General features: G+C 45.4%; 40 protein-coding genes (2 of these 40 cut by a window edge). 14 read left to right on the forward strand and 26 right to left on the reverse strand.

All coding sequences use genetic code 11. The features are described 5' to 3' along the window. From KOE27_RS01635 to glgP, 4 genes are all read left to right on the forward strand, one after another. A protein-coding gene (locus KOE27_RS01635) for a Fic family protein (protein WP_215237122.1) crosses the window boundary here: on the forward strand, positions 1–878 show its 3' portion. The gene continues 256 nt to the left of window position 1, outside the view; 878 of the gene's 1,134 nt are visible here — the last part of the coding sequence; its start codon lies off the left edge, out of view; its stop codon occupies positions 876–878. 123 nt (positions 879–1,001) lie between these two features. Further along, the gene (locus KOE27_RS01640) at positions 1,002–1,154 is read left to right on the forward strand and encodes a chryseobasin-related MNIO class RiPP peptide (RefSeq protein WP_215237123.1); all 153 of its coding nucleotides are present in this window, start codon (positions 1,002–1,004) and stop codon (positions 1,152–1,154) included. Positions 1,155–1,217: 63 nt separating this feature from the next. Next, positions 1,218–2,348, forward strand: a complete 1,131-nt coding sequence (locus KOE27_RS01645) for a multinuclear nonheme iron-dependent oxidase (RefSeq protein WP_215237124.1) — start codon at positions 1,218–1,220, stop codon at positions 2,346–2,348. Between the two features lie 149 nt (positions 2,349–2,497). Next, a complete protein-coding gene (glgP, locus tag KOE27_RS01650) occupies positions 2,498–4,144 on the forward strand; it encodes an alpha-glucan family phosphorylase (RefSeq protein WP_215237125.1) in 1,647 nt (548 codons plus the stop codon). Between the two features lie 17 nt (positions 4,145–4,161). Here the strand turns inward: glgP and KOE27_RS01655 are convergent, their stop codons facing one another. The 4 genes from KOE27_RS01655 to KOE27_RS01670 all read right to left on the reverse strand — a co-directional run bounded on the left by KOE27_RS01655 (position 4,162) and on the right by KOE27_RS01670 (position 7,935). Then, positions 4,162–5,082, reverse strand: a complete 921-nt coding sequence (locus KOE27_RS01655) for an SDR family oxidoreductase (protein WP_215237126.1) — start codon at positions 5,080–5,082, stop codon at positions 4,162–4,164. 39 nt (positions 5,083–5,121) lie between these two features. Next, entirely contained in the window at positions 5,122–5,829 is a 708-nt protein-coding gene (locus KOE27_RS01660; RefSeq protein WP_215237127.1) for a peptidylprolyl isomerase, read from the reverse strand. Between the two features lie 6 nt (positions 5,830–5,835). After that, positions 5,836–6,447, reverse strand: a complete 612-nt coding sequence (locus KOE27_RS01665) for a hypothetical protein (protein ID WP_229252589.1) — start codon at positions 6,445–6,447, stop codon at positions 5,836–5,838. 99 nt (positions 6,448–6,546) lie between these two features. Then, entirely contained in the window at positions 6,547–7,935 is a 1,389-nt protein-coding gene (locus KOE27_RS01670) for a BamA/TamA family outer membrane protein (RefSeq protein WP_215237128.1), read from the reverse strand. 279 nt (positions 7,936–8,214) lie between these two features. Between KOE27_RS01670 and KOE27_RS01675 the strand changes: the two genes are divergently transcribed. Further along, positions 8,215–8,427: a hypothetical protein gene (locus tag KOE27_RS01675; RefSeq protein WP_215237129.1), complete on the forward strand. Its 213-nt coding sequence runs from the start codon at positions 8,215–8,217 to the stop codon at positions 8,425–8,427. A gap of 402 nt (positions 8,428–8,829) precedes the next feature. Further along, positions 8,830–10,608, forward strand: coding sequence for a purple acid phosphatase family protein (locus tag KOE27_RS01680; protein ID WP_215237130.1), 1,779 nt, complete (start codon positions 8,830–8,832; stop codon positions 10,606–10,608). An 86-nt stretch (positions 10,609–10,694) separates the two neighbouring features. On the opposite strand, the gene KOE27_RS01685 is transcribed toward KOE27_RS01680, so the two are convergent. The 5 genes from KOE27_RS01685 to KOE27_RS01705 all read right to left on the reverse strand — a co-directional run bounded on the left by KOE27_RS01685 (position 10,695) and on the right by KOE27_RS01705 (position 14,333). Further along, positions 10,695–11,132 carry a hypothetical protein gene (locus KOE27_RS01685; protein WP_215237131.1) on the reverse strand — a complete coding sequence of 146 codons (438 nt, stop codon included), beginning with the start codon at positions 11,130–11,132 and terminating at the stop codon, positions 10,695–10,697. Between the two features lie 153 nt (positions 11,133–11,285). Continuing rightward, a complete protein-coding gene (locus KOE27_RS01690) occupies positions 11,286–11,717 on the reverse strand; it encodes an organic hydroperoxide resistance protein (RefSeq protein ID WP_215237132.1) in 432 nt (143 codons plus the stop codon). Between the two features lie 20 nt (positions 11,718–11,737). Then, the gene (locus tag KOE27_RS01695) at positions 11,738–12,184 is read right to left on the reverse strand and encodes a MarR family winged helix-turn-helix transcriptional regulator (protein WP_215237133.1); all 447 of its coding nucleotides are present in this window, start codon (positions 12,182–12,184) and stop codon (positions 11,738–11,740) included. A gap of 214 nt (positions 12,185–12,398) precedes the next feature. After that, on the reverse strand, positions 12,399–12,818 hold the full coding sequence (locus tag KOE27_RS01700) for a hypothetical protein (protein WP_215237134.1): 420 nt from the start codon (positions 12,816–12,818) through the stop codon (positions 12,399–12,401). A 234-nt stretch (positions 12,819–13,052) separates the two neighbouring features. Beyond that, positions 13,053–14,333, reverse strand: a complete 1,281-nt coding sequence (locus KOE27_RS01705) for a hypothetical protein (RefSeq protein WP_215237135.1) — start codon at positions 14,331–14,333, stop codon at positions 13,053–13,055. 289 nt (positions 14,334–14,622) lie between these two features. On the opposite strand from KOE27_RS01705, the gene KOE27_RS01710 reads away from it, so the two are divergent. Continuing rightward, on the forward strand, positions 14,623–15,840 hold the full coding sequence (locus KOE27_RS01710; protein ID WP_215237136.1) for a DegT/DnrJ/EryC1/StrS family aminotransferase: 1,218 nt from the start codon (positions 14,623–14,625) through the stop codon (positions 15,838–15,840). A gap of 115 nt (positions 15,841–15,955) precedes the next feature. Here KOE27_RS01710 and KOE27_RS01715 read toward each other — a convergent pair whose 3' ends face one another. From KOE27_RS01715 to KOE27_RS01740, 6 genes are all read right to left on the reverse strand, one after another. After that, positions 15,956–16,405, reverse strand: coding sequence for a DUF3592 domain-containing protein (locus tag KOE27_RS01715; protein WP_215237137.1), 450 nt, complete (start codon positions 16,403–16,405; stop codon positions 15,956–15,958). A gap of 1 nt (position 16,406) precedes the next feature. Continuing rightward, positions 16,407–16,712, reverse strand: a complete 306-nt coding sequence (locus KOE27_RS01720; protein WP_215237138.1) for a hypothetical protein — start codon at positions 16,710–16,712, stop codon at positions 16,407–16,409. Between the two features lie 68 nt (positions 16,713–16,780). Then, complete coding sequence (locus KOE27_RS01725) at positions 16,781–17,311, reverse strand: DUF4468 domain-containing protein (protein WP_215237139.1); 531 nt, start codon at positions 17,309–17,311, stop codon at positions 16,781–16,783. A 349-nt stretch (positions 17,312–17,660) separates the two neighbouring features. Further along, a complete protein-coding gene (locus tag KOE27_RS01730; protein WP_215237140.1) occupies positions 17,661–18,005 on the reverse strand; it encodes a DUF1801 domain-containing protein in 345 nt (114 codons plus the stop codon). Positions 18,006–18,080: 75 nt separating this feature from the next. Continuing rightward, on the reverse strand, positions 18,081–18,872 hold the full coding sequence (locus KOE27_RS01735; RefSeq protein WP_215237141.1) for a Fic family protein: 792 nt from the start codon (positions 18,870–18,872) through the stop codon (positions 18,081–18,083). 163 nt (positions 18,873–19,035) lie between these two features. Next, complete coding sequence (locus KOE27_RS01740) at positions 19,036–25,092, reverse strand: alpha-2-macroglobulin family protein (RefSeq protein ID WP_215237142.1); 6,057 nt, start codon at positions 25,090–25,092, stop codon at positions 19,036–19,038. Positions 25,093–25,352: 260 nt separating this feature from the next. On the opposite strand from KOE27_RS01740, the gene KOE27_RS01745 reads away from it, so the two are divergent. Both KOE27_RS01745 and KOE27_RS01750 read left to right on the forward strand, forming a co-directional pair. Continuing rightward, positions 25,353–26,417 (forward strand): efflux RND transporter periplasmic adaptor subunit, encoded by a 1,065-nt coding sequence (locus tag KOE27_RS01745; protein WP_215237143.1) that lies wholly within the window; start codon positions 25,353–25,355, stop codon positions 26,415–26,417. A gap of 79 nt (positions 26,418–26,496) precedes the next feature. Then, the gene (locus tag KOE27_RS01750) at positions 26,497–29,610 is read left to right on the forward strand and encodes an efflux RND transporter permease subunit (RefSeq protein WP_215237144.1); all 3,114 of its coding nucleotides are present in this window, start codon (positions 26,497–26,499) and stop codon (positions 29,608–29,610) included. 361 nt (positions 29,611–29,971) lie between these two features. Here the strand turns inward: KOE27_RS01750 and KOE27_RS01755 are convergent, their stop codons facing one another. The 4 genes from KOE27_RS01755 to KOE27_RS01770 all read right to left on the reverse strand — a co-directional run bounded on the left by KOE27_RS01755 (position 29,972) and on the right by KOE27_RS01770 (position 34,485). Further along, complete coding sequence (locus tag KOE27_RS01755; protein ID WP_215237145.1) at positions 29,972–31,081, reverse strand: fatty acid desaturase family protein; 1,110 nt, start codon at positions 31,079–31,081, stop codon at positions 29,972–29,974. A gap of 187 nt (positions 31,082–31,268) precedes the next feature. Beyond that, positions 31,269–32,549, reverse strand: a complete 1,281-nt coding sequence (gene metK, locus KOE27_RS01760; protein WP_215237146.1) for a methionine adenosyltransferase — start codon at positions 32,547–32,549, stop codon at positions 31,269–31,271. 223 nt (positions 32,550–32,772) lie between these two features. Beyond that, on the reverse strand, positions 32,773–33,651 hold the full coding sequence (lipA, locus tag KOE27_RS01765) for a lipoyl synthase (RefSeq protein WP_215237147.1): 879 nt from the start codon (positions 33,649–33,651) through the stop codon (positions 32,773–32,775). Positions 33,652–33,711: 60 nt separating this feature from the next. Then, positions 33,712–34,485, reverse strand: coding sequence for a hypothetical protein (locus tag KOE27_RS01770; protein ID WP_215237148.1), 774 nt, complete (start codon positions 34,483–34,485; stop codon positions 33,712–33,714). 244 nt (positions 34,486–34,729) lie between these two features. On the opposite strand from KOE27_RS01770, the gene KOE27_RS01775 reads away from it, so the two are divergent. Then, entirely contained in the window at positions 34,730–35,986 is a 1,257-nt protein-coding gene (locus KOE27_RS01775) for a 3-deoxy-D-manno-octulosonic acid transferase (RefSeq protein ID WP_229252590.1), read from the forward strand. Positions 35,987–36,036: 50 nt separating this feature from the next. Here the strand turns inward: KOE27_RS01775 and KOE27_RS01780 are convergent, their stop codons facing one another. Next, a complete protein-coding gene (locus tag KOE27_RS01780) occupies positions 36,037–37,248 on the reverse strand; it encodes an ROK family protein (RefSeq protein WP_229252591.1) in 1,212 nt (403 codons plus the stop codon). A gap of 358 nt (positions 37,249–37,606) precedes the next feature. On the opposite strand from KOE27_RS01780, the gene rsgA reads away from it, so the two are divergent. After that, on the forward strand, positions 37,607–38,539 hold the full coding sequence (gene rsgA, locus KOE27_RS01785; RefSeq protein ID WP_215237149.1) for a ribosome small subunit-dependent GTPase A: 933 nt from the start codon (positions 37,607–37,609) through the stop codon (positions 38,537–38,539). A 21-nt stretch (positions 38,540–38,560) separates the two neighbouring features. Next, positions 38,561–38,977: a methylmalonyl-CoA epimerase gene (gene mce, locus KOE27_RS01790; RefSeq protein WP_215237150.1), complete on the forward strand. Its 417-nt coding sequence runs from the start codon at positions 38,561–38,563 to the stop codon at positions 38,975–38,977. Here the strand turns inward: mce and tamL are convergent. From tamL to KOE27_RS01820, 6 genes are all read right to left on the reverse strand, one after another. Then, entirely contained in the window at positions 38,974–41,400 is a 2,427-nt protein-coding gene (tamL, locus tag KOE27_RS01795) for a translocation and assembly module lipoprotein TamL (RefSeq protein ID WP_215237151.1), read from the reverse strand. The two genes, mce and tamL, sit on opposite strands and share 4 nt — an antisense overlap. Then, positions 41,390–46,315, reverse strand: a complete 4,926-nt coding sequence (locus KOE27_RS01800) for a translocation/assembly module TamB domain-containing protein (RefSeq protein ID WP_215237152.1) — start codon at positions 46,313–46,315, stop codon at positions 41,390–41,392. The genes tamL and KOE27_RS01800 overlap by 11 nt, the downstream gene beginning before the upstream one ends. Positions 46,316–46,437: 122 nt before the next feature. Then, a complete protein-coding gene (locus tag KOE27_RS01805; RefSeq protein ID WP_215237153.1) occupies positions 46,438–47,151 on the reverse strand; it encodes a hypothetical protein in 714 nt (237 codons plus the stop codon). 311 nt (positions 47,152–47,462) lie between these two features. Next, positions 47,463–49,868 carry a TonB-dependent receptor domain-containing protein gene (locus KOE27_RS01810; RefSeq protein ID WP_229252592.1) on the reverse strand — a complete coding sequence of 802 codons (2,406 nt, stop codon included), beginning with the start codon at positions 49,866–49,868 and terminating at the stop codon, positions 47,463–47,465. 399 nt (positions 49,869–50,267) lie between these two features. Further along, positions 50,268–52,268 (reverse strand): sialate O-acetylesterase, encoded by a 2,001-nt coding sequence (locus tag KOE27_RS01815; protein WP_215237154.1) that lies wholly within the window; start codon positions 52,266–52,268, stop codon positions 50,268–50,270. A 173-nt stretch (positions 52,269–52,441) separates the two neighbouring features. Further along, positions 52,442–53,674 (reverse strand): Dol-P-Glc:Glc(2)Man(9)GlcNAc(2)-PP-Dol alpha-1,2-glucosyltransferase, encoded by a 1,233-nt coding sequence (locus KOE27_RS01820; protein WP_215237155.1) that lies wholly within the window; start codon positions 53,672–53,674, stop codon positions 52,442–52,444. A 406-nt stretch (positions 53,675–54,080) separates the two neighbouring features. Here KOE27_RS01820 and KOE27_RS01825 point away from each other — a divergent pair, with 406 nt between their 5' ends. Both KOE27_RS01825 and KOE27_RS01830 read left to right on the forward strand, forming a co-directional pair. Then, on the forward strand, positions 54,081–55,112 hold the full coding sequence (locus KOE27_RS01825) for a quinone-dependent dihydroorotate dehydrogenase (protein WP_215237156.1): 1,032 nt from the start codon (positions 54,081–54,083) through the stop codon (positions 55,110–55,112). 49 nt (positions 55,113–55,161) lie between these two features. Continuing rightward, positions 55,162–57,671, forward strand: partial view of an FtsK/SpoIIIE family DNA translocase gene (locus KOE27_RS01830; RefSeq protein ID WP_215237157.1) — the 5' portion only. Its footprint extends 19 nt past the window's final position; 2,510 of the gene's 2,529 nt are visible here — the first part of the coding sequence; it begins with the start codon at positions 55,162–55,164; its stop codon lies beyond the right edge, outside the window.

The raw sequence follows: 57,671 nt of genomic DNA on the forward strand, positions 1-57,671 counted from the left end.
GCCTAGCGGCCAAAGAAGTATATAACTATGCCCATGCGCTCCTGGAAGGGTATCAACAGGTCAAACAAAGCGGGCTGTTAACCAGCAATAATATCATTGCATTACAAGCATTACTTGAAGAAAATGATGCCGGTTTTAGAAAAGTGCCTGGTACCGTACTTAAAAATGAACAAACGGGTGAAACAGTATATATGCCACCTCAAGATCATGCCAGCATCGTATCACTAATGAGTAATCTGGAGCATTTTATAAATGATGCCTCTCTCTCCGATATAGATCCGGTAATTAAAATGGCAATTATACACCACCAATTCGAAAGTATCCACCCGTTTTACGATGGTAATGGCCGGACAGGGAGGATTGTAAACATACTGTATTTAGTAAAGGAAGGCTTACTCAAATTACCAATTCTGTATCTGAGTCGTTTTATAAATCAAAATAAAGTATCTTATTATAACCTACTTCAGCAAACACGTCAGACGGGACAATGGGAGCCATGGATTTTATATATGCTTGATGCAGTAGAACAAACAGCGCTGCAAACATCCGATATGATTAGGGGTATTAAAATTCTGATGACCAGCCATAAACAAAAAATCAGAACCGAGTTGCCAAAGGTTTATAGCCAGGATCTCATCAATAGTTTATTCCGTCATCCCTATACCAAAATAGAATTTGTCAAGGCTGATCTGAACGTTGCCCGCAAAACCGCTGCCCGATATCTGGACTTACTTTGTGACATTAATCTTCTTCATAAAAAAAGGCTTGGGAAGGAGAATTATTATTTCAACGATGATCTAATTTCGTTACTGATAAGCGTCGGAAGCTTGAAAAAACAAGAGCAGGATACAATGACTATCCGCACAACACATCGTTAAACTTGCTTATTATCAATATGTTGAGTCTGGCAACACAAAAATCTCAGGCTACGCTTCCAACCAATTTTTGCCAAATCCGGTCTATCAGTTACAAATCATTTCCCGACCAAAATTTCTTATCCCATGAAAATTCAGAAAAACACACTTCAGGCTATTGCTGTTGCCGTGGCGGTGACGGCAGTTACTGCGGCATGCGCGGTTGACAACGTAGGTCCCAAAGAAAAACAGGCTAAAACAAAAGTGATCGACAATTGTCCGGCATGTGGTTTAGGCTGACCTGCCCTGGGGAACGAGTAGATTTTCATGTGGAATAATCCTGCACCAAAAGGTCGCCAAAAAATGTCCGGGATATTACCTGCCATAGCCTGTAACCTGGATATCAATATCCTTCGTGCCGTGCTTCCTTTGCTGGAGGAAGAAAAAGTAGAGGCAATAGAATGGTCTTTTGATTCGCTCTATAAATACGACGAGATACCTGCTTGGTTTGAAAGCCTCATGCAGGAATTTGGTGATCAGGGCAGGCTGGTGGGGCATGGGGTATTTTTTTCATTGTTTGCCGGGAAATGGCTACCACAGCAGCAACACTGGCTGGATCGGCTGAGAATCCTGTCGAAAACTTACCGGTTCGACCACATTACGGAACATTTCGGGTTTATGACGGGGGAGGACTTTCATAAGGGAGCCCCCATCAGTATACCCTTTACGGCGCAGACATTGGCGCTGGGAAGAGACCGCCTGGCGCGCATTCAGGATGCAGCTAGCTGCCCTGTCGGGCTGGAGAACCTTGCCTTTGCCTATTCAGTGGAGGAGGTAAAAAAGCACGGACAGTTTCTTGACCAGCTGGTACAGCCTGTTAACGGCTTTATCATCCTGGATCTTCATAATCTATACTGCCAGACTCATAATTTCAACATCACTCACCACGAACTGATGGCGCTCTACCCGCTTGAAAAAGTGAGAGAAATCCATATTTCCGGTGGGTCCTGGGATGAATCCCCGTTTGATCACAAAGAAAAGATCAGGCGGGATACCCATGATCATGCAGTCCCGGCAGAAGTTTTTGAGCTTTTGAAGATCGCGGTATCCAGGTGTCCCCATCTTAAATTTGTGGTTCTGGAACAACTGGGGACCGGACTTGATACTGAAGAAAGCCAGATTAAATTCCAGGAAGATTTTATGACGATGCGCAAGATCATTGAAGAATCGAACGACGGGAGCCGAATCCCGTATTCATTTATACCGTTGTCCGTAAATTCTCCAGATGCAGTACCCGCGGAGTCTTTCATGTTGTTCGACCAGCAAAGGGTACTTTCTGAAATCCTGGAAACTTCGTCGGATTATGAGGAGGTCCGCATGCGGCTGAACACTTCCATTCTTGCTCACAGCGACTGGGGCATTGAAAGCTGGAAACCCGAAATGTTGTACACCGCCATGTCCATCGCTCAAAAATGGAAAAACGGGTTTGCCTGATTTGCGAACGGTAATCTTACTTTTAAACTTCCATGGCATAATTTTAGTAAACTTGAGGTAGTCATGGGGTTACGATCCGATGAAAAAGTTAATATCTTAGAGCATCTATCAAACCCTGTTTAGGAAGACTTTATCTAAAAATTACCTTTATGCCACAAGCTTCATTCCCATTACCTTACCAACATCCGTTCACTCCGGATAAGAAATACAAAAAGTCAGTTGTTTATTTTTCAATGGAATTTGCGGTAGACCAGGCGCTGAAAATTTATTCGGGCGGACTGGGTTTTCTTGCAGGCTCGCATATGAAAAGCGTATATGCCCTGAAACAGAATCTGGTCGGGATAGGCATGCTTTGGAAGTTTGGTTATTATGACCAGGGCCGTAAGGCTGACAGTAGCATGCAGCCCGAATTTCATGAAAAGATATACCACTTTCTTACGGATACCGGCATCCGGTTTACCATACCGATGCTTGGAAAGGAAGTGCGGGTGGCTGCTTACTATTTACCTCCAGACGTTTTTCAAACGGCTCCGTTGTTCCTGCTGACCACAGATACCGATGGGAATGATGCCGCCACCCGGGCGATCAGTTACACGCTGTATGATGCGGATGTAACGCTGAAAGTTGCGCAGTGTATGATTTTGGGTATCGGCGGGGCCAGGCTACTCGAAGAACTGGGCTATGAACCTCAGGTCTATCATTTTAATGAAGCCCATGCGGTTTCCGCTGTTTTTCATTTGTTCAATAAATATAAAAAAGTACCGGAGCTTAAGAAGCGAATCGTGTTTACGACACATACCCCGGAGGAAGCCGGTAATGAAAAACACGATATTCGTTTTCTTGAGAATCTGGGCTTTTTCAGCGGAGTACCGCTGGACACGGTCAGAAAAATAAGCGGAAACAGCGGTGATGTTTTCAATCATTCACTCACGGCACTTTCGCTGAGCCGAAAGGCAAATGGTGTGTCCAGGCTCCATGGAGAGGTATCCAGGGCAATGTGGAAGAGTTATCCGAAAATCAGCGAGATAGGCCACATCACCAACGCTCAGAACAAAGCTTACTGGGTGGATAAAAAACTGGAAGAAAGCCGTATTGCGAAGGACACCGCAGGAATTGCGGCAAGGAAAAGGGAATTAAAGCAAGTACTTTTCAAAACGGTGGCCGACCAGTGCGGCAAGCTCTTTGACCCGGATGTGCTGACCATTGTCTGGGCACGGAGGTTTGCGGGTTATAAACGTCCCGATATGCCTGTCTGGGATCTGGACAGATTTAAAAAACTGATGGGTAACCAGGAAAGACCTGTCCAGTTTATTTGGGCGGGGAAACCATACCCAAAGGATGAAGGAGCCATTAATACCTTCAATCACCTGTATTATCTGGGGCATTTATTTCCGAACGTTGCCGTCCTGACAGGTTATGAGCTTACGCTTTCCAAACAGCTGAAGGATGGTGCGGACATTTGGCTGAACACCCCCGTGGTAACCCGGGAAGCTTCGGGTACAAGTGGTATGACGGCCGCGATGAATGCCGCATTAAACCTGTCTACTTTTGATGGCTGGATTTGTGAGTTCGCAAAAGACGGGGAAAATTCGTTCATTCTGCCAGTGGCCCAGGGTGGGGATGTCAATAAACAAGATGCTGATAATCTGTTCGCTAAACTTGAAAACACTGTAATTCCGACGTACTATGACAATCCTGAAAAATGGAGAAACATGATTTTAAACAGCATGGATGATGTTAGTGTTGAATTTGATTCAGACAGGATGGCAAGGGAGTATTACGAAAAGTTATATTGATCCTGCCCGAAAACAGTTTACTGCGAAAATCCTACAATCTGTTTTTCCAGTAACATAATTCCTTCCCGGAAAGTATGCGGTTCATATCCCAGTACTTTCCGGGATTTTGTTAGGTCAAAACCCGTCCGGGGCGGTCTACGGGCAGGTTGAGAGAAAGACGAGGCATCCGTAGGAGAAATGAGAGATTTGTCCAGCTCAAAATAATCGGCGGTCATAATGGCCATTTCATAAGGTGTCAGGAAATCTTTTCCTGAGATATGGAATATTCCTTCGGCTTCCTTTTTCGCAATCAGGAAGCAGCCTAGGGCAAGGTCCTCTGCCAGCGTGGGAGTGCGGAATTGGTCGGTCACTACCTTAATTGCCTTTCCTTCCTGCAAAGATTTTTTCACCCAGAGAATAATGTTGCTGCGGCTCATATCAAACGCAATGCCATACACCAGGACCGTTCTGGTAATAGCCCAGCGGATATTGGCATGTATCACTGCTTTTTCAGCGGCATATTTACTCCAGCCATAAAAACTCACCGGATTAGGAAGATCACTTTCGTTATACGGGCCTGAACTCCCGTCAAAAACAAAGTCGGTTGACAAATGCTGAAGGAAAATATGATACTTCCGGCAGGCATTGATGAGGTATTCAACCGCGGTAACATTCAGTTTCCAGCATGCTTCTTTTTCCAGCTCGCACTGGTCCACGTTCGTCATCGCAGCAGTGTGAATAACGATGTCAGGCAGCGTACGGGACATCACATCATCAACCATGGAGGCGTCGGTCACATCCAGTTCATGATATTCATAGCCGTCCGAAAAAGGCAGCCTGTTTTTGCCGACTGCGGTGGCGATCGTATGGATGCCTGTATTACGGCTGAGTAAAGCTACCAGTTTTTGGCCAAGCAATCCGTTGGAGCCGGTGATCAGAATTCGTTTTTTTGTTAGCACAAAACTGATTTGAGGTGTATCAGAATCTTACCGGTTAACTCAGTCATGATAAGCATAACCGTACTTGCGGGTTATTTTTTTCTTGCTCATTTTTTTGACAGATACCTTCATGGGGATATTTTTCTCCGGACGGTCGCGCTCATCTTTGGGCATGGAGGAAATTTTATCCACTACCGCCATGCCATCAATAATCTGTCCGAAAACGGTATAGGATCCGTCAAGGTGGGGCGTACCTCCAATGGTTTCATACACCTTCATTTGTTCGTCGGTTAATTTCCTGGCGGCGCGTGCGGCTTGTTTGGCAAGGTCAATTTTACTCCATTTCCTGCCCTGAACGATATAAAACTGGCATCCGCTCGACTCCTTGGCAGGGTTATTATCCCTTGCAGCCGCCAATGCGCCTTTCTGGTGGAAAAGGTTCGGGCTGAATTCCGCAGGTATTTTATATCCGTTGTCTCCCATCCCTACTTTTTGATCGGGCTTTGCGTCACGCGAGGTAGGATCTCCCCCCTGGATCATGAAATCATCAATAATCCGGTGAAAGAGCAACCCGTCATAAAACTTATCTTTAGCCAGTTTGATAAAGTTGGCTTTATGTTTGGGTGTTTCATCGAATAAAATAAATCGCATGGTACCCTGTTCGGTTTTAATGATGACGACTTCGTCCTTGCGACTTTTTTTCTGCCCGAAACTTTGCTGAAAATAAAGGCAAAATATAAGAGATACTAAAAGGCAATACTGTTTCATAGTTGGTTAATTAGCTGCTAATGCATTTTTGTCGGTTGGCGTAAATTCAAATTTGAGCCCGAAATCCTTTCCCTGCGAAACGTCCTCCATCCTGATTTTTACTGAATTCTTGTTCCAGGTCAATAACTTTTTATCTCCCTGAGCTGTCCCGTATTTTTCAGTAAAGTGGCTTTGTCCGGTCTGCCAGAGCTGCCGCGTAGCTGCGTCACTGTTGAGATATACATCCACTGCGATTTTATTAACTGTATTTTCTTTGGTTAAAAAGTACTGAATGTCGATGGTCTCAAGCTGCGCAGTTTCGTGCGTGTAACCCAGATGGTCTGGTAACTCCTCAAACATTTCATAAGTTTCCGTTGCTTTTACCTTGCTGATCGGGTCACCAAACGTAATGCCTCTGAGCACACCTTCGGAAGATGAGCCCAGTATTTCCTGCAAAAGTGCGGACTGGTCGCTGTTCAGTTCCTCTTGCGTAGGGTTGGCAATGGCTATGCTGTCGGATACGGTATCAGGTTCGTCGCTTGTTTTGGTCTGGCAGCCCGTTAAAAGGTAGAGGCTGGCAAAGAGTATAGCAGTGTGTAGTAAAAACCGGTATTTCATACGGCTCAAAATTGTTTTCATTTGATCAGTTTTATATTAAAATATTCGTGCCGGAGGCCTGGATTAAAGTGCACTATGTGATACAAATTTACCTATTCATGCATAGTTCGGAAACTTCTGTCAAAATTCTCTGATGATGCTAAAAAAGAAACGACCCTCTTTTTTGGCATTAACACTATAAGTGAACCGCGCCAGGATGTTATAAAATGTTACAATGTCAACACCGGTCCCGGCTCCGTATAGCATCCTGTTTCCCAATGTGGTATTACTGAGTTCGGGATAGGTATTTCTGACATAACCTGCATCTGCAAACGTATTAAGATACGCGGCTATCGGTATGGTATTAAATTGTCTGACGGGTACCCAGGGGAAATGTTTCTGAACCGCAAAGAGTTTATATTTAATTTCATTTTTGACAAGGGCGTAATACTGTCCGTCGACTACGTAAAGTTCATATCCCCGGACCAGATCATTACGGTATCCCAGGCCAATGGTCTGCAGGTAGGGTTGCTTTTGAGGAAGGGATATTCTGGCCTTAAAACCGGTGTTGGCAAACCAGCGCTGGCTTAGTGCGAAGTACTTCCTGTAGGAGCCGTATAAAAACGTCTGGTTAATGTCGTCCGACGGCAGCAGTCCGATTTTAGAAAGTTGTATTCCCCAGCTTTTTCCTCGCAGAGGATATTGAAAATTGTCACGTTTATCGTAGCTGTAACTGTATGTCAGCTGGAAAAAGCGCTGTTCTCTGCGTGCGTTAAGGAGGTAACGAGGATTAAGAACAGCTATGGTGTCTGAAATTTTACTCTGGCTCCACCGCAGGTCAAGTGAGTGGAAGCCATAAAACTTGTTGCGGCGGGTCAGGTTTACAAAGGTGTAAAAGCGTTTTCTATTGATATCTTCACTGCTCAGGTAGTCCAGTTTGTCGTTCCACGTCCTGAACGCCATGGTTTTGTTAATGCCGTAGGACGCACCCACCGTAATCCCGGTTTTCTGCGCCTTGTCAATATAGGGCAAGGTATAGGATACTTCAAACTTGGGGATGAAACCGAATTCGGCCAGAACCCGGAGTTTGTCCGAACGGCCGGTAACATTGCCGTAGCTGAGGTATACGCCGTATATGGTCCTGCTGATGTCGCGCTTCCTGTCGTACCACCATTCATTAAAATTCCTGTCGGCCAGCTGGAAAACCGGGAAAATAATGAAGTACCATCTTTCTTTTACCACCACATGCAGATCCTTCCTGAGGGAGTCGGGGTTGGGTTTCAGCACCATATCTACGGTAATGAATAAATTGGTATTGATAATCTTCCTTCTGTCAATTTCCAGTGCTTCGGTTAGTCGAAGGCTGTCGAGCACATCTCCCTGCCGCAGAGCCATTTCCCTGGTAATGATGGTGGCACGCGTTTTATGATTGCCCTCTATCAGGATATCTCCAATAACAATATTGTTGACGGAATCTGCCCCGATCCCCTGGCTATGAGCCGGAGTGCCTGTTACTGCCGCAAGGAACAAACCACACAGGTATATGATGCAAAGCCGATTATTAATTCCTATATGCTTGATAGTGAACAACAAAAGTTTTTCTGATTTCAAAAGGTTTTTATTTTCAAAAGTAATCTTAAATCAAATCAGAAATAAGCCGGAGGGTAAATAATATATACATAGCACCGGCAAAGTGATGGGTATTGTGTCAGTGTTAAATCTGTATTAAGTTTTGTAAAAAGCAAAAAAAGAGATAGTCTTTTATAAAGATCGTGCAGTATCATACACAGATTCTATCACCTAACGATTATGTCACGGACCCGAGCTGAAAATTTGATCAATAAGCTGATCAGCAACAAGCTGTCCGGGAAGGAACTGACCGAGTTGTTGGAAGGAATCACGGATGAGGATAATCAGCATAATTTTTCCCAAGCTCTGGAAGCCTATTTTCAGCAGCTTCTGAAGGAAAACAATCCCGAGGAAGCACCCGTTTCGCAGGAAACAGGCAAAAATACGAACTGAGTGTTATTCATTGTCGTAGCTGGACAGAATATGTGCCAAACAAATGAAGCCACATCCGTTATTTCCACGTGTGCCCAATAGTAGTGCCTGATTTCAAAAAACTTCACTCTCGTTATGAAAATTCAAAGCCGAGGTTATTCCTGAGTAGGAGCAGACCTCGGTTTCTTTTTACAGACCGTTTTTCTCAATTCTCTCCCTTAATCTAAAACGGCTTACCTGGAAAATAGTGATTAATCTTTTGTTGAGCGCGAAGAGATTCTCCTACACAGAATATTTTTGAGAAACGACAAAGCGGTACTTTCCCCGCGGATTACAGTAATATACAATGCCAATAGGCCGAGAGCGCTTCGTTTTTGGTTTTAGGTTACAGAAATTTACCATATCCATTTAAGAATCAATGCAATGAAATTATTGAAAACACTCCTGTTTGCAGCTTTGATATTGATGATGATGCCGGGCTGTAAATCTTCAAAAGATACTTCCGACAGATCTGTCAAAAATGTAATAGACGAAGCAGTAACAAAATTTTACGCCGAACTCAAGCCGGAGCAGCTAGATACGCTCAGAGAGAATTATATCCTTCAATCTCTGAGCGGGGAAGACAAGGATATTCTTGCCACAAAGTTTCTGTCCTTTGAAACCAACGTCCCAGTGACGGTATCTCTGATGCGGCATATTGATCAAAAGGTAATCCCCTTCTGGATAGCGGAAAGCGGTTTTAAGAAGACTGATATGATCGTCAAAAATGAAGAGTATACCTATGAAGTATGGCAGAAAAACTTTGACAGCGGAAAAGTAGGTCTCGGTATCAACGGATTTGATAAACACCGGGAGGTGTACTTCATCAGTGTAGCTCCTCAAAAACAAACGGATTCCCTCAAGATTACCAATGTGTTTCCTACCCAGTATAATCAGATAACCATGAAAGTGGGAGCTTTTACGTATCATGACTGGGATAGCCTAATACTGACAGAGGTACCAGAAAGCCTGAACGGCCAGGTACTTTTTACAACCGTGAGGGGCCGGGCACGTGAGGCTCACCTGGTGCAGGCATTCAGGAAAACAAATACGCCATCGTCTGCTGTACCTGACCAGATCCTGCAGACCTGGAGCGGAGACCCCAAAACATCTGTGGATATACAGTGGCGGACCAGCACAGCTGTTGCTGAGGGTGTGATAAAATACTGGCAACCCCAAACAAAGGATACCTTAACAAAGGACGCTAGAGTTTATAAAATGGAGGACAGGCTGCTTCAGAACGACAGATATGTGCACAGGTTTACAGCAAAAGTAACAGGTCTGCAACCGGGCGTTTTGTATCAGTATAAAGTGGGGTCTAAAACAGGCGGATGGTCGGGTATTGCCACTTTCAAGACTGAGCCGGCGAGTCAGGAACCATTTACTTTTATATGGTTTGGTGATACGCATTATTCTCCTATTTGGGGTGATATGGCACAAAAGGCTTTTAAAAGGCATCCGGAGACGGCTTTTTTCTCCATTGCTGGAGATCTGGTCAGTACGGGACTGCACCGTAACGAATGGGATGAACTGTGGAAAAATTCTGGAAATGTATTTAATTACAAACCGCTGATGCCCGTGCCGGGTAACCACGACAGCCAGGATGGGCTGGGTGCCTGGATGTATCAGGAGATGTTCAGCTTTCCGGAAAACGGGCCTGCCGGTTTGCCCAGGGAGATGACCTACTCTTTTACCTATGGAAATGCACTTTACCTGATGATCGATGCCACTTTACCGGTTCCCGCCCAAACAGCATGGATTGAAGAAAAATTGAAAAACACTACCGCCACGTGGAAATTTGTTATGTTCCATTTTCCTCCTTATAATTTTGTGGAGCCCTATGATGAGATTATGAAAGAATGGGGCACATTGTTTGACAAATACCATGTAGATATGGTCATGAACGGGCACATGCATTATTACCTGCGCACCAAACCGATGTTTAATAAAAAGGCGGTGAGCGATCCGTCCAAGGGTACTATTTATACTATGTCTATCAGTATTCCCGGCAAACAGGATGAATGGCCAGAAGAAGATTATGCCGTTGTGAGATACCCTGATGGCCCGTTGTACCAGCATATATCCATCAACGGAAATACGCTATCCTATAAATGCTACGATCCGGAAGGTAAGGTGAAGGATGAGCTTGTGATCAAAAAATAAGATTTCAAAAAAGCGAGCCTGTGTCTTGTTATAGGATGCAGGCCCGCTTTGTGTTATCTGCGGATTGAGCACAGAGGCATGCCTCACTAGAGCGGGTTAAAGTCCATTAGCCTGGTTGGGATTTCTGGACCCGTATCTATGCTGGGAAATGAAAACATCAGCTTTGTTAAACTGTCAGTAGTGATCCGCTGCGCAGCCAGGGAATCAAATTGCTGTTGGCTAAGCCGACTGTGGCGGATCCATCCGCTGGTCGGATCAGAGCCAAAACTCAGAATTTCATGTGTTCTGTTGTAATTAATAAAAAGGCAGCGCTGGTCACCGCTATAGGTAATTGCCTCCCCATAGGAGTGGCTAAGCCAATCTTGGTTAAACATGTCGTGGATGCGATTTAACGACTGATAACCCGCTGATTCACAGTTATCAACATCTAGTCGAACAGTGTTGCGCATTAAAAATGACCATGCGAAAAATACAATCAGCAGGAAAATACTTCCTATCACTAAACCTTTTTTTACAAACTTCATTGTATACTTATTTTCGGCCTTCGGAGTTTGTTGGAATAATTGGCCCGGCCGGGTTCCCGTCTAATATCTTAGGTAGAAAGTACTCGTCTGCGGTTGGCTAACTACCTAAAGGAAGATGCCTCATTCAGATTTGAGACATCCTCACAAGACCTCTCAGTTATCCGCATTAGTTACCTTCAGCGTTACATCCACATTACCTCGGGTGGCATTGGAATAGGGGCAGACGGTATGTGCTTTGGCAACCAACGCTTCGGCAACAGACTGCTCAACACCTGGTACATTGGCTTCCAGGGTAACGACGAGACCGAAACCGTCGGCATCATTTTTACCAATTCCCACCTGGGCAGTTACCGAAGTGGTGCCGGTTTTCACCTTCGCGGCTCTGATAACATGTGAAAGGGCGCTGTCAAAACATGCAGCGTAACCAGCGGCAAAAAGTTGTTCAGGGTTGGTATATGCGCCGCCTGCGCCGCCCATTTCTTTGGGGATTCTTACTTCCAGATCCAAAACGCCGTCGGATGAAACTACTTTGCCATTTCTTCCTCCGTTTGCCGTTGCTTTGGCGGTATACAATGCTGTGATCATTTTGTTTTTAGTTTTAACTTTTAATTACTACGTATCAATTCAAGGTTGTTTAGTTTGTCCAGGATACCAACTGCCAGAGAGCGTAACTGTTCCAGCTCCTGGCCAGAAAGCTGCAGGCTGCATTTGATTTGCTCCGGTATAGTAACGGCCCGTTCCTTTAATGCTTCTCCGGATTCTGTCAGTGCGATAATGACCACCCGTTCATCTTGTTTGAGCCGGGTGCGGGTAACCAGCTCCCGGTCTTCCAGTTTTTTTAACAAAGGAGAAAGTGTGCCGGAATCCAGCATAAGTCTGTTTCCTAATTCCTTCACCGAAAGGGAGTTTTCTTCCCATAAAACGAGCATCACCAGGTACTGAGGGTATGTCAGCCCTATTTTTTCAAGCAGCGGAAGATACTGGCCGGTGATTTTCCTCGACAAAGCGTACAACGGAAAACACAGCTGATTGGATAGTTTAAGGTATTCCATGGTTCTTGTTTTAATTGTGCAAAATTAAATTGTATACAACTTAAAAACAACATTTGGAAAAAATTTAAAATCAAAAAAACCGCCCGGGTAGCGGCGGCTTTGGAAATCCGGGTATTGTTGATCAAACGGGCTTCGCTAATAGGTCTGTAAATCCCGGACATCATCCATCAGCAGCGCAAGGCAGATGGGTGCTGACAAAATGTAAAAAGGGTACTTATAAAATCTTGATGGAGTTGAATATTTTGAGAATCTCATCCTCATTTTTGCTGGTTCCGTACATGCTCAATCCTGTTAGGCTGTCAACCCTGATGTAAATTCCTATAATGCCCTTTCCGGCCCTGATTGGCCTCACAATGAGCGCATCCTTTCCGTTAACCGTCGTGTTTATTTTGATGTGTGTTTCTTGCGTTTCATTTTGGAATGCATAGGAGTACCATCCAAGATCGTATGTGAGTTTATCTTTTCCGTTGGTAATACCGCCTACTTTGGAATCTATTCCCTGTAATTGGAATTCATGCCAGTTAGAACGTGCTTCCAATTGGAATCCGGCAAGGGAAAATGTTTTATACACATAATTTTCTTCTTTACAGCCAGCAAATAGAAGGATTAGCAGGATAAAGGGCAGAGTTTTCATGCGTGACAAATTTGAGTATGTAGTAGCGCAAAGATGACACCCATAAGAGGGATTTGGTTGGAGGGGCGGGATGATTATTCTGTTTTGGGGGCCTGACTCGAATTTCATACTTTGCTGTAATGATTTACCGATTTTCGGTATCTCACCCAAACTCATACGAAAATTTTCTGTTCATGTTTTTCACGAACAGGAGGTAAAGCTATCCCTAAGACCCTGCAGCAGAATGTCAAAGCATCAGAACCTGATCTGAGCACCCTTGAGTTCTCCATGGCTGCTCACGGCCACCGCTGTAAGCAACGCGATAACCGCCAGTATAAAAATGAAGTTAATGGCCCACCGGCTCACATTAAGGCCTCTGCTGGTGAATGCAGGCTGGGGTTTGCCAATCAGCCAGGCGATCAGCGCCAGGTTTACAAGATACAGATACTGCTCAGGGCGGTAAGTGCTCATGAATGCACAGGTAATGAGCAGGCTGAAAAATGCATATTGGCCGAGGTGTAACAGGAAGAGTTTGTAAATGTCCTGATACCCTATGGTAATGATGTTTTCTTTGCTCCTGAAATAAAAGTAATAGATCCAGTACCCGGTGAGCAGCAGGATGGAGATCAGAGCGATCCACTGAATGTTGCGTGTAATACCTGTTCCGTCGGTGATCGGATCAATTCCTTTGACCACATCCATCAAACGTTCGGTGCCGAGTGACTGCTCCCAGACGATGAATGGGATAATAAGTATGATAATAATCAGCGGAGCGAGGAATTTATTCCTGTTGATCGTTTCATCCGTACGGGGCCACTCGGAAGTGAAGGTACCGTAGGCCATACCTATTCCACCAAAGAAGCCGATGGAGTACTCCATCACATTCCAAAAGTTGAATTTGATGCCCGAAACGCCTCCCATCACCTGCAGGAAATTCCCGAAAGCAAATCCGAAACCGCCACCAAAACCGGCAAAAACGGCCAGCCTGATTGCGCTGTAATGCCTGTTTCTGATCATATACCAAAACATTGCAACGGTCATTCCGAGGCAGCCAGCCCAGGCTTCGGAGCGTGGCGGTGTCATGAGCCAGTGCAATTCTTCTATCAGCAGGTAATAAAAAATAAAGGCACCAATGGCCATTTCAACGATCAGGGAAGGCCATTTTACCGGATTCTCTTTGGTATCTGAAAGTGTAAGGCCAAACAAGCCACCACCTATCAGGCCAAATAATCCGCCAATTACAAATAGCATGGAAAGTCCGTAATACACATTTCCAAAGTCGGAACCCCGTCCGTACCCTACCACAATTCCATAACTGATGATACCTCCTATTCCCCAGCCAGCCGCCGAAGCAAGTGTTAACTGGAATACCTTGGCATACCAGTCGGCACGTTTTGCAAGGAGTACAATGGCCAGGCCGCCAACCCCGCCCGCCCAGGCCGCTCCCTGTTCATGGCCAAATTGTCCGCGAATGGCCCAGGCAGTAGCCAATGACATGCCTGCAATAAGTAAGGTGTATAATAATTGTCGGTTCATGTTACGTTAAAATCTGAAGAGGATGGGGTACGGGAAATCACTTCCGGATCCGGCTGTTTGCATAGCCAGAAAGACCGGTTCCGTGATAATACGGTTTTTGATAAAGAAAGGGCTACTGAAGAGGGTTGGGTTGTGGAGATACCGTTCGCAATGGGCCGCTGATTTGCCCATTACCGATAGCCCGAAAACAGTGCCCAACCGTAATACGGGAAATTGGATATGTTGATGAATGATCATTCGTCTGTTTGGCTTATCTTTCTGACATTAAATTTAAACGCATAACTACTTCATGAGTAATCCATTAGCACTGCACGGCGGCCCGAAAGAGGTAACCAGAGATTTTTCCTGGCCTGTCTACGACAATTCTGAAATACAGGCAGTAACAGAGGTAGTAGCCAGCGGTAAATGGGGGAATCCGGATTGCGGAGACCTGGTGGAGAAATTCGAAAAAGAGTTTGCTGCTTACTGCGGCAGCAAGTATGCCATCACCTGTGTAAACGGTTCGGTATCTCTCAGGCTGGCGCTGATTGCCTGCGGTGTAAAACCTGGTGATGAGGTGATCGTGCCGCCGTACACCTTCATCACAACAGCTTCTTCGGTTATTGAGTGTAACTGTGTACCCGTTTTTGTGGATATCCATCCAGAAACGTATAACATGGATCCATCCAAAATTGAGGCAGCGATCACGCCGCGCACCAGGGCCATTATTCCCGTTCATTTTGGGGGCCTTGCCTGCGATATGGAGGCCATTCTGGCCATAGCTAAAAAACACAATCTGCGTGTGATTGAAGATGCAGCCCATGCGCATGGTGCTGAGTACAAAGGGAAAAAACTGGGGTCTATCGGAGATGTGGGAAGTTTCAGTTTTCAATCTTCCAAAAACCTGACTTCCGGGGAAGGAGGGATTGTTATTACAGATGACGACGAGCTGTACGCCATGATGCATTCGTTGCGCAATGTGGGCAGGATTGAGGGCGGCCAGTGGTACGATCACTATAACCCAGGCTGTAACTACCGCATCACGCAAATGCAGGCGGCGCTGCTTTCCAAACAATTGGAGAGGCTGGAAGAACAGACGAAGCGCCGGAACGAAAATGGACTTTATCTGAATGAATTACTGAAAGATATAGAAGGAATTTCGCCACTGGAGCGGACGGAAGCTATCACAATGCATTGTTATCATATCTATATTTTTAAATATGATGCTTCCAGGTTCGGGGGGCTCTCCAAAAATCAGTTTGCTGAAATGCTGGCGGCGGAAGGTGTACCAAGTTTCAGGGGATACCCGCATCCGCTCTACAAACAGCCTCTTTTTCAGAACAAGAACTTCATGTGTTATGCCATTCCGGAAACGGCGGATTATAACAGTGTTTTTCTTCCCGTGGCTGAGCAGGCCTGCAATACCGACGCCGTCTGGATTCTTCAGCATGCTATGCTGGGAGAAAAGGAAGATATGGAGGCATTTGCCAGGGCAATCAAAAAAATACAACTGGCCCACCATATATAGGCTGCTTTTGAATTCAATCGAGATACCTGCTCTGGACCGCCTCTTCTGAAACGAGGCAAGCCAGAGCAGGGCACCGTTGTTTAAAACTAATTTTGAGAGAAGATAGGCCCTGAACTTACGGACTTCCAAAAAGCCACCCCCAGAGAGCTCTGATCGCCCCTCCGATCTCCCAAACGGAAAGCAGAAGGGAAACCGACCCTATTCCACCAAAAACATATACCAGCAGGTAGTCATTTTCCAGCTGTACTTCGTCTGGATCGTTAGGATTATAATGGAGAACTACTTCCTGCCCGACCTCAAACTGAGGCGGGTTTCTGCCTTCTGAGCTATGCCAGACGCGTTCTTTGCCCTCACGCGTCATAAACCGGATAGAGGGAGCCACCGGATATTCGTATCTCTGTATGCGGTGCATCCCGATCACCAATCCTTTTACTTTGATGCCATGATCAATCAGATACCTTCCCTTTTGATAAAAGTAATAGGCAGCGCTGCATAGCGTAAGTCCTATTACAAAAAACAGCATGATGAAGAGGTCACCTCCGGAAAAATTTGTTCTGGTTGTCATATCAATGCCAAGGGCCTTTACTGAAAAAAAAGAGACTTATAATGAGGGCAACGGGCCATACCACATACGAACAAATCACAAATGCGAAACCCACCATCACTTTGTTCTGTATCAGCGAGTAATAATAGGAACAGCCCAGGGATGCCAGTGCTACAAAGCAACCAACAAGAAGTACGTAGGCTTCGGCTCTCCGAATAGACGGGGTTGGGAAAAATATATCTTTCAAGGCCAGAATAGAGTATGCAATGACAATGAGCAGATTAATTCCCACCAAAACGTAAAAAGTTGCTTTGATCAGATTGTTCATAACGCAGTGGTATCAGGAGAGAGATCAGAAATTTGATCTAAGCTTTGAGTACTTTTTTATATGCTCATCTAGAAATTTTTATATTCCTTCACCCTCAGCTTCAGATCTTCCAGTCGTGCTTTGAGCTTCATGTCCAGCTCGGTATGAAATTGCTTTGTATCCTGTTCGGTCTGAAGCTTGAAAAGTGCTGCGGGAACAGATCTGGTACTTGTGCTTTGTAAGACTTCTATCTTTGCTATTGTAGCGCGGTATTTTCGGTTAGCGCACTCAATAGTCAATACGTAGCTAACGGAGTATATGCCCCCGGCAGAACTTTCTGTACGGGGAAGTACCATAGATATTAGTCCGCTGCTTACCAAATCGCCCATTTCCTTGTCATTGAGAAGGAGTTTGTCGTCTGGTGATGATTGTAAAAGATACAACCTAGCTCTCCTGAAAATATCTAACTGTGTTACACTTCCGCAGTCGACAGTTTCGGAATAGGCGGAGCTTTCAATACCCGGGTGGCTGGTCATAGATACTGAAGGTTTTGAAGAAGGATTTGCCAGTACGGTACCGGCAATTAACACGAGTGATGTTATATCAAATACACTTAACATGGATTGTTGATATGGTTTAGATTTAGGAGACAGATATCCTTGTCTCAGGAATTTTAGCTGGAATTCGGTAAAAAATAAATCCGGAAAACTGCTTTGCTGAAAGCTGGGATCATCTGAAATGTTCAGGCTCAACAGATACCTTTTACTCTGATTTCAGCCACAAGGTAGGCAATCCGCCAACGGGTGCCGTAATCCATTTATTGAACGGTAAACAGGTTAGCAAAAGGCATTAACGGGTGATTTTACGGCAAGAAGGGAGACCTCCAGAAGGGGAAAAGGAAGAGAAGTCCCAGCATCAGGAGGCTGGGATAATTTGTCATACCAAAACGGTATTTTACCTGCTTCGCTATTACAAACTTGCCGAGGCTTGTGCAAGCAGGCCTGCCAGCAAAGTATAATCCACCTGCTGGCCATTGGTAATGGTTGCTGTTTTCCTGTCGGGCGTGGATGTTGACTTGAAAAACCCTTTGATTTCACTCAGTTCTGCAGCATGAAATAGCATGAATGAAACCTTATCTTTAGCAACCGAAATCACAGCTGCATAATGACCATTTTTAAGATAATGCGGCTTGCCATACTGCATTCTTTCGGTAACATCGGGAATGGTTTCGTGCACCAGGTTACGAAGTGAGTTGCACACGGCGATCTGCCATTCCGGAAGTTTTTTTAAGTATTCGCTAACCTCGATGTTCATTTTTGTAAGTAATTTGTTGCCATAAAGTTATAGGGAAAATCAGTGTGCGGGGTATTCCAGGTTATATCTTTAACTTTATTTTTGCCCAATGAGAGACTGAGGCAACATCAGGAGGAACGGAAGTGCTTTGGAATAATCAAGGGTATCATAATCGGACCCCAGTAGCCCGATATTGGTATAGTAAGATTCCGTATTGAAGTAATAGTTTTTTTCAGACTCAATCAGCCAAGCTTTTTCACCTATTTTTTCGGATAGAAACCATTTTTCAATCAGCCGTGAAATTCTGCCATTGGCATCGTCAAAAGGATAAATTTTTACAAATACCAGGTGAAGCATTGAGGCAAAGAAAAATGTTTCCTGTATGGTCAATTGTTTAGTTGTCAGGTATTTGAGGTCGTGGTAAAACTTCCAGAGCTCATCTTTCACTATAAAAGAAGGGGCGGCAGAATAGGTGATTTCTTCCCTTGGTGAATAAAAATCGGAGCTTACAGATCTTATTTTTCCCCGTCTGTGATACGGAAGAATGTTCATGGTAAGAATCTGATGAACCAGCGCAAGGTTATTTTCATTACATGATACCGTACGGGTAAACTGGTAGGCATTGTATATATCGTCTACTTTCCGCACGTAATCCAGCAGGAACTGATGGCCATCCCGCTTATGGCTCACATAGGCATCCAGATCAATGTTTTCACCTTCCAGCCGGGACGAGAAAACGGCTGCTGAGGAGGTACAGAAACTGAATGTTCCGGCAGACAATGCGCTGTCTTCCAGCTGTTCATAACCCTGTAGATGTTCATGCGTTATTTTGCTGCAGTATTCTTCCAGAAGCCGGGTTGATAATATTTTTAAAGCTGTTTGTTCCATTACCTGAGTCCGGTATCTCACCCGAATACTTGGAAAGTCGTTGTGTTATTTTATATGTTTCTGACAGTATTATTGAGAATAGTAACACTAAACCCAGGGTAAATTATTTCGCCGGAATATTCAATTCCAAGGTAACAATCTTCGCCGGGATTCGCTAACATATTTATTCCCCGGTAGTTACTTTAATTTTCAGGCCTTCACTATGGGCTGTAAATTCGGGGGCATACATACATTGAATGGTGGTGATACCGTTACTGAAATCTCCTGCGTGTGAAACAAACAGTGGATATTCAAAGACATAGGTCCCTTTTACAAGTGAACCGAAGAAGAAATTTGTACTGGCGTCTTTGGTACTTTCGTAGTAACCCAGGCCACCCTGCCATTTAAATCCGCTCAATACATTGACAGGCTCAAGCGCGGAAGCACGCATATCTTTCAGGTGAACGTATTCCATATCCCGGTCAGCGCGTAGTTCGATCCTGACTTTTATTTTATCACCTACACGAAGTATATCGCCTTCATTTACCGGGGTAAGCAGGGGGCCTGTATCTGTGTTTTTTTCGACAAACAGTTTTTTCGAAATTTTCAGCGGAGTTTCGGAAAAGGTAATTTTATCCAGATCTTCAAAATACTGCCAGTAAATAGCGCCCCAAGTTGGCGTACCAGCGGTAGCCGCCCCACCTTTGTTGATGATTTGGATATTCCCCATTTCAGCTTTTATATGATCAGCATCAATGGTCTTTTTAAAATAACCGGTTCCCGCTTCTGACCGGTCATTTTCGGTGCTTATTTCCGTATCCCCGAGTTTTATCGTCGTCGTTTTTTCTTCGGCAAGCCAGTCGGTTCCCTTAAGTAACAGGGCGTAACAGGCTTCGGCAGTAGCTTTGGTACTTTCCCAGTTATTGGTTTGTTTGTTTTTCAAGAGCCAGGTTTTTAAGTCATCCACCGTTTTATTATCGTTGCTAATCTCCTGAAACGCTTCTATCAGCAGCGCCTGTCGTTCAATGGGTGCCTCGTCCCATCGCCAGCCACGTTGGGTGGTTTTCCAGTACATGCCCAGTTCGTCGTGATAAATGGCAGTTTCTTTCAACGACCGGAGTATTGCCTCCGAAACTGCTTTGTTTCCGGTCCGGTGCAGGGCCAGCGCAATAAGCCCCTGGCCATACTTTGACTGGAAGGTCCAGGTGAGTCCTGCCCGTTCTGTGAAATAACGGAAGGCCTTTTGTGATTCGGACGGGACCTTATCATCCGGATAAAAGCTGCGCATGTAGAGATACTGAAGTGCTGACGCTCCCGGAATATAAGTTTTCAGGTCAGCCCGATCATGGATGAGTTTGTCATAATCCGCTTTTATTTTTTTGTCAAGATAACGTAAGGCCGCTTGCACGATAGCACTGAGATAATCTTCCTGGTTTTTTTGCACCGATGACGTCTTGCGTAAATGCCCGATTCCGGTAAGGATATACTGTGTCATATAACGGTCAGACGGGCCGCCTTTAAACCAGACAAATGCGCCTTCTGAATTTTGCATCTGCCTGAGCTTGTCGTATGCATTGCTAAGTTCATTATTCATACGGACGAGGTCAAACAGCAGAGCGATATTCTTTTTCTGCTCCGTTTCTGTTTTGGCTGCCAGTACCCATGGTGTTTCTTCCAGCAGGACCGATTTCAGCTCCTGATTTTTATGAAGAGCACTTAGCAGGGCTGTGGTATCAGTTTTTTGCCAGGATGCAAATACCCGGGCAATTTTAGGTGAACTGCCGACAATCTTCGCCGCCATGGAATTAGCATAGTAACGGTTCCAGGTTTGTTCGGCACAGTCATAGGGATACTCCATCAGGTAAGGCAGCGCCTGAACCGCAAGCCAGGAAGGATTACTGGTATATTCCACAGTGAGCGACTGGCTCTTCAGCGTTCCGGAGTTGCCAGCGTTTATAAGTTTCTGAAGTTTGAAATCTTTGCTTCCATTTCCCCGGATATGCAGCGGCAGGCTTTCGGTTACGAGCATCCTGTTAGAAAGCACGGGGACAATGTTTTCTTCTCCATCAGCCCTGTTCCCGGCCTTTGCAACCACCCGTAAGCCTATGACCTTGGTAAAACCCTGCGGAACCGACAACGGAAACTGTACCAAAATACTTTGCCCAGCCGGAACGGTAAAAGGTTTAGAAGGAACAGTATTTTGAAACAGCACATCCACGGTTCCATTACTTTCATAATCAATCAACTGAAGAGAAACAGTCCCTTTCAGTTCCTGGTCGGTGAGGTTCACTACTTTCGCCGGAAAAGTGATCCGGTCTCCCTCACGTAAGAACCGGGGAACATTAGGCTGTACCATCAGCTCTTTCTGGGTGACGATTTCTTTGGTACTATATCCCAATGCCAGTTTCGGAGTATGTACCAGCGCCTGAAATTTCCAGCGTGTGAGTGCCTCGGGCATCGTGAAAGAAAATTCGATATCTCCCTGCTTGTTCGTGACAAGATCAGGCATGAAAAAAGCGGTTTCATTGAAATTTTTACGGACGGAATTACCCGCCGGCTTTTCTGTATTTTGTACTGTCGGTAATCCTTCCGGGGTAATCAGATCCTTTTTTACACCGTACCCTACCTTCACCACTTCATTCAGTGCCTGCGGAGCAGCGTTAAATGCAATTTCATCTACGGATGCAGACAGTGCTCTGCGTTCTACCGTTGATTTTCCTCGAACAGTAATCCAGCCAGGCGACGTGTAAACGCCATTTCTGATGAAGGTATCATAACTTTTACTGAATGATTTGTGGTCATCCACGCCAGAGGTATACCGGATCATGGCGTTGTCAAAGGCAAAACTTTGTGAACTGTTCCAGTTAGAAAAAGTGTAGGCCTGCTGCCAAACATACGGTTTCTGCCATTGATGCGGGTAAAACTGGTCCAATGAGGCGTCGTACATACTGGCCAGCATTTCTGCGGCTATCTTTTCCTTTTGATAACCCGTAATTTTTATTTTCCATTTCTCTGTACTTCCAGGCAGCGTTTTGTCCCGGAAGGTGAGGTATTCGATGCTGAGATCCTTGTTGGTCCATGGAACCGTTATCATCTCAGTATATTGGTATATGCGGTTGTGTTTTACAAAAATATAGTTCACGGCATATCCGCCTCTGTCGGTTTCCCTTGCCGAAAAATCAAAGGAGCGTTTCTCATTGCTCAGGGTAAGGAAGGTATAAGGGGAAACCGAGCCTCCGGGTTTATCTGTCTTGTGTATTATAAACAGATGATCAGCCGACGAGGCTATCTTAACACTTGTTTTTTCACCAGGCTCAATGGGCTGGCTGCCTTCGGCCCATATGTATTGCGGTCTGTTGAGCCGTTTAGCGGCAGGGTCTGTCAGCTCAATATATCGTATATCTCTGATTTCGTCTCCAGACCTATCTTTGCCCGTGACCTCTATTTTGTAAAACCCAGCCTGAAATCCAGCATTGATTTCAAACTTTTTGCCTTGCGTTGATGTCCCCGTTTTTTCGAAGACAATGCCTGCCGTGGGCCAGTTTTCCGGGTCGGTTTCGTCGTTATATTCATCGTGCGGAAAGCTCGTGATAAATTCGGCTTTGGTCATCACAAACATATCGGGCCGTTGCCAATAACGTTTCCGGATGAGCCTGCTTTCAGGAATCAGTCTGGATATTTTTACATTAACATCCGCAGCTACGAATTGTCCGTTCATATTTTCCGTTCGGATCGCCAGGGTTGTCAGGCTGTCGGCGGGAAGGGATTCGGGCGTATCTACTTTCAGAACAAGGGATTTGTAGCCGGCCGACACCGTCATTTCCCCGCTCCGGGTTTCGCCGTTGGTATCCGTAATATCCACGAATAGCTTATAGTCAAAAACGGGATCAAGCTTCTTACTGACCTTAAGATCGGGAAGGGCCTCAAACGAAACGGCAAATTTCCCATCATCGTCGGTGAGGATTTCACCATGTGTAATCTCCAGTGGAGAAGAAGGGGGTTGCCACCAGCGTTTTGATAACCAGGGATATATGAAGCGAGGGTTCCTGATGATCCGGTAAACAACTTTTGCTCCTCCGATAGCATTTCCGGCATAAGCCATTGCCTTTCCGGAAACCCGGATGGTATCATTTACTTTGTAGGAACTTCGGAGCGTGTCAAATGTTACGGCGAATTTGGGCCTTTTGTATTCCTCCACATGGAAGTCAACCTGGTATCTGTTGTTCACCATGATGTAAAACCGGCCATTGAGTGATCCCTGCGGTAGCCTGAATGAACCTGAGAAGCTGCCGTATTCATTAACTGTTTTGGATACTGTTTCAATGGATTCGCTGTTAGCGTTGAACAGCTGAACGTTTAGCTCCTGGGATCGATCGGTTAAGACACCATCTCCTTTACGGGCAATTCCTTTGTAGTAAACGGTCTGGCCGGGACGGTATAGACTACGGTCTGCAAAGAGGTATATGGTTTCATCGGGCAACCTGTTTCCCTGATCCCGGTAGTAGGTTTGAACAGGATATTGTAAAAAAAGCTGATCGTTTTTAAAAGTGATTTCCGGCAGAATGATCAGATTTTCGGCAAGCTTAATGGCAGGCTGTCTTTTGAAATGTCCGTTTGCATCGGTGGTGTAGGTGCTGTTCCTTTGCGGGGTGTAGCCCTGTCCGGAATAATCGTATACACTTTCCCATAATTTTACCTGCGCATGCGGTAATGGTTGTCCGGTATCCCGGTTTAAAACAAAAAAATCATTTTTGTTCTGTACATAACTGATGCCGGAGACGTATAACTGTCTGGCGCCAAGCAAGGTTTTGGGGTCCTTAAAATTCGGGTCTGTACCGGTTATGAGGATATATGCCCCCACAGGCAAGCCGTCTATTTTTAATTCGGCACTGTGCTGCTGGTAATCATGGGTATCAGGCAGACGCTGGTCCCAGGTTTTGAATGGAGTAAGGGCCAAAAGGCCGTCCCAATAAGTCCCAGTGCCATTTCTGCCCGGGCTGATTTTCACGTGATCGGGAGATTTTACCAGACGGAAATATAATTTTTCGCAATTTTTAAATTCAACCCTGATCAGAAATGGTTTTTCAGGGATGTTTACATTTTCCGCAGAAAACTGAAGAAATTTCTGGCGTATACTCCTCAACAGGTTATAAGCACTTACTCCGCCTTCGGTTTGCGGATTTTCCCGAATTATTTTTTCACAGATTTCAGCCGCTCTGACTTTTTCGTATCGGTTGGCAGAATCCTGTCCGGCCTGGTACTCATTACCAAGCAGGTCGTGCCAGGCTGCTAACAGATACCAGGCCTGGGCAGCAGCTGGCGTGTTCTGGTACTGATCTGCCACATGATTGATGGCCTGGTAATAAACCTGGTCCGAAGAGGACAGCACAGATTTTTGCCTTACATATTGCAGACGTAAAAGATCAACATCGATCAGGGCATCAGGCTTGGGGTCGTTGATATGGAAGGCAATTAATTTCTGATATAATATCAGCGCATGGTATTCCAGTGCGGTGGTATCTCTGGTTTCAAATTTCCTGTGGATAAAATCGGCCGCCGGATCATAGGCAGAAGCCGTATTGATCTCAAATGCGTAGGCAGGTTTTTTTACATTCCGTTCGTCCGAGGAGAAGTATTGCAAAGCTTCGTGGGCCAGCAGGTCATACAGGGTAGGCCTGAGGCTTCTGGTGTTTCCGGTGATCAGTATCGGGTTGTAACGGTCGAGGGAAGTTCTTTTTAACAACTCCTCCTGAGCAATAGACTGCAGATACAGTTCCGCTATTTTATCGTGGAAATCTTCCGTGGTCCAGGTGCTGACATCATCTTTTGTAAAGTTAGATGTTTCAGTTCTTTGATAAACCTGCCAGCGAATGGTCTGATAATAGTAAAAATATTTCTTTGCCAGCAAGCTGGTCAGGATGGATCTGGCGGGTTCGCTGTTCAGTGATATTTCGGTTTCGAGCTGTTTGATACCCTCAGGCAGGTTGTCTTCCCGGGTTTCATTCTGAAGGTCGATCAGGTACAGCACAGCCTTGATCAGTTGTGTTTCCTGTTTGTCTTTTTTTGCCAGCTGATATATCTGGCGGACTTCTTCCAATGCAGATTGGGGCAATCCTTTTTTCAGGTGCTCCTCCATTTTTTTCCAATGAGCAGAGTAGGGGTCCGTATTCTGGCTTTGAGTCTTCATAGCAAAAATGCTGTTGAGAGCTAAAATCACCAGCAGCAGAAAAAACGATTTCATGGCAGTTTGTTGAATGAGTGTATCGGTAATTTTTTAGAAAACGCACTGATTGTCGGAATCGGTAATGTTTGGCATAACTTATTCGTTTTTATACCAGGAGCAAGCTTTGCCGGATAACAATAATATAACGCAGAAAGGTGGTTACGGCAAAGTATAAATAGGGAGTTTACACTTTGTACTTTATATATTACCTTTAATTATCCTGAATTATAAAATATAAAATTTTAAAAAACTAATAGTACTGAACCCTTTTTTATGTCATGCGTACAGTTTTGTTGATTGGTGGAATCATAATTGCGTTGGTGCTGGGGAAGCTGTTTATTTTCTCAAAACCAGGGAAGGAGTCTTCTGAGAGTGGAAAGGGTGGAAGTAAAAGTGCGGGAAGGTCTGGTGGAGCGGTGCCTGTGAATGTGTATGTGATTGGGCGTGAATCCATTGAGAATGAAATATTTGCTTCCGGAACGGTGCTGCCGAATGAAGAGGTGGACCTGAAAGCTGAAATATCCGGAAGGCTGATCAAGCTTAACATAAGGGAGGGTTCTGTCATATCAAAGGGACAACTGATTGCAAAAATAAACGACCGCGACTTGAAAGCACAGCTGCAGAAAGTGGAATATAACCAGGATCTGGCACGCAGGATTGAAGGGCGGCAGAAAAAACTGCTGAATGTGGAGGCAATCAATTTGCAGGATTACGATGTAACCACCAACGACATCAGGGTACTGGATGCTGAAAAAGAAGTCATTGAATCGCAACTGGAAAAGACGGAAATAAGGGCACCTTTCAGCGGAAAAATAGGACTCAAGAATATTAGCGAGGGTGCTTATCTGGCTCCCGGAACCTCCATCGTTACCATTGTGCAGAGCAATCCCGTAAAGATTGACTTCACGGTTCCTGAAAAATATGCCGCGGATATTCATGTAGGCAGCCTGATCAAATTTAACATGGATGGAGATGGCGGAACCTATACGGCGAAGGTAGTGGCACTGGACCCCAAAGTCGATGAAACACTCAGGACCTTAAGGATACGGGCAGTGGCTCAGAATCCGGCGGGCAGGTTTGTTCCGGGTATGTTTGTGAAGGTGCAGGTAAATCTTGCAGCCAATAAGAATGCGATCATGATACCTACTGAAGCTATTGTTCCGGTTTTGAAAGGTAAAAAGGTATACTTGGTCAGAAATGGCAAAGCTCAGGAAGCGATGGTCACTACCGGTTTGAGAACCGACACCAAAATCCAGATCATAGACGGCCTGAAGTCGGGTGACTCGCTGATCACGTCCGGTATTATTGCCATTAAAGCAGATACCCCCGTTAAAGTCAACTGAAACTGGGATACCTCTGGCTTTTTGGGAATTCCGGTCCTATCAAAAAAACAGTTACTCTAAGCTAACCACCCGCTTAAAAATGAGTATATCAACCTTATCAATAAAACGTCCTGTCCTGGCCATTGTGATGAACTTGCTCATCATATTGTTCGGTTTTTTGGGATACAAGTTTCTGGGAATGCGAGAATTCCCCTCCATCGATCCCCCGGTGGTATCCATCCGGACGAGTTATACCGGTGCCAACGCGGATATTATTGAGTCGCAGATTACAGAACCTCTTGAAAAACAGCTGAATAGTATAGAGGGGATTAAGTCCATCAGCTCCGTGAGCAGCCAGGGGGCCAGCCAGATCACCGTAGAGTTTGATATTGGCGTGGACATGGAACGTGCCGCCAATGATGTCAGAGACAAGGTGGGATCGGCATCCAGAACTTTACCGCTGGATATAGACGGCCCCCCCGTTGTAGCCAAAGCGGATGCCAACTCGGAACCCATTATTGTCCTTACTTTTAAAAGTGATACCCGCTCACATCTCGAGGTAAGTGATTATGCCGAAAATGTGATTGCCCAGAGATTGCAGACCATTGAGGGCGTAAGTGAGATCAGGATATTCGGGCAGAAGAAATATGCCATGAGGATTTGGATGGATCCCATCAAAATGACTGCGCTCGGGATCACGACACAAGATGTAAAAGCGGCGCTGGATAAAGAAAACGTTGAATTGCCAAGCGGGAAACTGGCCGGAAACAACACCGAGCTTATTGTGAAAACGGTGGGCCGGTTTCGTACCGAAGAAGATTTCAATGAACTGATCATTAAGAATTCCAGTACCCAGACGATCCATCTAAAGGATATCGGATTTGCCCAGCTCGGGCCCGAAAATGAAGAAACAATACTGCGCCTGGACAATGTGCCCATGATCGGGCTGGCCATTTCACCCATGCCGGGAGCCAATTATATCAACATTGCCGAGGAAGTCAACAAGCGGATGACCGCTATCAAAAAGGAGCTGCCCAAGGATTATCAGCTGGAAACTCTCATTGATAATACCATTTTTGTAAAACGCTCAATTGAGGAGGTAGGAGAAACGTTGCTGATTGCCATTGTGCTGGTGGTTATAATCATCTATCTTTTCTTTCGTGACTGGCTTATTGCTTTCCGTCCGCTGATTGATATCCCGGTTTCATTAATCGGGACGTTTTTTGTGATGTATGTAATGGGTTTTTCTATTAATGTACTCACCTTGCTCGCGATTGTACTGGCTACGGGGCTCGTTGTGGATGATGGGATTGTGGTCACGGAGAATATCTTTAAAAAGATAGAAGAAGGCATGAGTCCTATTGAGGCGGCGATCAAAGGAGCTAATGAGATTATTTTTGCAGTATTGTCGACCTCCATTACCCTGGCCTCCGTGTTCCTGCCGGTGATTTTCATGGAAGGTTTCGTAGGAAAACTGTTCCGGGAGTTTGGTATCGTGATTTCGGCTGCTGTACTGATCTCTGCTTTTGTATCGCTGACGCTAACGCCCATGCTGAACGCGTATCTGGTGAGAAAGACACATAAAAAGAGCTGGTTTTACGAAAAGACGGAGCCTTTCTACGAGCGGGTAACAAATAACTATCACAAAGCGCTTGCGGATTTCCTGAAGATACGCTGGGTATCTATTCCGCTTATTGCCATTACCTGCGGAATGATTTATTTCTTTGGTAAGGGTTTGCAGTCTGAGCTTGCACCGCTGGACGACAGGAACTGGTTCAGGATCAACATGACAGCCCCGGAAGGTTCCTCGTTTGAATTTACGGATAATTACGTCAAGGCTGTGAGCCAGATGATGATGGATTCCATGCCAGGGCGGAAAGGGCTGATGATGATCACGTCCCCGGGTAACTCCGGCCTCGGAGCAGCCAATACGGGCACGGGAAGGGTGGCCCTGATTGATAAAATGGAAAGAAAGGAAACGCAGCAGGAAATAGCCGATTATATCAATAAGAAATTAAAACAAATGCCTGATGCCAAGTCGTTTGTGGTACAGCAGCAAACCATTTCTGTTGATTCACGTGGAGGCTTGCCGGTTCAGTACGTGATTCAGGCTCCTGATTTTGAAAAATTGAGGTCCTATCTTCCAAAGTTTATGGAAGAAGTGTCCAATGATCCGACCTTTGCTATTACGGATGTCAATCTGAAATTCAGCAAGCCGGAACTCCAGATTAGTATTGATCGCGAAAAAGCCAAGTCTTTGGGAGTATCGGTTCAGGATGTAGCACAAACGATGCAGCTCGCCTTTGCCGGACAGCGTTTCGGATATTTCACCATGAACGGTCGCCAGTATCAGGTGATCGGGCAGTACGACAGAGCCAATCGGGACGAGCCGCTGGATCTGAAAAGCATGTATGTGAAAACAAATACCGGAGCCATTGTGCAGCTGGACAATATTGTAAAGGCCATGGAAGAAAGCAGTCCACCGCAACTTTTCCATTACAACCGTTACATGAGTGCCACCGTGCAGGCGGCGCTGGCACCGGGCAAAACCATCGGCGATGGTATAGCGGCGATGGACAGAATACGGGACAAACTGAACGACGAAACCATTCAGACCGCCCTGAGCGGCTCATCGCGTGACTATGCCGAAAGTTCCTCTAACACCATGTTCTCGTTTTTCCTGGCGCTGGTTTTGATTTATTTCATCCTGGCGGCACAGTTTGAAAGCTTTATTGATCCGTTTATTATTATGATCACGGTACCACTGGCGATTGGCGGGGCTGTATTTTCACTTTGGTTTTTTGATCAGACCCTTAATATTTTCAGCCAGATAGGGATGATCATGCTGATTGGCCTGGTAACTAAAAATGGTATCCTGATCGTCGAGTTTGCCAATCAGTTGAGGGAGCAGGGAAGGAGTATCCAGGAAGCAGCTCTGGAAGCCGCCACCTTACGTTTCAGACCGATCCTGATGACGAGCCTGGCAACCATCCTGGGCGCGTTACCCATCGCTATGGCCTTAGGTTCCGCAGGGAAAAGTCGTATGTCCATGGGTATTGTGATTATGGGTGGACTGTTGTTCTCGCTCGTACTGACCTTGTATGTCATTCCTGCCATGTATACCTTCCTTTCCCGGAATAAGGATTATGAAAAAATGAAAATGATCGAGCGGATCGCACACGACAGCGAGCTGGAGGAGGAAACCCACGCTTAGGACGTTTTTTGATACCGAAAATTTGGAAGGGGTTCAGTGGAATGTACATTTATGGAAAATGCATATTTCATCCCATCTAAAGCTGTTTATTGTCAAAACCAGTCATGGGTCGTCATGAAGACAGTCAGGATTCACTCTGACACGTAGCAAATAATCTTAACAGACTTTTCGGCAGGAATATACCTGATCAGGCTGCATCACCTTTGATGAAAACATATATTAAGGAATAATGTCTGTTGCTGGGGCTACGGTCAGGTAATAGCTGATCAAACACGGGATAAGATCAATGGTGGATATATTCGGTGTTTATTTAGCTAAAATCTTTCCAGTCAGTTGGTGAAATAGGCACTGAAATGAATGGTTACACAATAACCGATTCGATGGCGTGTGTTTCAGTTCCCATACTTTTCAGCATTCTTACATGGGACCCCAGCGCCCTGAAGAAATTTCTCTTGGCGTTATATTGAAGCCCGTATTCAAGTGCCGTTTCTCTCACAATGGGGGAAAGTGAACGGTAATGTATATGTGAAATGGACGGGAATAAATGATGTTCGATCTGATAATCCAAGCCGCCTATATACCAGGATAGGAACCTGTTTTTTCCTGCAAAATTGGACGTAGTCTGCAACTGGTGGACAGCCCATGCGTTTTCGATACAGCCTGATGTGTCGGGCTCAGGCTGCTCGGTACCTTCCACCACGTGTGCCATCTGAAACACAGTGCTGAGGATCATACCAGCCGTGCAATGCATGGCCAAAAAACCCAGTAGCCACTGTCCAAATGATAACGAGGTTAATAAGAGCGGAATCACACAGATGAAAACAAGGTAGGCCAGTTTGGTTGCCACGAGCCGGATGAGTTCCTTTCTGGGATAACGTTTTGTAAGACCTGATTCAGCCATTTTGTTGAACAAGCTGATCTCCTTAAAATCTTTCCACAAAAAAGAAAAGGTCATCAGGCTATACAGAAAGAAGGCGTAGATGTGCTGAAAGCGGTGAATAAACTTCTTTTTTTCCTGGAAGGATAATCGCAGTAAAAATTTACCGGTGATATCCTCGTCAACTTCATGAATATTGGTATAAGTATGATGCAGCCGGTTGTGTTGCACTTCCCAGTTATAGACATTGCCTCCCAGCAGATATATGGATCCTCCCATTATTTTATTGAGAACTTTAGAAGTCGCCAGTGAGCCATGTATCGCATCGTGCATGACCGACATGCCCACTCCCGCGATGCCCCAGCCCATGGTCACCGCAAGTAGCAGCATTGCCCAGCCGGGTAAATTGAAGCTCAGTATCAGGGTGTAGGGAATGAGGTACAGGGCCAGCATAAAGGCAGCTTTAGACAGGATTTTTTGTCCGCCAGATTTGCATAAATTGTTAGCTGCAAAATGGTGGTCAACTCTCTGCCTGAGAACGTGGAAAAATGTTGATTTTTCCGAATTGGTAAATCTGATTTTCTGATAAAGCATGTAACTGCTGATAATGGATAAGTTATTTGGAAGGCTACTGTATAACGTTGAATGAAGCGGAAAGAATATCTATGGGACGTATATTTTCTCAAATCAGGAAATACTAGCTGGAAGTATCGGAATATTAAAAAAGGAGGAAAGCCATCAAGCTTTCCTCCCCCTGATATTATTTTAACAAACTTGCAACTTACAAAGCAAACGATTCCCTGATCTTATCTACGAAATCAAGCTTCTCCCATGTAAATAGTTCAACCTCCACTTCTTTTTCGTCTCCGTTGGCACCTTTAAATGATTTTTTTACAATTTCATTTTTACGCCCCATGTGGCCGTAAGCAGCTGTTTCCGAGTAGATCGGGTTACGTAGTTTTAAGCGTTGTTCTATTGCGTAGGGGCGCATGTCAAAAATCTCGCCAATTTTCTCCGCAATCGCACCGTCGTTAGCTGCAACTTTTGAAGTTCCATAGGTATTCACATAAAGTCCGCAGGGAGTAGCCACACCGATTGCGTACGATACCTGAACCAGAACTTCATCGCAAAGCCCGGAAGCAACCATGTTTTTTGCAATGTGGCGGGTGGCATAAGCTGCGGAACGGTCCACTTTGGAAGGATCTTTTCCTGAAAAGGCACCACCACCATGTGCGCCTTTTCCGCCGTAGGTATCTACGATGATTTTTCTACCTGTTAACCCGGTATCCCCGTGCGGCCCGCCGATAACGAATTTTCCGGTTGGGTTAATATGGTAAGTAATATCGGCATTAAATAATTGTTGCAGCTCCGGAGTAAGTTTCGCTTTTACCCGGGGAATCACAATCTCGATGATGTCTGATTTGATCCTGGCCAGCATGCTTTCTTCGGAATCGAAGTCGTCGTGTTGTGTGGATACTACTATTGTATCAATACGTTGTGGTACATTTTCGTCACTGTACTCAATGGTTACCTGTGATTTGGCGTCGGGGCGGAGATATGGAATTAATTCCAGTTCGTTGTTGCGAATGGAGGACATTTCCTGCAGGATCTTGTGAGCAAGATCCAAAGCCAGAGGCATGTAATTTTCGGTTTCACGGGTGGCATATCCAAACATCATCCCCTGGTCGCCAGCACCTTGCGCATTCGCTTTTTCTTCAAAATTTTCCGAAACCGCTACCCGGTCCACACCCTGGTTAATGTCTGCGCTCTGGTCGTGAATGGCAGATAGTATACCGCATGAATTAGCCTCGAACATATACTCACTTTTGGTATATCCGATTTTACGGATGACCTCCCGTGTGATTTTCTGTACATCCAGATAGGTATTGGTTTTTACTTCACCGGCTAACACTACCTGACCAGTCGTTACCAGTGTTTCACAAGCTACTTTACTGGTGGTATCCCAGGCTAAAAAGTTATCAATCAGGGCATCCGAAATCTGATCGGCTACTTTATCCGGGTGTCCTTCGGAAACCGATTCCGAGGTAAATAAATATGGCATAAATTGACTGTTTTTAAAATGAATCTTGCATTGCGTGTGTGTTCTGGTACTGGGTATTATCCGACAAAATTGAATTTTTTTAAGAGATTAAACAAATTTTAAATCCGGAAAATCAAATATAGTCTAGTCGGATAATAGGCGAACTCATCCTGTGAAAATAAAAATGCTCCGGCCAGGTTTCTGGAATGGCCGGAGCATTGATAGTAAAGAGGTAATCCCAACTTTAAATAGGCACGTTCACATGCCTTTCTGCGTGATAGCTGGATCGCACCAAAGGGCCCGATTCAACATATTTGAGGCCCCTTCTCAAACCTTCCTGTTTGTAGTTTTCAAACATTTCGGGGGTTATCCATTCGATTACCTCGTGGTGCATTTTGGTGGGCTGCAGATATTGTCCTAGGGTAAGTATGTCCAGCCCATTTTCAACGAGGTCGTCCATCGCTTTGTACACCTCTTCCACGGTTTCTCCAAGTCCTAGCATGATGCCCGACTTGGTTCGTTGCCCGTATTCCTTGGTCCGCCTGATCTGCTCCAGACTTCGGACATATTTAGCCTGCGGCCGAACGCCGCGGTAAAGGCGTTCTACGGTTTCCATATTGTGAGATACCACTTCCTGGCCTCCCTCAATCATCCGGATCAGTGCATCCCAATTGTTTTTAACATCGGGAATTAAGGTTTCTATGGTTGTTTCAGGCGTATTCTGTTTCACCTGCACCACCGTTTGATACCATATTTCCGCGCCGCGATCTTTCAGTTCATCCCGGTTTACGGAGGTAATTACGGCATGTTTTACCTGCATCAGTTTGATGGCCTCGGCTACCCTCCTGGGCTCGTCTGCATCGTATTCATTCGGGCGGCCTGTTGCTACCGCGCAAAAGCTGCAACTGCGTGTACAAACATTACCCAAGATCATGAAAGTTGCCGTACCCGCACCCCAGCACTCGCCCATATTGGGGCAGCTGCCACTCTCGCAGATGGTGTGAAGTTTATAGTTATCAACTAATTGGCGGACTTTCCGGAACTCGGGTCCGGCGGGCAATTTCACCCGCAACCAATCCGGACGTTTTCTGCGTTCGGATGGTATCACTGGTAATTCAATCATATTATAAAAATCTATTTGGCTGTAATTAGCCTGGGGATATATTCTTAACAAGATAACCCGTTACCTTTTCTTGCTTCCGAAATAAAGGGTTATGAATCCGGAAGTGTAAAAACTTTTGTTTTCTGCGAATGCCATGATTTGCGCTTTTCTGGTAAACCCTTCGGCAAGAAAACCAATTTCAATACCTGTTACGTTTTCTCTGAAAGCACTTAGTTCAAAGCTTAAAGCTGTTTTAACGTGAAGTCCCGGAATGATTTTACTCTGCCCGAAACCCTGAAAGAAACTTCCTGCTCCTACAATTCCTGCACCCTGAGAGCTGCCGGTGTGTTTAACGGGATCAAAGGGCTCGGTAACCACCCGTCCGTCCGCTGTCTGATACTGGATCATGTAAGGCTTTTCTATACCCAGCGATGGGCCTGCTGCCAGAATGGCGCTAATGGAAATGCCTTCGTCTTCATGACGGTTAAATAAAGTAATCTCTCTCCCATATTCAGGACGGAGTACAAAAAGATAGTTCTCTTTGCCATAAACCAGCCTGGCTCCCGTTACGAAATCCTGCTGGGAAAGTTCTTTCGGATGTTTGACATTCACCAGCTCAACAGCGAGGTACTTATACTGGTTTTTGCCGAAAAGTTTAGCTTGCAATGCGGAAGACTGGCGGAAAACAACTCCACCCAATATCCCTGAATTGGTATTTGTGGTAACGCCTCCTGAGGTAAAGGTTTTATACCTCTCTTCGGCGTCTTCTGATTTAATCCTGCTGCGTTGCCCCAGTACTGTGGCGGAAAGTCCTGCCACAAGGATGATGGAAAGTAAAAGTTTTATACGACTCATGTGATAGGTTATGTCTTTCCTTGTGTAACTGTCAAGCATCGCTAGGGGGCAGTGAATATACTAATTTAATCGGCATATTCTTCCTTTCGTCCCTGCGTGATTAACGGTTTTTTGTACTTTTATGTTCTATAAACGAAAAAAGAAATGAAACAGCCTGCTATCAGCTTACTTTTTTTCGTTTTGTGAAATTGATGGTCCGCAAAAAATTGGGCCGAAGATAGTTAAACAATTCATTCTTTAGCCCTTGACTTCTTTTTTTTATCAGGCCGGTATTCAAGCACTTAAGGCGGCCATGTCGGTAGGTGCTTTGTTCAGTTCCAAGATGCGGCTGGGCGTGGAAGGCAGAAAGGGCCTGCAGCAAAAGCTCCGCGATTTTCGTAACCGTATCCCGGCAGATGCACCAGTTGCCTGGTTTCACGCAGCATCGCTGGGGGAGTTTGAGCAAGGGAGACCGGTTATGGAGGCGTTCCGTAAGCAATATCCGGATTATTATATTGTTCTCAGTTTTTTTTCTCCTTCTGGTTATGAGGTCCGGAAGAATTATGCTGGTGCTGATTTCATCTGTTATATTCCCTTTGATACGGTGGCGGGCAGTAAGTGGTTTTTGGAGATATTAAAACCAGCATTTGCCTTTTTTATCAAATATGAATTCTGGTATAATTTTCTGAAAGAACTTCGCAGCAGGAATTGTCATATCATTTCTTTTTCAGCTATTTTTCGTCCGGGGCAGATATTTTTCAAACCTTATGGAGGTTTTTACAGGAGCCTTCTTTCCTGTTTTGATCACATTCATGTACAGAACGAAGAGTCGCTGGCACTCCTTCATCAGGTGGGTATCAGGAACTGCTCGGTTGCCGGAGATACCCGTTTCGACCGCGTGATGAGCATTGCGTCAGCAGCTGCCGGGCGCCCCGAAATTGTAAGTTTTATGGACGACCGGCCACGGCTGGTAGCTGGCTCGGTCTGGGGAAATGATATGGAGGTACTTGTTCCGGTTTTGAATCAAACCCGGGGCAGGTTAAAAGCGATTATCGCTCCGCATGAGATCAGAAAGGAACAGATCAGCATGTGGGTGAAATCTCTGGATGGGAAAGCAGTATTATATTCCGAGTTGTCGGAGCACAACCTGGCAATGGCCGATTATCTGATCATTGATAACATTGGCATGCTGTCGTCATTATACCGTTACGGAGATATGGCCTTCATTGGCGGATCATTTGGAGCAGGACTACACAATATTCTGGAAGCAGCCACTTTCGGATTGCCGGTCATCTTTGGGGCTAAGGGCTATCATAAGTTCCAGGAAGCGAAGGATTTGATTGCGCTTAAAGGTGCAGTTGCTGTTTCGGATACCGGGGAAACGCTAAAGCAGATGGAAGGCTGGATCAGCAATCCGGAGCAAATGAGGCTGGCGGGGAGTATTTGTGCAGGATATGTAGCACAGCGCACCGGGGCAACCGATGCAGTAATGGGCATGGTTGCGCAACTGATAAAAAAATAGGAGTACCCAACAGATCGTTTTGTACTCCCAAGTCAGTTTAAAATGGTATTTCAGGAAAATTCTTTGGCAATCAGATGCTCGAAAAGATAGGCCTGCGTGCCCAGCAACCTGGCCTTTGCCCCCAGTTTCGAGATATGTATGGAAAGTGAATTCTTGAAGTCGGAAAGGCAGTACTTATTAATGGCCTGTTCAATAGGGTTTGAAATAAAGGGGCCTGCTTCGGCAAGCAAACCGCCCACGATGATCACTTCCGGATTGAAAAGGTGCACAGCTGTTGCAAGGCCCTTTCCAAGCTCCGTCCCCACATTTCCCAAAAGATCTATTGAAAATTCGTCACCTGCATGAACTGCCTCAATAATATGGGAGGTATCCAGTTTGGAAAGATCGCCCTGTACAATCTGGGTTAGGATGGTCGCTTTTCCGTTTGTAATGCCATCTTTCGCCTGGCGTATCAAAGCCATAGCGGAAGTGATGGTGTCCAGGCAGCCTATTTTTCCACAGTGACATAACATACCGTCAGGTTTAACCTGAATGTGTCCGAGCTCTCCGGCGAAGCCTGATGCCCCGTTGAAAACTTCTCCATTGATAATAATACCAAGTCCAACACCCCAGTCGATGTTAATGGTGAGTACCTGCGATTTATCAACCGCAAATCCGAACCGGTGTTCTCCGATGGTGGTAGCTTTGGTATCGTTAAACAGGCAAACCGGCATATTGAAGTGTTTCCTCAGGTACGAAACCAGCGGAACGCCAGGCGGAGTAAGGTTCAGATAGGTAAGGTTTACGCCCTGCGAGGTATTGATCAGTCCGGGCATGGAAACACCTATGCCCCATAATTTGTCAGGAGAAATATGATGTGAAGACAGGAATATCTCAGTTTCCGCAAAAAGGAGTTCAAGAAAATGGGGCGAGTCATCCAGCCTGATGTCAACTTTTCGTTTGACAATAAGCTGGTTGTACATATCAAAAATCACAAGTTGCGTACCATGGCGGTTGATGTCCATGATCAGCGAAAGGTATTTTTTGGAGTTCAAGCCATAGAGTACCGGAGGACGGCCCGCTCTGGCTGGTCCGGTTCCTGTTTCAATGATCCAACCTTCCCTGATAAGTTCGTTCACGATTCCAGTAGCCGACGGGATACTGGCGTGGAACAACCGTGCCATTTTGTTGATAGAAGTATCACCATTTTTATACAGATGAAGCAATAAATTGCTTCTGATACGGTTTTTTACGAATATCAATAACGGAACTTGGTTCTTCAACTTGAAAGTCCATAAAGTGGAGCGGGATAAATTAAATGTCAGGAGTATATTAACAATTTTTATAAAATGCTGTGCACAATATAAGAAAATAACAAATATTAATAAGCAGAATTATTAAAAAAATTTATTATTAAGCTTGTTTCGAGCCCAAAAAAACTTATTATCATAAAATTATAACAAATATGAATTTACTCTGAATACATGACGATTAATTTTATCTCCTGTGAAGTTCAATGAACCACCTCTGTGGCTGTAGGATAAAACAGGTAACGCGGGAACTTACAAACTAATTTTTGTTCCTTAAAGAATGTTAATCTGCTATATTCGCTCCCAACTGTAACAAGAATAATAATAAGACGTGTCAAGAAAAGGGTTGGTTACCAGATCCACAGGTTCGTGGTATGATGTGCGTGATGCCGATAACGGCCATATCTGGCAGTGCAGGCTTAAGGGAAAGTTTAAGACAATGGGCCTGAAGGTTACCAATCCTATTGCCGTGGGAGATTTTGTGGGCTATGAGATAGAAGATTCAGGAGAGAATTTTGGGATTATCGACACAATTTTTCCCAGGAACAACTATGTGATCAGGAGTTCGGTGCATAAAACGGGGCATGGGCACCTGATTGCGGCCAACGTTGACCAGGCGATCTTAATTGCGACGCTGGTATTTCCAAGAACGTCGCTGGGTTTTATTGACAGGTTTTTGGTGGCCATAGAGTCTTTCCGTATTCCGGGTGTGCTTGTTTTCAACAAACAGGATCTCATCCATGAAGAAATGAAAGCTTTTCAGGATGAACTGATCGGCTTGTATGAAAGCCTGGGATACACCTGTCTGACAACCACAGCGGTTACAGGTGCCGGGTTGCAGGAGTTTCATGATCTGATGAAGGGCAAAACGTCCTTATTGTCCGGGCATTCCGGTGTGGGAAAGTCCACTTTGGTTAACGCCATTGCGCCTGGTCTGGAACTGAAAACGCAGGAGGTTTCCACTTTTGCCAATAAGGGGGTGCACACCACCACCTTTGCAGAAATGTTTGAACTTGGAGAGGGTACATTTATCATTGATTCTCCGGGGATTAAGGAATTGGGGCTGGCAGATATGAAACCTGATGAAATAAGCCATTATTTCCCTGAAATGCGCGCCTTGTTAAATCAATGCAGATTTAATAATTGCCAGCATATTAACGAGCCAGGCTGCTCGGTGAAAGAGGCGGTTGCTGAAGGAGCAATTGCTTTCAGCAGATATGAGAGCTATCTTAGTATGGTAGGCGGAGGAGATAACCGCAAGTAAAATTTTTCAGAGGTACAGCTTATGTTTATTAATGTTGAACATATTGGCATAGCGGTGAAAGACCTTGGTTCTGGAGAGGCACTCTATGAAAAGCTGCTGGGAGTAGCTTCCTATAAGAGAGAAACGGTAGAATCCGAATCAGTGATGACTTCATTTTTCCAGATCAATGAAACTAAAATTGAACTTTTACAGGCAATAGACACAGATAGTCCCATTGCCAGGTTTATAGATAAAAAAGGGGAAGGAATACATCACATCGCATTTGAAGTAAACGACATCGGTGCCGAGATGGAGCGATTGAAAAATGAAGGTTTTGTTTTGCTGAACGAAAAGCCAAAAATCGGAGCAGATCACAAGCTCGTTTGTTTCGTACATCCCAAAAGCACATACGGCGTTTTAATTGAATTGTGCCAGGATATTAAAAATGTTGAGCCTTAGAAAGGTAATCCGACGGCAATGTTGAGTACAAGATTCTCCTTTCTCCATGCTTTGCTGCCGAAATTAATCTCCTTAAATACCCACGGATTTTTGTAGCGGGCCGGTGCTTCGGGATCGTCCGATGTGATTGGTTCTGCGGTATACCAAGGCTTTCTGAAGGGTGTGGCCAGGTCCAGACGGAAAATGAGGTACGAAAAGTCAAGCCTCAGGCCTATACCTCCGCCCACGGCAACCTGCTTGAGGAAATCTTTGCCAATGATGGCTCTTTCGTCGTAACCTGACCTTTCGGCATCGGGTATCGACCAGATGTTACCTGCGTCCATGAAAACGGCTCCGTTGAGTACCTTGGTAAACTGCAGACGTAACTCAGTGTTAAATTCCAGGCGGATATCTCCCTGTGCCTGGTAGCCTAGCTGTACTATGGAGAGGGAGTCGGGCCGGTAAGCGCCTGGGCCCAGAGACCTTGCACGGAAGGCTCTTATGCCAGTACTTCCTCCGGCAAAATATTGTTTAAACAGCGGTGTCTGCATATTACTGGAGTTACCGTAGGGTTTGATGGCTCCGGCAATCAGCCTGTTGGCCCAGCGTATCCCGGGTGTAATGGTACGGTAATACCGGATTTCAGCGTCCGCTTTGGCATACTGAAAGATAGGAACACCTATAAATTCTTTGGGTCGGCCATCCGACGGAGTTTTTGAGAATAAGCTTAACAGGTTTCCTCCGTAATCAATACCGCCGATCAGAATAAACTGATTTTTACTGAATGGCCTGGGGGTAGGTCTGAAACTTACCGTATAATTGGAACCTGCCAGGAAGTATTTTGCTTCCAGTATCCTGATGTACCTTTCGGCGTCAAGCGGGTTGGTATTAGGATTGGTAATGATATTCACCAGTTTTTCGGTATTCACATTACGGGGTTCGATGAAGTTGAGCGAAATGGGCGTAAGGGTATGTTCCAGCCTTGAACTTTTGCTCCAGACATAAGACCAGTCGCCCCGGATGGAGGTAGTAGTAAAAAAGCCTGTCTGCACCCTGTTTTCGTAATTCAGGGACAGGATCGTTTTGGGCAAGAGCTGGCTTTTCTCCGGTCTTATCCTTAGAAATGGAACAATAAACCTTGGAAAGGAGAGGTCTGCCCTGGCACCATACCGGATGTATTCGTTACCGATGCGATTGGGATTGGCAATTTTATTACCGCCCAGCTGAACATCAAAACCAAAATATGCGCTGAGCGTGAGCATTTCCGCGCCTTTAAAAAAATTGCGGTTTTTCCAGTTAACATCAAGCTGGGAACCACTGAGGTTGTTAGATTTGGTACTCGCGCTGATGATGGTCTGAAGTGATTTTTTCTTTAGCGGGGACAGATCATAGTGAATATCCAGCAGAGCGGAGTCGGAGCGGGGTACTACTTCAAAGCGATTTTTTACAAATTTGAAATTCTGCAGATTCACCAGCCTTGTCAGCGAAACATTCTGCATGGTGTTGGTATACATATTTCCCCGGCGGAAACCGATGGCGTCATAGAAAATCCGGCGTTTGTATCTTTTTCCCGGATCCTGTACCGTAATACCTCTCCTTAAACGGCCATTGTTTACCGAAACAGTGTCACTTGAACCATCGTCCTGGGTACCGGTATTGACAAAAATCCGGTTGATGTAATACTGTTTCAGGGCGGTCTGAACGGTTTGAGGTTTCACTTCCAGATACAGATTTACCTGCTGTGGGTTCATGGTAGAATCTGCTCTGCCAATGGTGGAATCTACCTTCACGATCAGGTAGTCGGGGTTGAAAAAGTAATATCCTTTGCCCTTTAATTCATTGTCGATTCTGGATCTTTCAGCCGTGATGACGTCGAGCCGGATCGGATCACCTTTGCGGAGATAGGTCTCTTTTTTTGCCAGTACCAGATCTTTGTTAAAATCACTGCTGTCGGGCACTACATAGCTGATCTCATTGATAAAATAGCGGGGCATTACGTAGGCACTGTATTCCGCTCTGGAGGTGCGGTTTTTATTTTCTATCAGCCTCCCTTTGACGCCGGACCGATAGAAACCTTCATTGTCGAGAAAAGCGACCATATTGGCTGCATTAATATCCACAATGCGCTGGGAGGCAAATACAGGTGGTTCACCAAGTTTTTTCCGGAACCAGGAGCGTAAACCTCCTTCGTCTTTGGGCTCACCGATGACATAGTACCACCATACTTTCCAGGGGGAGCCAAAAATTGTCTTGTTGGGAGCGGGTTTGATAATACTCTCCAGGTTATCAGCCAATCCCGACACATTTGGTTTGGATACGGAATCCGGCGTTACTTTAACAGAATTTCCAATGTAAAGGCTTTGACCGGCAGGAATATATTTGTTAACCGAACAACCGCTCAGCCACACACTTATAACCAGCAAGATTATGAAACTACTTCTCATTTTGTTGCTTTTGGAAAAATTCCCGGAATACGTTGTAGTCGGCGGTAATGATAAAACTTACGCCGGTTTCCACTATAAACCCTTCCAGAATGGACTGATACTGGTTTTTTCGGTATGCTCTGAACAGGTACCGGCCATCCCTTGAAACGGCATAATCCAGTGCTATGTTGTCAAATACTTCCGACGAACCGGCCGCGCCGCTCTGGTTTTCAAGTTCAAAGTTTTTACCAATGGAAATTTTCAGCCGGTCGTTTAAAAATGCTTTGCTCAGGCCCACGCTGAGGTCGGTGCGGGCCCCTGCTGACTGGTCGGTGGTTGAATTAAGATTTAAATCCAGGTTAACCCCCTTTACAAGGTCCGAGGCCAGATTATTGAGCTGATCGCTCAGCAGCTGGCTCACACTCTGGCGGGCAATGGCTTCGGCACTGTTATTGATATTAAAAGACGAAGCAGACTGGTCTGTTATGAACCGGTTGGTGATCAGCAAAGCAAATGCTTGCTTGTTTACTTCTGACGGACTCATCTCCATATTGGTCCAGAATGGCTGTGTGGTGATTTCCTTTGCCAGGTCGGACGTAACAGTGGAAGAAGGGGTGATCTTGAATGCGATATTGGGATTGGATAAATTACCCGTAATCACAATCTGAACATCAATAGGTACTTTTCTGCCGCTTTTTAAAGTATTGGAAATGGAGCCGGGGTCAACCATGACGGGGTACGAGGCTGTAATGTTCAATTCGGCTTTCATGGGGTCGCCGGTCCAGATGAGGTTACTGCCTTTTTGTATCTGAAACTGCCTTTTCAGGATTTCAAGGGTTATATCATAGGAGCCTTCCGTCAGGTCATAGGCTCCCAGCAAAAATAACTGGCCGTTTGGTGCTATACCTGCCGTGAGTTCTGCATTCCCTTTCAGCTTGATGTTGTCGCCGTTCAGTTCGTCAATTACTACCCTAAACTGTGATTTATCATCCACAGCGAGCTCCATGGAAATCTGCTGGGCAAAGTTCCCAACCGGGCCCGTATTCAGATCAATGGAGTCTGCCCGGGTTACCTGTGTTGAATCACTCATATCCACGAACTCGATCACACCCTTGGTAGCATCACCCGCCTCAGTTGCGTCGTTTGTGAGTACAACGGTTACATCACTTCCCGCGTCTACTTTCACGTTGCCATCAATAACGGATTTTGTTCCGGCACCTTTCACCGTCATGTTAGCGTCAATTACAGCCTTGCCATAAAACTGGTTGTTCTCCTTTTGTGTTGAGTTAAGAACCGTAAAGTTTTTCGCAGCTATTTTAAGGTCATAGGTAACATCCGGTATTCGGGCGATATTAACGTTTCCGTCTACCGTTAATTTTTGGTTGAGGGTATCTGAAACAACAAAATTATTAAAGTTAATCTGCTGCCCGTCAAACTGTATTTTCTGATTGGCAAGGGAGTAGCGGGCACCCAATTGCGTGACGTTAAAGGCCACATCATCAAAATTGATAGCGCCATTTATTTTGGGGATATCCGTGGAGCCGGTAATGGTAGCTTTGCCCGTCAGATTTCCTGTGGCTCGTTTCAATTGTCCGAAACTGAATGCTTCCACTGTTTTGGCACTGAGCTGTTTAAGATCCATGGTAAAATCCAGCGGATTTTTCTCTTTTGGACTGTAATATCCGTTGATGGAAATATCGTTGCCATTACCCTTAAGCGTCGTTTCAACCAGGATTTTATTTTCGGTTTCGTTGGTTGACTTAAGTGCCAGGTTCCCCACGGGGATCTGCATGGCTGCGAGGTTATTGATATGAAACTCGCCGGTATAAAGCGGGGTAGTCATGTAATTAATAAGTGTGATCTTACCTCCCAGCGTACCCGAGGCAAGTGTAGAGTCCCTTGTTGCCAAAGCGACCATCGGGCCGACGGCGATACTGTCCATCGTTATTTCGAGTGGCCCGTTTGGTACTCCTGTGGTAGAGTTGATCCTGAGTTTTTGATACTCGTTTCTAATCTCAATATTTTTTACCAGCAGGCTGTCGGTAGAATATTCTATCAGGCCTTCCGGATTGGTTTCCCATTTTTTGTAATCGAGTAAAAGCCCTTCCCGCAGGCTAAGCTTGTATTTACTTCTGTCAATGGCCAAATCCCCCTTCACTGCATGGCGATCAGTATTCACTGAATCCCTGACGGTGAGGTCGAACCGGATATCATTATCAATCATGTCACCTTGCAGGGAAACATTTTGCATTCGGAAACCACCCGTATTCAAAAGGCCCATTGTGGAATTGAAAGCGGCCTTCTCCGCAACGGTTACAAAACTCACGGCCACACGCTCCGTCCTGATACTGTCGTAAACGGCCACAGGTAAGCTCAGGCGTGCTACAATGGTGGAATCCTGCTGGTTGTCGAGCCTTGCTTTAAAGTTTACGGGGTTCAGTTCCTGTAATTGTGGTACGAATATCCTGAGTGCGGGATGATTGGTCAGCGTTGCTGCAAAATCAAAATTTACGGGTTTTGTAACTTCCTTATAGGCAAGGCCAGGAGATTTAAAATGCTTGCCTACCTCGGTAAGTATGGCATCGGCCAGTTCAGGATATACAAAATTTCCTGTTAGCTCTGCCTTCAGGAAGGGGGAGTTGATGGCTGCCCTTTTTGTACCGGAACTATCGCTTACAACCGCCTGGATACTATCCACAGCAACAGGCCTGCCATGATGTGTCAGTACCAAGTCGTGAATGGCAATACTGCCCAGGGGGGCGTCTGGTTGAGTAGATTGAAAGTCAATTTTAACATCGCCTTTTACCTGAAGGGAGTCGGGATATAAATGGAGGGCAGTAAGATTTAACTCGTCAATTTTAACTTCTCCTTTTACAGAAGGATATTGTTTGGATAAATCTGCCTCTCCGTCAATTGCAACCTTGATATTCTCATCCGCCATCGTCGCCTGCACGTTGGCAAGGCCTTTGTCCACACTTCCTTTCAGCGTCAGATTGTTGTAGATATATCCCTTGATATCCGCACGCTGTATGGTTCCGTCCAGATTAGCCTGCATGGTTTTGGACGCATAACCTCTGCCGCTGACCGTGGTTGACAGAGTGAGCTTTCCCATTTCCTGGGGAGGTTGTTTCAGTAATTTTCCGAGGTCAAACTCGGTAAACGACAGATTACCATCATATTCTGCTTTTAAGCTATCCGAAATATTCTTGAGGTTTCCGGAAAAAGTACCCACACCAAAAGAAGTATTGATCGTGGTATTCAGGTTCAGGTTGGACATAACTCCCCTGATCTTTCCAGAAATACTGATCTTTTCCGGGATTTCTACTGAGGAGGGCAAAGTACTATCCGGTAATAGCATCAGGATGTCATCCTTGCCAGAAGTTAGCTCGCTGATGTTAAGATCCATAGCCAGTTTACCGGCGTCGGGTAGTCCGCTGATCCGGCCATCCATTTTCAGGGCTGTTGTATTCAGCATGCTAAAGTTCGCCTTCGAAATCAGAAGATTATTAACCGAACCTGTTACTATTCCCGAACCCTTCAGGAAACCATTGGGAGTTTTGTCAAATGGGGGTGTTTTGGCCAGATCAGGTACCAGCAACAGCAGATCGGCAAATCCAACCTGGCTATTGGTTAACCTGAGTTTTACCTGCACATTTGCGATATCTTCGGCAAGCTGGTCAATATCTTTGTATTTCAGTATCAGTTCGTCTTGTAGCGTAGTTTTCCCTGTTTTCAGCAGCAGCTTTTTGAGATAGGTTTCCCTGGCACCATAAGCAAAGTCAGTTCTGAGTTCCTGAATGCCAAACCCGCTCTTGTCTCGAAGCGAGCCGGATAGTAGCTGACCGGCTATGTTTTCTGAAGAAAACAGAAAATCTTTAAGTTTTATATTAAGACTGCTAATGTCCAGGTGTGCATAATCCAGTCCTTTGGGCTGTTTCGGGGAATTGAAATCATCATACTGAAGCCTGTTGTTGACAAGTAGTATTTCTCCCACTTTAACGTTCCAGCCTGGCTCTTCTGTTGCGGCGCTGTCCGTTTGTTCCTTAACTTCCGGTGTTGGCCGTTTTTCAAAAGAGGCATAAGCAGACATATTTTCCAGGAGTACATTCCGTACGTCCACCCGCTGGCTGCCCATGTAAAGCTGGTTAACGTGTCCGGAAAGTTTGTCCACTGAAACACCATTCTGCAAGCCGGAATTTTCGTCCACAAACGTCCACCGGAACTTGCGGATATCCAGATCACCTGCCTTCAGGTCAAGGGAATCGGCAGGGTCAGCGGGGTTGGATGGGGTATCTTTTTTTAACGCCTCATAAAGCCGGACTTTTGCGGAACTGTTAACCAGGAATAACTTCGTAGGGTGGTACTGAGACAGCGTCGGGTTGAATTTTTCGAAATGGACGGCTGCAGTGTCAATGATGCTTTCGGCATCCGTACCCGTTACAGCATCCCGGTACGACAGCCGTACATCTTTCAGATAGACATTGTCCAGCCTCATTTCCAGCGGGGCGGAGGTAGTATCCTCCACAGCGGGTTCTCCGCTCGCAAATGCATCAACAATAAACTGGAAATTAAAAACGGTATCGGGCAGTGTCCTGTAAATATTGGCACGGATACCACTGAGCTCAACTTTGTTAATTCCTATATTCCCCTGTATCAGGGAGTACATATCCAGGTCAACCCGTAATTTTTTTCCCGCAAGGAGCGTGTCCCCTTTTGTATCCGCAACAAAAACTCCTTCCAGTACAACCCAGTCCGGAATATCAAAGCGGATCTGGTCTATATTCACTTTGGTTTTAAGTTTCTTCCGAAGATAGGTATTCGCCTGGGCAGTCAGAAAGTTTTGGCCTGCCGGGGTCTGAATGCCCCAAATCAATACTCCGACCAGGATCAGTATGGTCAGGATTATTATTGCCAGCACCTTTAATACTTTCTTCATAAATCTACTTTAAATCCTATCTGTGTATTTCAGACAGAATTGTTTGACAGTACAGGGCTATAAAAAACCTGGATAGCCTACCGGTTGGTACACCACCCAGGAATTCAGATTGAACCTTACTTTTATCTTTTAAACAGCTCGGGACTCACCGCCGGATTCACCGTCAAGGTTGAGGTAATGGTCACGGGCTTTTTGTCGACTGTATTGATCTCTACCATTTTTGCAGGGTAAAGAATTCCATAAGCAGATTTGGTATAGTTGGAAAGCTCCGTGGTCGTTTCAACACCGGCCAGTGTTTCCTTCTTACGGATAAGAAGGCCGCTTTTGGCATCAAACCATAAATTATATTTAATGTCTTTCCCCTGGAGTTCTACCTGATGTACAGGAATGCTGTTGATGGTCTCCATTCCCACAGTTGTCGCAATTAAACCGCGGTTTTTATAATCAATGAACGGCACGAGCCCGTCATATATCTCATAGCGCATGTTTGTTTGTTCTGCTGCGCTCAGGTCTTTTACATCCATTTTGGTGCCAATGGGTACCTTTATCCAGCCTTCGTTATTTTTGACTGTATAGACGAAACTTCTCTTCATGATAGTTTTGGATTTATAGATCGATTTCTCAGGAACCGAAACGGATACATCGGCGTCATAAGGAGAAGCGGCAACGGCAGAAAAGCTTTGCTTAAGATTATAGGTCTTGATACCGTTCCATAGGTTTTGCCCGCCCGTTGCTTTGTAGAAATTCGCGAAAATGGTATCTACAGGTACTTTTTGCCCATAACCTAAAGTTGCAACGAGCAGAATTGCAGACAGAATGCTAAGTGATTTTTTCATCGTTTTTGTTTTGTTGATTTATAAATACGGAAACTGTATTCTAATCCGGTTCAGGACTTAGATGATTTACCGTTCTGATGGTTTAATATTAAGAATATATTCCTTATCTGCCTAAACCAAAAAGAGCAAAAACTATTCCAACCGTTACTTATACACGCAATTATTCTGAAAATGTGGCAATAAAATTACTGAATTGATACATTATCCCGATTAAATCAAACTTTGTCGCCTTTCGGGAAGGGGCTTGGCTACAAAGAAGAAGGGCCGTGGTGAATGCCACAGCCCTTCTTCATACAAAAAATAGTTAGATATCACGCGTCGTCACCGGAGGCAGAAATCTTCCCAAACCGGTATTGAAAGGTAAGGTTCAGCATCCGGTTTGTTTGCTGCCAGAGTGAATTCTGGTTATAGGTTTCGGTACTGAGCTGACTCTTGTACGCTCTTGATAAAAATATATCCTGAATGTTAAATGAAAGTGTTGCTTTTTTTTCCAGCAGGTCTTTTCTGATGCCCATATTTGCCACAAATACACCCTCCCGGGTTCCTTGTGCAATAGCACGCGGCCCTTCGTAATTTAGATAAGCAGAGGCTCGGAAGTCCATAGGCAAGGTAATAAATGCGTTGAGATTACCGGAGTAACTCCAGGTACGGTTGTCGATCTGAGCAATATCCGAAACCACTTCGCTCCTGAAAACCCTGCCGCTGGCGTTTAATTTGACTGATTCTCCTATTTTTTGCGAGAAGTCTGTTTCAAAGCCATAGGAAAGCTCCCGGCCCACGTTATCATAGCGTGTAAGCGATACACCCTCTTCATCGATGGTCCGTATCCGGGTAATGGCATTGTTGGAATAATCCATAAAAAGGGATGGCCCCCAGCCACCGGACGATTCGTAATTGGAATAGCCCATTTCCGCCTTGTGGACAAACTCTGGTTTCAGATTGGGGTTCCCGCTTTGGATGTTGCGAGGATCCGATATGTCCGTGTAAGGATTTAGCATGCCGGCTTCTGGACGCTGCACCCTTCTGCTGTAATTGAGTTTGAACTGGGACTCATCGTTAATTTTTCTGGTAAGAGCCAAAGAAGGTACTAAGGTCAGAAAGTGAACGCCAAATTCGTTGTTGATACTGATCTGCTTGATTTTCTGATTGTAATCCGTTACCCTCAGCCCGGCGCGAAGCCCCCATAAATCGGTTTTTTGAGAAAATGTCATGAAACCTGTATAAAGCGCATCGCTGTAACCGAAAATATTACTGATGGCCGGGTCAAAAACAAAATCTTGCTGGTCGGTATTGTAAGTATAAAATGCGTTGGTATTGTCGTTGGAACTGATCCGGGAGCGGACTCCTACCTCCAGTGTCGATTTCGGCGTGATGGGCCAGGTATAGTCAGAATTAAGGAAAAGCGATTTTCCCTTATTGTCACGGAATGTCCTTTGTTGTTTGACGAGGCTTTCTATCTCACTTTCCAGGTTGAAAGAGGATTCTCCATCCGAGCTGCCGATTGAATAATTGGCAGTAAAACTCAGCTGGTGATCTTTTTCGGCAAACTTGTGGCGATAATCCACGCTCATGTTTACATTATCGCCATTGCCATTACTTTTGGATTTCCGGATGAATTCCTCGGTGATTGTACCGTTGGTAAGGCCGGTCTGGTTCAGTAAGGTACTGTTATTATCGCTGTGGTCGCGGGAGTAATTAATGCCAGCCTCCAGGGAGTTTTTATCATTGAAGTCGTAGTTTGCACCGATCCTGCTGAAAAGGTTATTCCCTTCGTTTTGCCCGCGCCCGGCCTGCGCCAGCGTAGTTGTTTGGGCCGCGGCGAAATTTTCACGATTCAGCCTCCTTTTCCAGTACATATTCCTGACGCCGCCACTTACGGTAGCATTCATGCCCAGCTTGCCTGTTTTCAGACTTATATTACCCGATCCGTTGTAATTATCCTTATTGCCAAGGCTCACCCGGGTACCTCCGTTGATTCCCCTGATCTTCGATTTTTTTGTGATGATATCTATTACCCCTGAGGCACCGTCTCCTTCGTATTTGGCAGAAGGTGTGGTCATTACATCAATTCGTTCGATCAGGTTGGCGGGGAAGGACTGAAGAATGGTAGGCAGGTCATTGCCATATAAACTGGAAGGTTTCCCGTCTATCAGCACTACCACATTGCCTTTTCCACGCACCTGCGGGTTGCCGTTTTCGTCAAGGGATACTGCAGGTAATTTTTCCAGCAGATCGCTCACATTGTTACTGGTAGCCAGCAGGTCTTTGCCTATGTTGATCGTTTTTTTATCAATATCATCCACGATCATGCTTTTTTCTCCACGGACAACAACCTCATTCAGTTTCTGGGCTTCTGGCAAAAGGGTCAGATTCCCCAGGTCAACGATGCTGGATTCGGGAGCAACACTGACTTTCGCCACAAACAAGGTCTGATAACCCATGTTGGTGACCCGCAAAATATAACTGCCCGGCTTGACATTGGACATGGTAAACACACCATTTTCATCTGCCACAACGCCCTCTGTCAGGGTCGAATCTTTCGTTAAGAGCGCAATGGTGGCAAAACTTACACCTGCATTGCCGGGCGACTCAACCACCTTGCCGATTAATTTACCGCCATCAGCACGCCGAAAGGAAAATGAAGAGGCATCGGCATTTAAAACTATGAAGGAGCTAAATAGTACTAAAGAGCAGACAAGAAAATAAAATCTTCTCACATCAATTAAATTTAAATATGTTAAGGGAAATCAAAAATTTCGTTTGCGGCCTCCATACTACCACGCCCATCTCTATGACAACAAAACAGAAAATCCCTGACCTGCTGGCGGATAGCTATTTATGAGAACCTTTCTGGTTAATTATGAAGTGTATGCTGATAAGGGTATTGGAATAGTCACTGCCTTTCAGACAGCATTTTGATCATTAAACCCTCATGAGGTTTAACGGTATTTAGAGAGAAATTGTTACATAAAAGTATAAAAAAACGAAGAAAGGCGGAATTTAAAATTGTTCCGGTATCATTCTGCGTTGTTTGGGGAGTATTCAAATTGTTTATAAAACAAGATAGGGAGGAAATAGGAAGCCCGCCCGGGCCAGCGGGCTGGGTTCAGATCAACCTATTTTTTCAGAATTTTTCTGCTGAGGATCGTTCCGTCCCTTTTAGTAAATGAGATAATGTAAGGCCCGGCAGGAAGTAATTCCATATTAAGCTGCTGGCCTGAACAGGAACTAAGATATAACGATTTGATCTTTTCTCCACCAACATTGAATAATTGCAGCGTTCCGCTGGTACTTGTTTTGAAATCAATGGAAAGCTGAGCAGAAACCGGATTGGGATAGATATCCCAGAAACTCGCTTGCTCATGAGGGTTAACTGCAAGTATGGGAGAGGTTTTAATGGTAACAGTTTGAGCAGCCGACTGGGAGGCGGGACTAAATGCTTGGATACGATAACTATAAGTTACACCCGCCGACACATCGGTATCTTCATAACTCAGCGTTTTGCTATCGAAAGTTTTAAGAGGCAGATATCCTCCACCATTTTCCACCATTTTTTCCAGGACATAAGTTTGTGCGCCCGCGGATTCCCAGGAAACCATAACCGAGGCCCGGTCCGATTCTTCAGCTTTTAGTTTACTGAAAACGAGTGCGTCGGCAATGGCAACTTCCTGAAATGAAAAAGCACCCAGCCCGCGCAGGTTTTTAAGGAATGGGCCATAGTAGGTTTTTACCTGCTCTCCTTTATAGGCGGGAAGATAGTTTAGTTTTTTTGCTGTAGAACTGCCAGCCAGCTTCAGCGTAACAAAATTACCGGAGGCGCTACCTGCAGTTACACCCGCTGGCTTTGATTCATCCCCATCGAAAAAATAGACATCCCTGAGACTTTTAAGGAATTTGTTACCGTTCACATCGTCCATTAGAGTATCTTTAGGCCAGACAAGCGTCTGGTTGCTCTCGTACTGCAGCGTTATTTCATCCTTTTTTTCACTGGAATAAAATACCTTCACAATATCAGGGCAAGCTACATTGCTTGTATCGGTTCCGCCGTAAATCATAGGGGCCAGGAATCGATAAAATCTCCGTCCAAGTTCCTGGTAGCCAGCCAGGCTGTAATGGATGCCATCAAAGCCCGGTAGTCCTGATACATTGAAATGATCGGTTTTGGGGTAGATGTACCTGGTACTTCGTTGAAACTCACGGATGGTACCGGCTATGTAATATGGGTTAAACAAAACGGGTATCTGAACCACCATGAATTTTTCTACCTGCGGATAATCTGTTTGCCAGTACTTGAAGAGCTTATCGTATTGTGCTGCGTAATTCGGAATGTTCTCCAGTGCTTCCTGCTCACCCTGGTACCAGAAAAACGTTCTGATCCTCTTTGCCCTGGCGGCCTTGATACGACGGTATAAAAGGCCGTAAAGCGTAGGGGTGGAAGGGTCTTGCGCGTTCCTGTCCAGATGGTAGGAAATGAAAGAGCCCGGTAGGCCTCCGTTGATGACACAGGTGGGAATACCATAGTTTTCCAGGATATTTTTCTGAAGCTCAATTCCCCATGCACCGGTATAAGGCCACGACCAGGACGACTGGACCCAAAGGGTATCACCGGGCAGAACACTGGGGTCATTGTCAGGAATTCTGGCAATGGTTCGTGCATATTTGCTGGACCAACTGCCGTATTGACTGGCGGATGCATTGGACTGTCCGCTGATCACATAAAAATCACCTGCCACCACCTCTATGCGCTTTGCAATCAATACCGAATCTGTTGTTTTGCAGGCATAAATCTCAAAACTGTAATCGGCCATTTCGGCTTTGATCTTAGGTTTCAAGTCAAAATTGGCAAAGAAGTTGCTACCATAGTTGAGCATAGCTTTATTGTAGGCCAGGCGTTCCTGATTACGATAGGTCACTACGGACATGTGGTCCCAGCCTGCCGTCTCGATTAAACCCGAAATAGGAACTTCGGCAGTATTGTCGTCTTCCCTGGCATAAAGCTGGTTATCTTTAGGAAGATTGTTGAAAACAACGGAATAAAAACGCTGTCCATGGCTTTGACCGGCCCAGGTGCATAAAATGATGAGGAAAAGGGTCCTCTTTAAAAATGTAAAATTCATCTCATTCAAAAACCTTTATCATGAACAACTTTATGCTTTGCCATTGTCGGACTACACGCCGATGGGGTATGCTGGCTTGAATTTATGATCGAAAAACTGATCTGTTGGCTCTGCCTGCTTTGAACTGTTCACTTTGCTCAGTTACTGGTTTGGGCACCATAAATATATTGTTATTATTTTGTTTCCTCCATTAATTCGGGTTCCAGTTCGGCATCGTCAGGAACTGGATGCTGGTGTTGGTCAAACATAGCCAAAAACCAAAGAGCCATGATCAGAGGTAGTGAATATTTGTCCCAGGACAATTGAGCTTTGCCAAGTATCAGTATATTAATTACGACTATCCAGCTGGCGAGGTTAAATGGCGGTGTTATAAAACGCATGCACGTGAGCAGCATGAGCAGCGCAAAAATTATCTGCTTCATCAAACCGGTTATGCCAATGGCTACCAGCCCCTGGTCAAGGTAACCCAAATAGGGCCAGGTAAAATAGGGATTGTAGGTTTGCCGGGCCGGAAAACCTATCGCAAGTGTTATGGTGAAAATAAAAAAAGCTGTAAATATTTTGGGATATCTTACAGGGTAAGTCAGGTAATATCTGAATTTGCCCGTAAAAAGCATTTCGGGAATGACGTAATAAGCAGCTACTACAGCGGAGGCATAGAGTACGAAGCCGAAATTGTATTGAATCAGTTTATCGGAAGTGTAATACTGTTCAGCCATCACAGGTGCCGGTGCCGGGCCGTTCCAGAGCATCATCCATGGAACAATGCTTAATACGGCGGCGACGTAATAGAGCCACACCCGGTTATCAGCCAACTGCTGCGGCAAAGCTTTTAGCTGACCTGTTTTTAAAAGGCTGGGAATAATTTCAAAAGCAACAATTGCCGCTGGAAATGCCAACATATATTGTCTGCAGGACACAGCCGCCACAAACAGCAGCATGCCTGCCCAATGCGCTTTCCGGAGATAGGTCACTATACCTGCCAGAACAAAAAACATGGCAAAGATGTCGGTGTAATAATAAACGCTGACCAGGTAATAGTTTGGAAATAACAGCAGCCCCAGCAGGCAAACCCAGAACCTGCGCGATTTATCAGGACTGTTCCAAATGAAAAGCATGAGTAACGAAAAGCTGAACAGAGAAGTTAATATTCTCAGGTACAAAAGGTCTTCGCCCAATAGATGAACTACCCAGCCTCCCAGGATAAATGGAATCGGAGTATTTAGTTCACCATAGCTTGTAAGCAGACAGAGAGAAGGGAACGGTTCCTTACTGAATTGGATTGCTGTGGCCAGGTAATGAAATTCATCCTGATAAGGAGGTATTTGAAAGCGGTCTTTTAAAAAGAATATGGAAAGAAATAAAAGGGCCAGAAAAAGAGAGGCGAATAACTTTTTGTGATACATAAGCGGGTGGTCTCTCCTGTAACTGTTAAATGGGGGCAAATATTTGCTTAAATAACCAACTTAAATACCAGTTGGTGACATATAAAGGTTAAAATTAGGTGTTTGTTTTATTATTTCAACTTTAAATGCTGTACATAGACTATTTAAGTAGTAAACAGGTGGATGGTAATCCAACCGTAAGTTACTTACCATACCTGCTGCCCGGGAGGTGAAATCTCGGATTGCTGGGGTACTGCTCTGTACCTTGGCAGCGGTCCGGCTCGTTGAGTTGCTCGGTTTATGATCCTCTGGAGGGGTTCATTTTGGCCATCAGGGTTCTGTAGTAACAGCGCTTATTTTTTTCACTTTCAAAAATAATTCCCTGCTTCCCGGCCTTCCCTTCCGCCGAACATCTTATTTTTGCAGGATGTATAAGTTACTGATCTCCCCGATATTATTTCTTTTTGATGCTGAGCGTGTTCACTATTTTGTGTGCGAAGTGCTTCATCTGGCTTTCAAAATCCCTTTTATCCCATCCATTCTCAGAAGTGTCTATACTTACGAGCACCCCGGGCTCGTTCAGGAAATTGCCGGGCTCAGGTTCAGGAATCCCGTAGGACTAGCGGCCGGATTTGATAAAAATGCGGAAATGGTTGACGAACTGGAAGCATTGGGGTTTGGGTTTATCGAAATCGGGACGGTGACACCACGGCCGCAGCCTGGAAATGAGAAACCAAGGCTTTTCAGGTTAAAGTCTGACCGCGCCCTGATCAACCGGATGGGTTTTAACAACAAAGGTGCAGCAGTAGCGGCCCATAAGCTGAAACAAAGGAAATCGAAGATTTTGGTAGGAGGGAACATTGGTAAGAATAAGGACACTCCCAATGAACAGGCCCTGAGTGACTATCTGATCTGTTTCAGAGAATTGTTTGATGTAGTAGATTATTTTGTGGTGAACGTTAGCTCTCCCAATACGCCGGGCCTGAGAGACTTGCAGGAAAAAGGCCCACTTACCAGTTTGCTGCGGGAACTCCAGTTAAAAAATAAAGAAAAGCTTCAGCCCAAGCCAATATTTCTTAAAATTGCGCCTGATTTGACCGATAGTCAGCTGGATGACATTATTGATATAGTGAAGGTTACGGGCATTGCCGGGGTGATTGCCACCAATACGACTATCAGCCGGGCCAATCTTAAAACACCTCAGCAGGAAGTTGACAAAATAGGTGCAGGCGGGTTAAGTGGGGCACCTTTAACACACCGGTCAACGGAAGTAATTCGTTATCTTTGTGACCGGTCCGAAAATGCTTTTCCAGTCATTGGGGTGGGAGGCATATCTTCTGCACAAGACGCACTGGATAAGCGTCGGGCAGGGGCCAGCCTTGTACAGATATACTCGGGCTTTATTTATGAAGGACCGGGTCTGGCAAAAAGAATATGTAAAGCAATAGCAGGAAACTGACCTCAGGCAGCACACTTCACACATTCAGCAATAATTATAGCGGCTAATAATGTCAGTAAATAAGATAAGGGGTAGTGCAGGACGGCCCAAAGATGAAGACTTGGCAAAGCAGTCGTCCAGATTATCTCTGGATTGGGAGAGCCTTTTTTTGAGCCCTAAAAGTTCGCTGGCATGGGGTATATTCTTTCTTATCCTCGGCCTGATTCTTGAAATTTCCTTTTTGTCCTACATCGTAACGGGTATCTCAGACCAGAGCGTTGTGGACGGGCTGGGGCAGCAATCCATCCGCGATGCAGGGCGGCAAACACGAAACGCCCTGGGTGTTCTGGGGGCAACTTTTTCTCACATTTTTGTATATCGCTGGTTCGGCGTGGGGGCACTTCTGATACCTATCATCTCCTTTGTTTCAGGTTGGAAAATTGCTTTTGGAAGGGAGCTGCTTGCACTTAACAAAACCACCAAAGAGGTAATCTTTTTTACCATCTGGATCAGTACACTGATGGGATATATTGTCCTGATGAGCAATACGGAAAATAACCTGAGCTTTATTTCGGGCGGAATTGGTTACGCCATCAATGTGTTTCTTTTCGACTGGCTGAAATGGGGAAGTGTCATTCCCATTGTGTTCGCGTTGTTTTTGTTTTCGGTTTACTTCTATGATACCCAGTCGTTGTTCAGAGGTTTTCAGCGTAATGATCCGGAGGCGGATCCCGAGCCGGACGAAGAGGAGGAACTTACCGAAGAAATACCTGTGGTGGCGAAAAGGAAGTATCAGTCTGTACTGAATGATACCTACGACGATGAGGATGAAGTACCGGAACCAGAAGTTGTAAGCGAACCAGACATAGTTCAGCCCCCGTTAATAGCCACCCCTCCGGTTGTGGTAGCGGAGCCGGTCAAGGCGGTGACGGAGGTCGAGTTTTCGGATGCCCCGGCACCTCAGCCTTTGGTGAATAAGGATGCCGTTCTTGAGCTGGAAGTGGAAGATACCACGAGCCAGAAGGAACCTGTAATGGCCGAGGAGGATGATGACGATATAAATGCGTCCATCCTGCGGGAATTTGGCCAGTACGATCACACACTGGACCTGCCCTCCTACCAGTTCCCTAATCTGGGATTGCTGAGCGACGCCATCGATAATCAGGAGAAAGTAACACAGGAAGAGCTGGAAAGCAACAAGACCCGCATTGTGGATACCCTTGGAAGTTACGGCATCAATATCTCCAAGATAAAAGCTACTATAGGGCCGACGGTCACTTTGTATGAAATCATCCCGGAGGCCGGTGTGAGAATTTCCAAGATCAAAAACCTGGAAGGAGACATAGCGCTAAGTCTTGCTGCGCTGGGTATCCGGATCATTGCCCCAATGCCCGGACGTGGAACAATTGGAATAGAAGTCCCCAACAAGAATCGCGAAACGGTCTTTATCCGGTCCGTTTTGTCGAATGAGCGTTTCCAGAAATCGACCTATGATCTACCGGTGATTTTGGGTAAAACCATTTCCAATGAAATTCATATTGCCGATCTGGCCAAAATGCCTCACCTGCTCATGGCCGGGGCAACAGGGCAGGGTAAGTCTGTGGGATTGAACGTTATTCTCGCGTCTCTGATCTATAAAAAACATCCGGCTGAATTGAAATTTGTGCTGGTGGATCCTAAAAAGGTAGAATTAACACTTTTCAACAAGCTCGAAAGGCATTTCCTAGCCAAGCTTCCTGGGGCCGAAGAAGCCATTATTACCGATACCAAAAAGGTTATTTTTACCCTGAATTCGCTTTGCATTGAAATGGATTCAAGGTATGATCTGCTAAAAGAGGCGGCGGTTCGTAATCTGAAGGAATACAATGCCAAATTTGCCCAGAGAAGATTGAGCCCTGAAAAGGGACATCGCTTTCTGCCCTACATTGTTCTGGTGATCGATGAGCTTGCCGACCTGATGATGACTGCGGGCAAGGAAGTGGAAACTCCGATAGCGAGGCTGGCTCAGCTGGCCCGGGCGGTAGGAATTCACCTGGTAGTGGCTACGCAGCGTCCTTCGGTAAAGGTTATTACGGGTCTGATCAAGGCCAACTTTCCGGCCAGGTTGTCTTTCCGGGTAACATCCAGTATCGATTCCCGCACCATTCTCGATATGGGCGGAGCGGAACAGCTTGTTGGACAGGGAGATATGCTGTTGGCGATTAACTCTGAAGTGATCCGTTTACAGTGCCCCTTTATTGATACCAGGGAAATTGAAGATGTTTGTGATTTCATCGGCTCGCAGAGAGGATATGATGGGGCCTATGCCTTGCCGGAATATGAAGGAGAGGAAGGCTCCGATTCTAAAAGCGACCTTAATCCCGAGGATTTTGACGGCCTGTTGCCCGACGCCGCCCGGCTGATCGTGACTCACCAGCAAGGGAGTACTTCTCTAATTCAGCGTAAAATGAAGCTTGGGTATAACCGTGCGGGCCGTATCATGGACCAGCTTGAACTGATTGGCGTGGTGGGCCCTTTCACGGGCAGCAAAGCAAGAGACGTGATGTTCCATGACCTGAATATGCTCGAAGAACATCTTAG

The sequence above is a fragment of the Dyadobacter sp. CECT 9275 genome, assembly GCF_907164905.1.
Taxonomy (GTDB): Bacteria; Bacteroidota; Bacteroidia; order Cytophagales; family Spirosomataceae; genus Dyadobacter; species Dyadobacter helix.

What these genes read in the sequence shown, in the direction of transcription:
- KOE27_RS01640 (WP_215237123.1), top strand. Translation starts at nt 1,002, where the DNA reads ATGAAAATTCAGAAAAACACACTTCAGGCTATTGCTGTTGCCGTGGCG.
- KOE27_RS01645 (WP_215237124.1), top strand. Translation starts at nt 1,218, where the DNA reads ATGTCCGGGATATTACCTGCCATAGCCTGTAACCTGGATATCAATATC.
- glgP (WP_215237125.1), top strand. Translation starts at nt 2,498, where the DNA reads ATGCCACAAGCTTCATTCCCATTACCTTACCAACATCCGTTCACTCCG.
- KOE27_RS01660 (WP_215237127.1), bottom strand. Translation starts at nt 5,829, where the DNA reads ATGAAACAGTATTGCCTTTTAGTATCTCTTATATTTTGCCTTTATTTT.
- KOE27_RS01665 (WP_229252589.1), bottom strand. Translation starts at nt 6,447, where the DNA reads ATGAAAACAATTTTGAGCCGTATGAAATACCGGTTTTTACTACACACT.
- KOE27_RS01675 (WP_215237129.1), top strand. Translation starts at nt 8,215, where the DNA reads ATGTCACGGACCCGAGCTGAAAATTTGATCAATAAGCTGATCAGCAAC.
- KOE27_RS01680 (WP_215237130.1), top strand. Translation starts at nt 8,830, where the DNA reads ATGAAATTATTGAAAACACTCCTGTTTGCAGCTTTGATATTGATGATG.
- KOE27_RS01685 (WP_215237131.1), bottom strand. Translation starts at nt 11,132, where the DNA reads ATGAAGTTTGTAAAAAAAGGTTTAGTGATAGGAAGTATTTTCCTGCTG.
- KOE27_RS01690 (WP_215237132.1), bottom strand. Translation starts at nt 11,717, where the DNA reads ATGATCACAGCATTGTATACCGCCAAAGCAACGGCAAACGGAGGAAGA.
- KOE27_RS01695 (WP_215237133.1), bottom strand. Translation starts at nt 12,184, where the DNA reads ATGGAATACCTTAAACTATCCAATCAGCTGTGTTTTCCGTTGTACGCT.
- KOE27_RS01700 (WP_215237134.1), bottom strand. Translation starts at nt 12,818, where the DNA reads ATGAAAACTCTGCCCTTTATCCTGCTAATCCTTCTATTTGCTGGCTGT.
- KOE27_RS01705 (WP_215237135.1), bottom strand. Translation starts at nt 14,333, where the DNA reads ATGAACCGACAATTATTATACACCTTACTTATTGCAGGCATGTCATTG.
- KOE27_RS01710 (WP_215237136.1), top strand. Translation starts at nt 14,623, where the DNA reads ATGAGTAATCCATTAGCACTGCACGGCGGCCCGAAAGAGGTAACCAGA.
- KOE27_RS01715 (WP_215237137.1), bottom strand. Translation starts at nt 16,405, where the DNA reads ATGACAACCAGAACAAATTTTTCCGGAGGTGACCTCTTCATCATGCTG.
- KOE27_RS01720 (WP_215237138.1), bottom strand. Translation starts at nt 16,712, where the DNA reads ATGAACAATCTGATCAAAGCAACTTTTTACGTTTTGGTGGGAATTAAT.
- KOE27_RS01725 (WP_215237139.1), bottom strand. Translation starts at nt 17,311, where the DNA reads ATGTTAAGTGTATTTGATATAACATCACTCGTGTTAATTGCCGGTACC.
- KOE27_RS01730 (WP_215237140.1), bottom strand. Translation starts at nt 18,005, where the DNA reads ATGAACATCGAGGTTAGCGAATACTTAAAAAAACTTCCGGAATGGCAG.
- KOE27_RS01735 (WP_215237141.1), bottom strand. Translation starts at nt 18,872, where the DNA reads ATGGAACAAACAGCTTTAAAAATATTATCAACCCGGCTTCTGGAAGAA.
- KOE27_RS01740 (WP_215237142.1), bottom strand. Translation starts at nt 25,092, where the DNA reads ATGAAATCGTTTTTTCTGCTGCTGGTGATTTTAGCTCTCAACAGCATT.
- KOE27_RS01745 (WP_215237143.1), top strand. Translation starts at nt 25,353, where the DNA reads ATGCGTACAGTTTTGTTGATTGGTGGAATCATAATTGCGTTGGTGCTG.
- KOE27_RS01750 (WP_215237144.1), top strand. Translation starts at nt 26,497, where the DNA reads ATGAGTATATCAACCTTATCAATAAAACGTCCTGTCCTGGCCATTGTG.
- KOE27_RS01755 (WP_215237145.1), bottom strand. Translation starts at nt 31,081, where the DNA reads ATGCTTTATCAGAAAATCAGATTTACCAATTCGGAAAAATCAACATTT.
- metK (WP_215237146.1), bottom strand. Translation starts at nt 32,549, where the DNA reads ATGCCATATTTATTTACCTCGGAATCGGTTTCCGAAGGACACCCGGAT.
- lipA (WP_215237147.1), bottom strand. Translation starts at nt 33,651, where the DNA reads ATGATTGAATTACCAGTGATACCATCCGAACGCAGAAAACGTCCGGAT.
- KOE27_RS01770 (WP_215237148.1), bottom strand. Translation starts at nt 34,485, where the DNA reads ATGAGTCGTATAAAACTTTTACTTTCCATCATCCTTGTGGCAGGACTT.
- mce (WP_215237150.1), top strand. Translation starts at nt 38,561, where the DNA reads ATGTTTATTAATGTTGAACATATTGGCATAGCGGTGAAAGACCTTGGT.
- tamL (WP_215237151.1), bottom strand. Translation starts at nt 41,400, where the DNA reads ATGAGAAGTAGTTTCATAATCTTGCTGGTTATAAGTGTGTGGCTGAGC.
- KOE27_RS01800 (WP_215237152.1), bottom strand. Translation starts at nt 46,315, where the DNA reads ATGAAGAAAGTATTAAAGGTGCTGGCAATAATAATCCTGACCATACTG.
- KOE27_RS01805 (WP_215237153.1), bottom strand. Translation starts at nt 47,151, where the DNA reads ATGAAAAAATCACTTAGCATTCTGTCTGCAATTCTGCTCGTTGCAACT.
- KOE27_RS01815 (WP_215237154.1), bottom strand. Translation starts at nt 52,268, where the DNA reads ATGAATTTTACATTTTTAAAGAGGACCCTTTTCCTCATCATTTTATGC.
- KOE27_RS01820 (WP_215237155.1), bottom strand. Translation starts at nt 53,674, where the DNA reads ATGTATCACAAAAAGTTATTCGCCTCTCTTTTTCTGGCCCTTTTATTT.
- KOE27_RS01825 (WP_215237156.1), top strand. Translation starts at nt 54,081, where the DNA reads ATGTATAAGTTACTGATCTCCCCGATATTATTTCTTTTTGATGCTGAG.